The organism is Lysobacter sp. HDW10 (genome assembly GCF_011300685.1).
Lineage (GTDB): Bacteria > Pseudomonadota > Gammaproteobacteria > Xanthomonadales > Xanthomonadaceae > Solilutibacter.
The window spans coordinates 1,955,735-2,013,405 of the sequence record NZ_CP049864.1; the positions used below are offsets into that span (position 1 = coordinate 1,955,735).

Genomic DNA, 57,671 nt, shown 5'->3' on the forward strand with positions numbered 1-57,671 from the left:
CCAGCGGCACAGAACCAGACGAGGTGTTGCCGTGGCGATCCACGGTCACGATCACGCGATCCATGGGCATATCCAAGCGCTTTGCAGTTGCTTCGATAATGCGCAGGTTGGCCTGATGCGGAATCAGCCAGTCGATCTCATGGCGATCCAAGCCGTTGGCTTCGAGTGCTTCCTCAACAACGGCATCCAAAGCCTTGACGGCGTGCTTGAACACTTCGTTGCCGGTCATCAACACGCGGACACCCGCATTCTCTTCTTCTGGCTTGAAGCCTTCAGAAACACCCACCGGATTCCAGAGCAATTCTTTCTTGCTACCGTCGGCGTGCAAATGGGTGCTTAAGATGCCGGTTTCGTGATCGGCCTTGAGAACTACTGCGCCAGCACCGTCGCCAAACAAAACGCAGGTACCGCGATCGGACCAATCAATCATGCGGGTGAGCGTTTCCGCACCCACGACCAAGGCCGTCTTGGCCGAACCACTTCGAATGAAGTTGTCGGCGACGGTCAACGCGTAAATGAAGCCCGAACATGCGGCGTTCACGTCGAACGCGGGGCAACCAGCGATCCCGAGTTCGGCCTGCAGCAAGCAAGCCGATGACGGGAAAATCAAGTTGGGCGTCGTCGTACCGAGAATGATCAGATCAATCTCGTCCGGGGTGACGCCCGCATTTTCCATCGCGCGCAATGCAGCCGTCTTAGACAGGCTGACCGTCGTTTCGCCCTCACCCGCTACGTGGCGTTGGCGAATCCCGGTACGTGTTGCAATCCATTCGTCGCTGGTATCGACCGTCTTCGACAACTCGTCGTTCGTGACGACGCGCTCGGGAAGACAGCTGCCGGTACCGGCAATACGCGAGTAGATGCGATCAGTATTCACAGTCGTTGACGACGGAATCTGAATCAATCTTCGCTAACGATCTTGGTCTTGACTTGAATGACCTTCTTGCCACGGTAGTAACCGTCTGCGGTCACGTGGTGACGCAAGTGGGTTTCACCACTGGTCGGATCGGTGGAAAGCTGCTTCGCCGACAACGAATCGTGTGCGCGACGCATGCCACGCTTGGACGGGGAAACGCGGGACTTTTGAACTGCCATGGGTACAACTCCTGATTAATCGAAATGTCGATTCACATCGACACCATTACTACTTGAATCAAATCTCTTTCTTTAATGCCTTCAGCGCTGCGAAAGGATTCGTGGCTTCGACCACTTCAGCTTCCGGCAACCAATCCGCCGACATTTCATCAGTGCCCGGCATGACCGGCACCGCGGGTACGGCAAGAATCAATTCGTCCTCGAGCAGGGCCAGCGGATCTAATGCATCGTGTTCCACCAGTTGGGCTTCATAGCCCGGTGGCAATGCATCTTCTTCCGCCTCGTCGCGAATCAGCGCTACACGCTGCTCCACTTGGACCGGCAAGAGGAAACGTTGCAAGGTGCGCTGGCATTCCAGCGGCAACTCTGCAGTCATCGAAATGGCTGCATGCGGCACTCGCAACGTATCCGTATCGAATGCCAACGTGTAACGAACCTCTCCTTCGGTGTCGGTCAAGAGACTCGATAAACGGGTCAACTTAGATAACGGCACCGCGCCCTCGAATACCCGACGCTGGTTCACCATGCGCCACGGGTCCAGTTGATCAGGTAGATTCGGGGACATAAGCCGCAAAATGTTAGGGGTTCAAGCGGGTTCTGTCAAATGCAAACCCTTGGAATCTCAACGGATTGCAAGTGATCGGGCAAAGCTCGACACTGTCATTTGACGCTTGGGGGACATCGTGCAGAAATTTTTCTGGCTGCTACTTGCAATTATCGCGCTTTTTGCTGTCTCACTGGCGCTGAGAAACCGGCGCGATCGACGCCGCCAAGCGACCTTGCGGTCGACCTTGGATGCCGCCGATGCCTTGGAAAGTGAGATTCGCGCGGCACGTTCGGCGCTCAAGGCCGCTGATTTGGGCACGGCAAGCGCCGAAGAGGCCTTGGATTCCGCCATGCGTGACCTTCTGAAGCAGCGGCTTTGGTTGCAGTCTCATGCGGCCACGGCAAACACCGAAGCCCTCGATCGTGTGCTTCAGGGGCTGCAGACAGCCACCCGGCAAATGCAGCAATTCTCAGCGCGCTGAGCGACGTGTGAGCACCGCGTCGCGCATTTCAGTGATCACGGAAGACCAATCCCCCAAACTCGGCTGACGGAACACGCGCGTTTGCGGATACCAAGCGCTTGCGTCGCCTTCCAAACCCCAACGCCAATCCGGCACATGCTTTACGGCGACCCACGTTGGACGGCCCATCGCACCTGCGAGGTGGGCAATTGCGGAATCGACCGTAATCACCAAATCCAAACGCTGAATCAACGCAGCCGTATCTACGAAGGCGTGTTCGGCGTCACGTGATGCATCGGGGACAATCAGTCGCATGTCTTCGGCCACGGCATCAATTTGCTCGACGCCCGGCCCTTGCTGAAGCGACACAAGGCGAACGCCCGGCACCTCAGACAGCGGCAGGAAATCGGCCAACTGCACGAAGCGAGATTGATCCATCCAACGTTTGGTGCTGCCCTGCCAGAAAATGCCGATATTGCGTGTGCTGAGCGGCAGAATGCGCTGCCACACTTCCAATCGTTCTTTCTCTGCACGCAAGTACGGCACGCCATCCGGAATCGTGTCTGCATGGGTCTCCATCACCATGGGCAGCATCCAGAGTTCAGCTTGGAAGTCGAATGATCTGCCTTCTGGAATGTGCTCCAAATAGCGGACGTTGTAATTGCTGGACTGCAAAACTCGGAACACACGCGCAGACCCGAGGAACGACACCTCTGCGCCCATCGAGATGAGCTGAGGCACGTAGCGCCAGAACTGGAACAAGTCGCCAAAGCCATTCGGCTCAGAAAGCAAGATCGACTTGCCTTTCAGCGACTGACCTTCCCAGCGCGGAATGGCGTGTAGCGCACCTTCCTTGGGTCGATACATGCCTAGACTTTTTTGATAGTCGGCCCAGCCTTGCTGAAAATCGCCTTGAAGGAGTTTCAAATTTGCGCGGCGCTTAAATGCTTCTGGAAAATGTGGTGCGTGCTTGATGGCTTCGTTGAATGCATTCTCCGCACGATCCCACTTCTGCAAATTCTGCATCGCAAATCCGCGATTGCTATGCGCTTCAGCATAATTCCAACGCAATTCAATCGCACGATCCAATCGCTCGACAGCCCGCTCGTAGTGGCCACGATCAATCAACACGCTACCGATGTTGTTCCAAAACTCTGGCACGTCCGGCGCAAGTTGGATCGCCGCACGCAAGTCCTGTTGCGCCTCGACAAATTGCCCCAAATCGCCGTGAATGATGCCGCGAACATTGAGCGCCATGGCACTGTCAGGTGCCCGTTCCACCCCTTCATTGGCGTCTTCGAGCGCGGGCGCATAATTCGCCATGCTTCGCTTTGCCATTGCACGACGTGACCACGCTATGGCAAAGCTCGGGTCCATGTCGATGGCTTTGCTGTGCTGTGCGATGGCGTCCTCGGGGCGCCCGATCGCCATGTATGACATGCCAAGGTTGTCATACATCGGCGCAAAATCAGGTTTTAGCGCGATGGCGCGCTGGTAACTTTCAATGGCGTCTTCAAATCGTCCGATTTGAAAAGCAACATTACCGCGACTGCTCCAGGCCAAAACATTCTTTGGATTCTTGTTGAGTAAATGATCCAGGGTCTTCAACGCTTCATTCATTCGCCCCGTCTGAACCTGCACGGCACTTAATGCCAGCATCGCGTCGTGCAAGCCCTCATTGAGTTCAATTGCGATCTGATAGCTTCGTTGCGCACGATCAAAATCGCCCAAGGCCAAAGCCGCATCGCCCAGGCCTTGATAGGCCACCGCAAACTTGGGTGACAACTGCAGCGCTTGTTCATAGCTCTTCAAAGCGCGCACGTGCCGCTTGCAGCCCATCAGGGCATCGCCGCGCTTCAAAAAGGTTGCGGGATTATTCGCATCGATCGCAATGGCGCGATTAAATGCCTCCACGGCTTGCTCAAAGCCGCCAAGTGCCAGCAAAGCCAGTCCGTAAACATGCAAATTCATCGCGACGCTTGGCTCTGCATCGACCAACTGCCGCCCCAATTGCACAGCCGCCTCAACCTCGCGTCGATTGATCAACGCGATGACTTCATCCACATAACTCTCTAAACGCTTCATGTAACGGCCTGGCTGGAAACCGTTCCATTGTAGTCAACTATCCAAAGCTTCCCATCTTGCATACGCGGCTTCGAGTTCGGATTGCGCACTGGCTAACAGTTCTTGATCCTTTGTGACCTGCTCGCGCTCGCGTTGGAAAAAACTCGGCGCATTCATGGCCTCGGTCATTTCTGCAATGTCCGCTTCGAGTTTTTCGATACGTAACGGCAAGGCTTCGAGCTCACGCGCCTCGTTGAAACTCAGCTTCCGCTTCGGCTTGGCGACCTCATCTTTTGCCAGCGTGCTGGCAGCCGCTGGCTGTGCCTGCGCCGCTTGCACGCGAGCGGCCGATGCAGCTGTGTCACTTGCACGTTGAACTTCCCAATCACTGTAGCCACCCACGTATTCGTTCACGCGCCCCTCGCCTTCCATCACGATGGTTGAGGTGACGACGTTGTCGAGAAAGTCGCGATCGTGGCTGACAACGATCAGTGTGCCGGGATAGTCCATGAGCAGCGACTCCAGCAACTCCAAAGTTTCGGCGTCCAAATCATTGGTGGGTTCGTCCATCACCAATACGTTGGAAGGCTGCGCAAACAACTTCGCCAAGAGGAGTCGATTGCGCTCACCACCCGACAACTTGGAGATGGGCGAACGCGCGCGATCCGGCGTAAACAAGAAGTCTTGCAAGTAGCCGATTGCATGCTTGTGCTTGCCGTTGATTTCAACGCTCTCGCGTCCTTCGGCGACGTTCTCAACCGCCGACCAGTCTTCGCGAAGTTTGGCGCGGTGCTGATCGAAATACGCCAATTGAAGCTGCGTGCCTTGGATGACCTCACCGCGAACCGGCTGCAATTCGCCGAGAAGCAGTTTCAACAAAGTCGACTTACCGCTGCCATTTGCACCGATCAATCCGATGCGATCACCACGCATGATGACCGTTGAAAATTCGTTGATTAGCACGCGATCGCCGAAGCCGAAATGTAAGTTTTTCGCTTCAATGACTTTCTTGCCGGAGGCTTGTGCGTTTGACGTTTCCAACTTGACGTTGCCCTGCACGTCGCGGCGCTTTGCACGCTCATCGCGCAGTGCTTTCAATCGACGCACACGACCTTCGTCGCGGGTGCGGCGCGCCTTGATGCCTTGACGAATCCAAACTTCCTCTTGCGCCAAAAGCTTGTCGAAGCGTGCATTTGCCTGCGCCTCCGCATTGGCGCGCTCTTCGCGTCGACGCACATAGTTGGCCCAATCGCCCGGCCAACTGGTGAGCTGACCCCGATCCAATTCGAGAATGCGCGTGGCAAGTGACCGCAAGAAGCGTCGGTCGTGGGTGATAAAGACCAATGCGCCCTGCCAAGACTTCAAGAAGCCTTCCAGCCAATCGATGGATTCAATATCCAAGTGGTTGGTCGGTTCGTCGAGCAGCAATACATCCGGTTGCGAAACGAGGGCTTGCGCCAAGAGCACGCGACGCTTCAAACCACCCGACAGCGCATTGAACTGAACGTCGCCGTCCAACTCCAACTTTTGCAGCACTTCGGTGACGCGCTGATCCAAAGCCCAGCCATTCGCGTCTTCAATCTTCGTCTGGATCGCGGCAAACGCTTCCATGTCGAAGTCTTCAGCGTGGCTCAGGTGATGAAACTCCGCCAACCATTCGCCCAGTTGGCCCAAACCTTGCGTGACCACAGTCCACACATCGCCATCGGTCCCGTGCGGCACTTCTTGCACCATGTGCGCAATGCGAACGCCTTGCCCCGCGCGAATCTCGCCTTCATCCGCACGTTGCTCGCCCGACAGCAGCTTCATGAGGGTCGATTTCCCAGCCCCGTTGCGTCCGATCAACGCAATGCGTTCACCGGATTGGATTTGGAAATTGACGTGATCCAACAGATGCAAGTCGCCAATACTGACGACGATGTCTTGGACCGTAACGAGGTCGGTGGCCATGCAATACACGCTTGAAAACAGACGTGCATTGTAGTGACCCCCTTAACGCAAAGCGAATTCCAATGCTGCGACAGCGGCTGCGGCTTGTGCGTCATTGCATTGAGCGGGCGTTGCGCGCGGGCTGTCCGGATAGACTTCGGTGGTCGTGGTGTAGCGCGCATCGGTGACACCAGCGCACAGTCCCAGCGCCTTGAAGTCGTACAAAATCACGCCTTCGGCCACCACTTCGGACCCAATGATCGTGCCATCCGGATCGGCAGGCGCGATGTGCGTCACCTTTCTGACTGCATCAATCACGGCCGTTTGAAAGGCCAATTGCGGATTGGGCGTATCGCCGACCGTATAAAAGCCATCTGGAATGGTGCCTGGTTCAAACGGCTTACCATCGCGCGCCGCCAGCGCCGGACGGAATTCCGTTTCGTCTGTATCCGTCGTCTCATGCAAATCGATATGCACGGCACAAACGCCTGGCAGATCAGCCACCATGGCCATCAGGGCGGCAGATTCGGGTGCTGGACTGTTGCGAACGAAGTTGCGATTGGGATCAAGCGCTAAAGGATTCCATCGCTGAACGCGCTCATAGGCCCAAGGGCTCACGCAAGGGGCGATCACCAGATTGAGTCGGCCTTCAAAGGCGGTGGCATGGCGGTCTGCAAACTGAAGCGCGCCTTTGACGCCGCTCGTTTCGTATCCGTGCACGCCTCCGGTGATCAAAGCAAATGGCAGGTCTTCACGCCAAGCGCTTGATTTCAGTACGAAAAGCGGAAACGCCCCATCGCTCTCATAATTCAGCGTGCCGTACTGGGTCACTTCGAAGCGATCACGCAAGCGTTCGATGTCAGGCACCACGTCCTGAAAGTAGCTGCGCTGCTTGGTGCGGCTCTGACGCCAAGCCAGCCGCTCGTCGTCGCCCCAAGGCTGTCCCGGATGACCTATCGCACTGTTCACACGCTTTGATCCGACTTAAGTTGTAAGCAGTTTAATCAATGCGTGTGATCTTATCGGCACTTTCTTGAAGTATTGGGTGACGAATACAGATCAAACGTGCGATTCTAAAACTCGTCTCACGCGCGACAGGGGGGTCACGATGAGTCGTCATCACTTGCCGCGCTTCATCCTTAAATTCAGCCTTGGTCTGATCTTCGCGGCCGTATTTGCAGCGGCAACCGCGACCGCACAATCGCGTGTGGAAGTTCAGCAAGACGCACGTGCGTATGCACGCATCGGCAAGTCTGCCCAGATATTGCATGAGACACGCGGCAAACCTTTGACGTTGAAGGAAGCCGAATCCGCTTACGCGAAAGGCTTGTTCTCGGCTTCAAAAGACGACGTACCGAACTTCGGTCACCTGGCACCGCCGACTTGGATCCACTTGTCGATCCACAATGCCGAAACCGCCGCGCCCTATCGCATCTATGTCGCGCAAGGCTGGACGGGTCGACTCGAAGCTTGGCTACGGCGACCTGATGGAAGCGTCCAAACTTGGCACGCGGGTCTTCGCGAATTGCCTGCCAAGGATCTCCGCCCTGGCGTGGGCTTCGGATTTGATACCGAACTTCAGACGGGCACGAGCGAGTTGTTTATTCGCGTGAATAGCAATGCATCAGCTGCGCTGGACATGCGCGTCGTGCCAATGCCGCTGACCGCCGCGATGGAATCACGCGCTGAAGCTTGGAATGGCAGTGTGCACGGCTTTCTGCTCGCATTGATCTTGACCTATGCCCTACTTTGGGCCGCGCTTAAAGACAAGGCACAAGGCCGTTACGTGCTGTACGTCACAATGTATCTGTTCATGCACGTGGGCTATTCGGGCGTCGGTTCACTGTGGTTGTGGCCGAATGATTCGCATGTGGCAAGGGCGATGATTTTGTCCGGCATGGCCCTGTTTGCCAGCAGCGGCCTGTGGTTCTCGCGAGAGTTTCTGGATTCGCGCAGCTGGGCACCGAAGCTGGACTTCAAGCTCAAGTGGATGACGCGTATCGTCCTCACGTTTATGGGCACGGTGATCGCATTCGATTTCGATCGAATTGCATTGCTGCTTTCTTTTCCGTTCCTGATGTTATTCACACTGTTGGAAGTGTGCCTTGGCATTCTTGCTGTGCGGAAAAAGCGCGACCTCGCGGGCATTTTCCTCATTGCGTCCTCTTGTAGGTTGACCGGGCTTGTCATCACCAGCCAAGCGGTTGTCGGCCGCATCCCCTTCAACGACTACACGTTCCGAGCCGTTGAAATTGGTGTTCTGATTGAGGCGACACTTTGGGCGATGGCCTTGGGCTTGCGTTTGCGTCGCGACCGAATCGACCACGTCACGGCCATGCGCTTGGCGCAAAGCGATCCGCTCACGGGCTTGTTCAACCGTCGCGGCTTTCTAAATGTTGCCAAGCCCAAAATTGAACATTGTCAGAAAATGGGATTGCCTGTGGCTTTGATCATGGCCGATCTGGACCACTTCAAAACCGTCAATGACATTCATGGCCACGAGGCCGGCGACGCCGTGCTGATCGAAGCCGCGCAACGATTCAAGGGTGCTGCGCGATCTGCAGACGTTGTGTGTCGATGGGGCGGTGAAGAATTCTTGATTCTGATGTGCGGGATGAGCCGAGAGAATGCGATCGACTTCGCAGAGCGGCTGCGCGCGGTGCTTGCGGAAAAACCGATCGTACTTCCCGATAAACAGTTAGCGAATCTGACCACCAGTGTGGGCGTTGTTGTTGATTCGGAATCTCAGCATGCGCTGGAAGATTTGTTGCACTACGTCGACGCTGCGCTCTACTCGGCTAAGGAAGCCGGTAGGGATTGCGTCATCAAGTCGACGCTTTAAACCAATACAAATTCAAGCTGCAGGGTCTAACCGCGGATCGCTGCCTCGATCTTGGCCACGTCAATTTTCTTCATCTGCATCATGGCATCGAAGGCGCGCTTCGCGACGTCGCCACCCTGCACCATGGCATCGGTCAAGACGCGCGGGGTGATTTGCCAGCTCAGACCCCATTTGTCACGACACCATCCGCATTGGCTTTCTTCGCCGCCATTGCCGACGATGGCATTCCAATAGCGATCCGTTTCCGCCTGATCGGTCGTCGAGATCTGAAAGGAAAATGCTTCGCTGTGCTTGAAGGCATCGCCGCCGTTGATGCCGATGCACGGGATGCCCGCAACGACAAAATCCACGGTTAATGCGTTGCCTTTCTCTCCACCCGGGTAGTCGGAAGGCGCGTAATGGACACGACCCATTTCACTGTTTGGAAAAAGGTCCGTGTAGAAGCGGGCCGCCGCCTCGGCGTCGTCTTTGTACCAAAGACACACCGTATTCTTGTTCATCAGATGTTCTCCATCTCATTCAAGACAATTTTGTTACGGCCTGCCGTCTTGGCGCTATAGAGCAGGCGGTCAACCGCGTGCACAAAGCCGGTTGATGTTTGATTCTCAAACACGCTCGCTGTACCCACGCCAAAGCTCGCTGTGACGTATTCACTTACATCCGAGCCGCCATGCGCGATCTGCAGTTTTGCGATCTCGCGCACGCAGGCCTGTGCAAGCTCATGCGCCGTGGCTTGGTCCGTATCCGGCATCAGGATGATGAACTCCTCGCCACCAAAACGCGCGACAACATCACTCGATCGACGCATGACATTGAGCAATGCACCTGCGACTTTCTTCAAACACTCGTCACCCGCCAAATGACCGTGGATATCGTTGTAGGCCTTGAAGTAATCGATATCCAGCACGATGAGCGACATCGGCAAACGAGAGTCGCCAGATTCTTTCCACTCTGTTTCGAGCCGTTTGTCGAACATCCGACGATTGGCAATGCCCGTGAGTCCGTCCGTGAACGAAAGCAAGGCCAACTCTTCATTGAGGCGGTGCAGTTCGTGTTCGGTGGCTTTTCGCTCGCTGATGTCGAACATAAAGCCGACCAGGCTTTGCACTTCACCCTTCGAATTTCGCACCACGTGTACGACGTCTCGAATCCAGACGAAATCGCCATCAGGCTTGAGTGCGCGATAGTCTGCTTCGTGGTCCACACCCGCCTGCGATTGGGAGACGCAGTAGTTCACAACGAACTCGCGATCCTCCGGATGCATGCGATTGACCCAGTCGTCGACGGTCTTCCAAGTATTAGGTGCCCAGCCAAGCAAAGGTTCAATTTGTGGACCGATGTACTCAAAAGTCATCGTGGCCCAGTCAATCTTCCAAGGAATGGCCTTGGTCGACTCGAGCAATGTTCGGTAAAGACCACCCTCTTCAGCACCTTCTTGACCCCCCTGTTCCACACGCGACGAATCGCTCATGTTTCCGCTCATCATAAATGTCCCTAGATCCCAGTCCTATCGTACTACTTGGCGCGCGCAATCAGACATAATTGCGTGGATGAGAACCTTTGTTTTACGGGCGCGCGCCGCACCGACCGAGAGTCAAAAACTGATCGCCGCCGTTGGGCAAGATGCGCATACCGAAGTGCTGGCGCACTCCTTGATGAATGCGATCTTTGTGGCGCAATCGCATCGACCGGATGTCGTGGTCTATTTGGTCTTGGAAAGCACCAAGGACTATTCGCGGACCATCCGTTTTTCGGTCAATGACATGCACGAGCTAACCGGTTTTAACGAAGCCGCCCTGCTCGCCAAGGTGGCCAAAGCACTTGATGTCTCACAAGGCATGGGCAAAGAAGAAACACGACCGGTTGAGTCGGGCGTTGAAGTGCGAACACTGAGCTTTGAACGACTGGTCCAGGTGCTTTCCGAAGATCACCAATTGTTTGTCTTGGATCCCAAGGGCAAGTCCATTCGCGATCAGCCGTTCGAAGGCAACCCCTGCTTTCTGCTGACGGATCACATTCCTATGCCCAAGAAGACCTTCAATAGCCTGGAGCGCATGGGCACGCAGCGCATTTCCCTAGGCAAGAAAATGCTGTTTGCGTCGCAATGTATTGTGCTGATCCACTACGAGCTCGACGCTGCCCAACCGCCGGGTTTTTATGCGTGAATGGGTTTGTTGATTTTCACCTGATTTGAAGGTCGAACGGTTGATTCTGGTGAGCCCTGAACTGGAGTTCCCGAATGGCCTATATCGACGGTTTTGTATTGGCGGTTCCGACTGCCAACAAGGAGAAATTTATCGCCCACTGCGAAAAGGGCGACTCGGTCTTCATTGAGTACGGCGCAACGCGCGTCGTGGAATGCTGGGGTGACGACGTGTCGCGCGGCAAAGTCACCGATTTTTACGGCGCCGTCAAAGCAACCGATGACGAAACCGTTGTCTTCTCATGGATCGAATGGCCTGACAAAGCCACGCGCGATGCCGGCATGAAGAAGATGATGGAATCCAACGATCCGCGGATGGACCCCAAGACCAATCCCATGCCATTTGACGGGATGCGTTTGATCTATGCGGGCTTCGAACCCATCTTCGAATTGAAGGCGTAATTGGTGTACTGAATGCCTGCCCGGAGGCGGTAGGCATTTCAGACCTCTGGAATTGCCCGGAGGTAGGCCTCACGCGCCTTACGCTCAGCCGCCGTTTCTTTGGGTCCGACTGCAGAGACCTCTTCTACCCGCGGCTGGCTCGGCGCACCCCACGTTTCGTATTTCGGTTGACTGACTTCGGCTTGAACGCTGGGCAAAGGCTGCACGGGTTTTGATGCCTGTACGTGAACCACACTCGGCCGCGCAGCTTGAGCGGCTTGGGCTTTGTGCGCAGCTGCTTCCGCACGAGCGACACTCTGCTGCGAAAATTTGTGCATTTCGTTATTGAAATTGCCAATCGCAGTTCGGATCACCCACAGCATCACCAGGAAGCTGATAGCCACAAGCAGCAAGCGAATGCCCAAGGGGACGTCTTCTTTCTTTTTCGGCATACGGAAACCAGAGACAAAACTCAATTTGGCCGGCGCCACCTCTGTTTTCTCGATGTCGACAAGCGGGCCCACCATGTCGCGAAGCGCCCGACCATCCACAAGCTCAATCTGACCTGCTTTGTTTGCAGCTAGTTTGGCTGCGTGGGTGAATTCACCACTGGTCAGCAAAATTGCGCGTGTCGCTTGCTGTGTTGTCATCACACCGAGCAATTGATGAACTTCGTTGTGCGGCACCTGCCGCGTGTTCCAGTGCTTCACTTGGACGACGACGTATTCATCACCTTTCCGAAGCTTTAGATCGATACCGCCGTCGTAGCGCTGCCCTGATGCGCCGCCTGTACCGACGTGCTCGACTTGGTAGCCCTGATTCTTGTAGTAAACGGCCAGAATGGATTCGAGCTGATCCCAGCGCACACGTGTCAACGCGTCGTCACTGGGTTTTCTAATGCGTTTGAGTCCCATGATTCCCCCCGAAATCAATGCTTAGCGTAAAGACTGAAACGTGCACGCTGCCGGGGGAATTAAACGCAGCGCACAGTTAGTTTCAGGAAACGCCGTTTGAAGGCGTTTCGCAATCATAGCGTGAGAATTCGGCCATAAAACAACATTTTCTGCCGTACTTACTGCATTTGCTATGAAGTGCTTAGCTAAATGGGGAGAAACTTCGAATATGTATGGCTTTGAACTTCCCGCATCAACGAGTTTGTCGCGTTCCGATATCCGGCAAAGGGCGGCCAAAAAGCACCAATGTTTAGAGATGCATGAGGAATATTAGATGCAGCCTTTTGCTTCCCCTCAATTGGCCTTTAGCGAGTTGGCAGCGTGCATATGCGCCAATTTACTGTCTTTGAACTCTTTTTTCTGAACTGTGGTACGGGAGCTGTCAGAAAATTCTCCGTTGGCAATGACGATATTTAACCGGATCCCGAGCTGGCCCGACAACAGCAGAACCCTGAACCCCCTCAAATGGCATTGTGCGGTGTCTCGGACTTTTAACATAGCCAAAGCCTTGCCATCAGAAATTTTTTCCGACGCATTTCGCACTTTTCCAGTTCAGGAACGTGAACCCGATCCCGTTTCTACGGATTGCTACTATCTATTACATTCCTATCCATTGCGGTGCAGACATGAAACTTGACGAAAGCAAACCGTCAATCGCGAATCTTCGAGACATGATTGCCCGAGGAGACTTGGTGGCGAACCACCAGTATCAGCGCTCTCCTGGACTATGGCCGAATTCCGCCCGAAGTTACTTTGTCGACACAATTTTGGAGGGTTATCCATTCCCCAAGATCTACCTCCATGAGTTTCTTGATAGAAAGTCCAAGCGAGTTCGAACCGAAATTGTCGACGGTCAGCAGAGAATTACGACAATTCACGACTTCTTATCTGACAAGTTCGCGCTGGGCAGCAATTCGCCTAAGCACGCGGGTTTGCGCTTCTCTGATCTCGATGAGGATGCACAAGAGAAATTTCTCTTCTACACAGTATCCGTTGACGTGATCCGAGATGCTGGACGTACTGAAATACTCCAGATGTTTCGTCGAATGAATGCGTTCACGCTTCCTCTTAATGCAGCAGAAAAGAGGCATTCAGAATTCTTCGGCGAATTCAAAGATATGGTCAATCGAGTATTGGACAGCTTCACACTCTTGACTGAATGGGACATCTTCACGACTCGACAGCTCGTCAGAATGGCTGACGCCGCTTTCATCGCGGATCTCGCGCTTGCGATGGAACAAGGCGTAGTAAGCACCAGCGACGCAAAGCTACATTCCATTTACAAGAAGCATGATTCAGAGGCGTCTTTCCCTCAGTCCGTTAAGACAGAACAAGTCTTGCTGGAGATATTCGGTGTGATCGCGCGAGACTTATCGCGCATTCGTGGATCGTATATGACAAAGCCCTTTGCCCTACATGCGCTTTGGTGCGCAATTTACCACAACAAATACGGGCTTCCTGGATTTGATGCATCGTCGGGTATTCCCCCGATTGGCGCAGCCCTGGGCTGTGAACCAGAAAGAGCGACTGCAAATTTGCTCGAGCTTTCAGCTGCGCACGAAAGCAAAGATATGAGCCGGTTTCCAGAGTATGTTGATGCAATGAGCGCAGGATCCAATCGTGAGCGACAAAGACATGAACGCATAGCAATCATCTGTCGCGCACTTCGCAACCAACTGTAGGCCGGACGATCTGCGTGAACTTGATGCCCCTGCAATTTATGTTGCATGAGCAGCTTTCGCGTTGCGAACGCGCCTTCCGTGAAGCGCTTACGTACGACTCTTTGACGGGCAGAATCCAGCGCAGGCACCTAATGGAGGGAGCGCTTTCCGATGCATGGCAGGCCTATTGCTCGTTTGCACGGAATGTTGCGATCCATTCCAGTCTCGGCTGCACAACCGCCAATGGCACAGTACATGCGGCCTCAGTAAACCCAAGTACTTGGCAGCGGTCTTCCTATATAGCCATTCGGGCAGCAAAAGGCCACAGCATAAATTTGGCACAAACAAACACTGAATTGTGGAAAGAACCAACTTGGGGCGACCCAGGCAAATCCGTCAGCATTATCACGGCATTGAATCCGGGAAATGCGAGAACGCTGATTAGCCACTTTGCTGGAGGCCTCTTGGGGCCAAAACATTGTCAGATTGTAAGAAATGCGTGCGCCCACAGAAATCATCAAACAAAAGCGGACGTAGAGGCTTTGGCGACGCACTACTTAGCTTCAAAAATTACCTTTCCAAGCGAAGCAATGCTTTGGCGGGATCCACATACTTCGGACTTTGCGTTTATTTGTTGGCTCGACGATTTACGTACCATCTCAGAAGGCGCAATCAAATAGGGCTTGGCGAATAGAACGTAGCCTTCGGCAGCGGCAAAGAATAATGCTTGACTGCTCTCGTTTCTCGCGACAAAGACATCAACCAGCACTTCACGCCAACGTTCGAGAAGGATCGAGTATGGAATAGGTCCGTCTTTCCGACGTCGGCTTCAAACAAATTATTCATACGTTTGTAAATAATTTGCCGGAAACAACAGACTCTTGCGCACTTCTAGAATTCCTCCCTCACAGAACCAAGCTGACTCAGACAGAGCCTCAAACAGTGCAGCTTGCCACGAATTATTGAAAACGAGCCTACGTTTCTTTGCTTGTAAAACGAGATGCGATTGGATCTCTAACGGCTTCGAGAGTAGCCGAGCATCATCCATGTCGATGTAGATATTCACAAGTTCTGATCCGGCGTGAGCAGCGTATAGATCCGACAAGCGATATGCCTTGAAATGTGATGACACAATACTGTTTTTTACGCTTGACCAAGTTGGGATACCACGCACATAAAACAAAATCCCAGGAGGGCTATCCGGCACAACTTCTGCGACCAACCATTTCTGATCATCAACGTCATCAAAGTATGGGTGGAGCGTCTGCTCCCCTGCATCATTCGGTCGCTTCTGGCTCGAATCTACATTGCAGTCTTTGCACGCAGGTACAAGATTAATGGGAGTGACCGCAAACGAAGGATGGCGCCCCTTAGGGAGGTAGTGGTCAAGAGTTGAAACGACGCGTTGATTGCAGAGAGGGCAAATGTTTCCAGGAGCTTTACGAAGCAGCTCGTAGATGTCGCGAGTCGGCCCGCCAACTCGCACGAAAGTTTGTGAATAGAGCTTAGAGAGTTCGTCGCCAGTAACGTCTCCAACCGCGCTGGATTCTTCGAATAAATATAGCTCAGATTTTTCAGCGCGCTCATCATAAAGCTTCTCAGCTTGGGACAAGTAAGAGTTGATAGCCTCAAATCTCTTCCGCCTACCATGGTTTCCGATGCTAGATACACATTTATCGAAGACGTCTTTTAGCTTCGCGGAAGGCGCAGGAATCTTCTTCACTGCACAATTTCCTTTCGCAGCATCATGCCGCGCGCAATTGCCGAACCTTCAGCGCCAAGCTGTCCGCTAAAGGTGCTCATTAGCTCTTCGAAGTTTGAACTATTTCTTGAAGCCTCAAGCAAGAGACGATGAAACCCTGAGTGTGTCACCTCCAAGCTAAAGATTTCACGACTAAGGCGCCCTACGTTCTCTCCAAAGGTCTCAAGAGAAGGCCGGTAAGTTTCTGAAGTTCTGCCGCGCCTCTCCAACACCCAAACACAGGAAGCTGGAACCTCTTGCAGGACCACAGGAGAGTGTGTAGCAACAATTGCCACGCCGTTTCGCGACGTCAACAACTCTGAAACGCTCCTGATGTATGCAGAAAGCAAGGGTGGATGAAGATGCCCTTCAGGTTCGTCCAATAGAACCAAAGTCCGCTCGTCGACTAACTCCACTAGCTTGGTAATTGATAATAGAACAATCTTGTGACCGGAACTGAGTCGTTTCGCGAAATAGTATTTTGCTTTCTCAGCCCAAGAACCTTCATCTAGATTCAGCAAACTGAGCGGATCCGCGTCAGAGAATACGGGGTCGTTGTACAACTGCCCCACGGCTTTTGTCCATCGGTCTCGCCTTGGACCACGACGGCAAGACGAGAAACTCGAACTAAAATCGTCCGCGAGCTGCTCAGGATTTCGAGTAATTCGACTTCCTGTATCGCCATCAATGGAATGCAAACCTACAGAATGAGCTGCAATCCTAGTCTTGGGCTCAGGAAGAACGAAGTCATCAAATGCGCTAAATGACAAAGACACCAAACCGGCAAAGCCTGGGTCTCCGTCGTTCGATACTTCTTGTTCTCGAAAAGTAAGTGTTCCAACTGGGCCGCCATCTATATCTTGATTGTATCCAAGGAGACTGTGCGCTAGTCCCTGCATGAATCTCGTTTTTCCTACTCCATTTCGGCCAATGATCACGTGCACATTGGTGGGAGGGGCTGATTGCGGGGTGACGACAAATGTGGGAGCCACAGCAGGCGCCAAAATGTTTCCAGATGCGGGGAACTCGTACTTGAAACTATAGGGCGTCAGCGTTGCGTCCCCTTTCACCAAACGATTGAAACGAGTTCGTACAGTCGTCGCCGAAACAAATCTGAGGAGCGATTCATAAACCACCTCTTCGCCTTCAACTTTGGCAAATAAGGCCGGATCGAAGGCGATATCGCGCAGCCCTAACAAGATTGCATTTTTTTCTTCAGATGAAAGGTTTGCGAGTGTTTCGTAGTAGTTCTCACTCTGGCCTAAAGAGAAGTATTCCTCGGAGAGTGATGTGAACTGAGAGGGCAGGTGCGGGGCCCTTACACCGAGCTGAACCACATCGCCTGGCTTGAGGCCATAACTTCCAATCTTTACATTACCTAATTCGTGCAGAGTACCTTTGCGGTCAAAAACAAATAGCTGGAATTGAGTCCTGAATTTCCTCCAGTCATCCCAACGATCAATTTTTAGATAGCTTCGAGATGTACCCGCTGAGGGGAGCGATTCGTTCCATTCAATGACTTGAAACTCCATGCCACGCCCCTGATCTCTCTAAATGAATAAATTCTTTGCTCGAAAGTGCCGCCAGCTTCTAATGTCGAATGGAAAGTGTTCCCAAATCAACAGGCTTCAGGCGTTAAATTGCCGACACAAGGAAACCCGATGAAGTTGAGTTTTCAGCTGGCTCTTTCGAATTCCATTTCCAAACTTAAGCAAACCGCACAAAAGCTCTTGCAAATAGTTCGAACCACAAGCGGTGCGCTACATATTCCGACGATATTCCCCACCCACGTCATACAACGCATGCGAAATCTGCCCCAACGAATGCGTCTTCACCGCCTCCATCAAAGCCTCAAACACATTCTTCCGATCCCGCGCCGTTTGCTGCAGATAACCCAGGCCGTGCCCATCATGTGTTTCACCGGCGTCACTACCGTCTTCGATGACATGCGCATGGTCGGTCTCGCCCACCGGTGCCAAGCCATTTCGTGAGGCCTGCCACAGTGCAACGTTGCTGATCTGCTGACCCTTCTCTTCCGGCGTCGAACGAATCAATTCAATCTCAGTCGCAATCTCGCCCGCGTGCTCCTTCGGCAAGAACATGTTCACGCCCACCAGCGGCAGACTGCCGTCGTGCTTCTTGTGCTCGTAGTACAGCGATTCTTCTTGGATCTTGCCGCGTTGGTACATGGTGTCCATCGCGCCGAGCACGCCACCGCGTTCGCTGATGGCTTCGAACTCTTTGTAGACAGCCTCTTCGACGATGTCGGTCAGATAGTCGACAGCAAAGCTGCCCTGCCAAGGGTTCTCGTTGAAGTTCAGCCCAAGCTCTTTGTTAATGATCATTTGAATCGCCACGGCGCGACGCACGGACTCTTCGGTCGGCGTGGTGATGGCTTCGTCATACGCATTGGTGTGCAGGCTGTTGCAGTTGTCGAACAGGGCATACAACGCTTGCAGCGTGGTGCGGATGTCGTTGAACTGAATTTCCTGCGCGTGCAATGAGCGGCCACTCGTCTGCACGTGGTACTTCATCATCTGGCTACGCGCGCTGGCGCCGTAACGCTCACGCATGGCACGCGCCCAGATACGGCGAGCCACACGGCCAATCACGGTGTATTCCGGATCCATACCGTTGCTGAAGAAGAAGCTCAGGTTGGGTGCGAAATCGTCAATCTTCATACCGCGCGCCAAGTAGTACTCGACGATGGTGAAGCCGTTCGACAACGTGAAGGCCAATTGCGAAATGGGGTTCGCGCCGGCTTCGGCAATGTGATAACCCGAGATGCTGACCGAGTAGAAATTACGCACGCCGTGGTCAACAAAGTACTGCTGGATGTCGCCCATCATGCGCAGCGCGAATTCTGTGCTGAAGATGCAGGTGTTTTGCGCCTGGTCTTCCTTCAAGATGTCGGCTTGCACGGTGCCGCGCACCAACTTCAGTGTCTCTGCCTTGATTCGGGCATAGGTGTCGGCGTCGACCACTTGATTGCCGGTAACGCCGAGCAAGCCAAGACCGAGGCCATCATTGGTCGGCGGCAGTTCGCCGGAGTAAGTCGGACGATCGCGTCCTTCGAACAGTTTCGCAATGGTCTTTTCTGCTTCGGCCCAACGTGCGTCGTCGGCCTTCAAGTACTTCTCAACCTGTTGATCAATCGCGGTGTTCATGAACATCGCCAAGATCATCGGCGCCGGGCCATTGATGGTCATCGACACACTGGTGGTCGGCGCACACAGATCGAAACCGGAGTACAGCTTCTTCATGTCGTCCAAGGTCGGGATATTGACGCCCGAGTTACCGATCTTGCCGAAGATGTCCGGGCGCGGCGCGGGGTCTTCACCGTAAAGCGTCACGCTGTCGAATGCCGTCGACAAACGTGCAGCGGGTTGGCCAACGCTCAAATAATGGAAGCGACGGTTGGTGCGTTCTGGTGTGCCCTCACCCGCGAACATGCGGATGGGGTCTTCGCCCGTTCGGCGGTACGGATATACGCCACCGGTATAGGGGTAAGCGCCGGGCAAGTTTTCTTTTTGCAAGAAGGTGAGCAGCTCGCCCCAGCTTTTGTAGGTCGGCGCTGCGATTTTCGGGACGCGTTGATGTGAAAGCGACTCGCGGTAATTTTCTACACGAATAGTTTTGTCACGAACTTGGTATTCGTTGACATCTTCGGTGATGGATTTCAGGCGCTCCGGCCATTCGCGGAGAAGCTTCAACGCCTCGGCGTCCAAAGATTGCAACGCATCGTTATAGCGCTGACGGAGGGTCAGTAGGCTCCTGTCCGCTTGGCTTGCGTCCTGCTGAAGGGACGCGTGTGGGTACAACGACAGTTGGGCAGGCAGGTCTTTATCTTCCAGCTCGCTCAGTGCTTGCCAAAGGCTCTGCACTCGGTCAGCGGTTTCTGCTTGCGTTTCGATGCGACGGTTGATGGCGCGGCCTTGCTCGGCGATCTCGGCAAGATAACGGATGCGTGCGCCGGGAATGAGGACGGTGGCACGCGGTTCTTTGACATCGGTGTTGATGTCCGGATTCCACTTGGCTTCAGGCAACGACAACTTTTCGCGCAGCAGGCGCGTGAGATTGCTAAACATCCAAGACACGCCAGGGTCATTGAATTGCGAGGCGATCGTAGGGTACACCGGCACTTGTTCGTCGGGCAGTTGGAACTGCACGCGGTTGCGCTTCCACTGTTTACGAATATCGCGGAGGGCATCTTCTGCGCCGCGCTTGTCGTACTTGTTCAACACAATCAAATCGGCGAAATCGAGCATGTCGATTTTTTCGAGTTGCGACGCGGCGCCGTAGTCGCTCGTCATCACATACATCGAGAAATCAACCAAGTCGACAATCTCTGAATCGCTCTGGCCAATACCGGCGGTTTCAACAATCACCAAGTCATAGCCCAAGGACTTGATGAAAGAGATTGAATCGTTCAACACAATATTGGTTGCGGCATGTTGGCGACGGGTCGCCATCGAACGCATGAACACGCGTTTCGAACGCAAGGAGTTCATACGAATACGGTCACCCAACAAGGCACCGCCGGTACGTCGACGCGTGGGGTCGACCGAGATCACCGCAATACGCATGTCCGGGAAGCTGGCGAGGAACCGGTTCAATAATTCATCGGTCACTGAGGACTTGCCTGCACCGCCGGTGCCCGTGATACCAATCACCGGAGTCTTACCACCCGCCAATTGCCATTCTTTACGCATATGGGCCAGATCGCCCTCGCCCACCAAGCCGTCTTCAATCGCCGACAACATGCGGCCGATTTCAATTTCATTGTCGAAGTGCACTTTGTGCGGCGTGTCTACCGGAAGCCGGCCATTCTCAGCGCGCTTCACGACGTCTTCGATCATGGACACCAAGCCCATGTGCATGCCGTCATTCGGGTGGTAGATGCGCTCGACGCCATAGCTTTCAAGCTCGCGAATTTCTTCAGGCGTAATGGTGCCGCCACCACCACCAAACACACGAATATGCGGTGCGCCGCGCTCGCGCAGCATGTCCACCATGTACTTGAAGTACTCGACGTGACCACCTTGATAGGACGACAAGGCAATGCCGTCAGCGTCTTCTTGCAATGCGGCGCGCACAACGTCTTCCACAGAACGGTTATGGCCCAAATGCACGACTTCGGCGCCTTGGCCCTGGATCAAACGGCGCATGATATTGATGGCTGCGTCGTGGCCGTCGAACAAGCTGGCGGCGGTGACAAAGCGGAGCGGCGACTTTTCAGTGCTACCCGCTGGAACGGTTTCGGCGGATGCGTTCATCTGTATTCCCATCAAAATCATTAACCTTCAATTGTAGCCCCGTCACTTATAGAGACGGTCGATTCAGCGTATTCAGCCAGCACCATGCTTCGACGCATGGAGAAAAATGCTCTCAGTCGCCATTTGGACTAAAATATTGCGGCTCGTTGTCGGCCTGATCCCGGCCGGGCAAACCCCTTAATCACCTTCGCAAAGCGCCCTCAGTCGAATCCTTCGCCTGACTTCGCGCTGGAGCTTACAAATGATTTTTGAAACCCTCGATACCACGGGCCACGAACAGGTCGTTTTCTGCCACAACAAGGACGCGGGCTTGAAAGCCATCATCGCGATCCACAACACGGTCTTGGGACCGGCGTTGGGCGGTACGCGCATGTGGCCCTACCGTAGCGAGGACGAAGCATTGAACGACGTGCTGCGTTTGTCGCGCGGCATGACCTATAAGAACGCAGTCGCCGGCCTGAACTTGGGCGGTGGTAAAGCCGTCATCATCGGCAATCCGGCCACGGATAAGTCGGAAGCTTTGTTCCGCGCTTTCGGCCAATGCGTTGAATCTTTGGGTGGTCGTTACATCACCGCTGAAGACGTCGGTATCGACGTGAACGACATGGAATATGTCTACCGCGAAACCGAATACGTGACCGGCGTGCACCAAGTGCACGGTGGTTCGGGTGACCCGTCGCCGTTCACCGCCTACGGCACGTTGCAAGGTTTGATGGCAACGCTGTCGAAGAAGTTCGGTGACGAAGAAGTTGGCAAGTACGCGTTCGCAGTGCAAGGCCTCGGCCACGTCGGCATGGAATATGTGAAGTTGTTGAACGAACGCGGCGCCAAAGTGTTCGTCACTGACATCAACAAAGAACTCGTAGACAAGGCTGTGAGCGAATACGGTGCGGAAGCCGTGGGTCTCGACGAGATTTACGACGTCCCGGTAGACGTGTACTCGCCGTGCGCCTTGGGCGGCACGATCAACGAAAACACCTTGCCGCGCTTGAAGGCGAAGGTGATCTGTGGTGCCGCAAACAACCAATTGGTGAACAACGCGATTGGTGACGAAGTGTCCAAGCGCGGCATCTTGTATGCGCCTGACTATGCAGTCAACGCCGGTGGCGTGATGAACGTGTCGCTCGAAATTGACGGCTATAACCGCGAACGCGCCATGCGCATGATGCGTACGATCTATCACAACCTGTCGCGCATCTATGAAATCTCGGAACGCGACAACATTCCGACCTACCAAGCCGCTGACCGTTTGGCCGAAGAGCGCATCGCCGCCATGGGCAAACTGAAGTTGCCGATGGGTCGTGGTGCGGCCCGCTTCAAGGGCCGTATTCGCGGCAATTGATTGCTCGCGGTAAAGTCTCTGACAAGCCCTCTGTAAAGAGGGCTTGTCGTTTCAGGCCGGCGTTTTAATCCGACACATTGTTTCAAGGAGTAAGAGATGCGTGTTCCAAGTCTTGGCGAAGAGCTCGATGCGCTACGCGATGCCGTTCGCCGTTTCGCAGAAAGCGAGATTGCACCGCGTGCTGCCGCTATAGATGAGGAAAACGTCTTTCCACAGGACCTGTGGTCGAAGCTCGGCGACATGGGCTTGCTGGGCATCACGGTGCCTGCCGAGTTTGGCGGTAGCGAAATGGGTTACCTCGCGCACATGGTGGCGATGGAAGAGATTTCGCGCGCCTCAGGCTCGGTCGGTCTCTCTTATGGCGCGCACTCGAATTTGTGCGTCAACAACTTGTATGCGAACGGCAACCAAGCCCAGCGCGAAAAATATTTGCCTAAGTTGTGCAGTGGCGAATGGAAGGGTGCGCTGGCCATGAGCGAACCCGGCGCGGGTTCTGACGTTGTGGGTTCAATGAGCTGCCGCGCAGAATTGAAAGGCGACGTGTGGGTCGCTAACGGCAACAAGATGTGGATCACCAATGGCCCGGAGGCTGATGTCTTGGTGGTTTACATGCGCACCGCCCCCAAAGACGCCGGTAGCCGCGGTATGACCGCCTTCATTGTTGAGCGCGGCATGAAAGGATTTAGCACGGCACAAAAGCTCGACAAGTTGGGCATGCGCGGTTCAAATACGTGCGAACTCGTGTTCGAGAATTGCGAGATTCCGCAAGAAAACGTGCTCGGTGAAGTCAACCAAGGCGTCAAAGTCTTGATGAGCGGCTTGAACACGGAGCGCTTGGTGTTGACCGGTGGTCCGCTCGGCCTAATGCAAGCCGCGCTGGACATCACCCTGCCCTATGTACGCGAGCGCAAACAATTCGACGTTTCCATTGGCACCTTCCAACTGATGCAAGCCAAAATTGCAGACATGTACACGAAGCTGCAATCCAGCCGTGCCTTTGCGTATCAAACAGCCCGTGATTACGACGCTGGATTCAAGAGCCGAGTGGATGCTGCTGCGTGCTTAATGCATGCCTCGGAAGCCTCAGTGGAAGTCACTCTCGAAGCCATTCAAGCACTGGGCGGTAATGGCTACATCAACGAATTCTCAACAGGTCGCTTGTTGCGCGATGCAAAGCTGTATGCAATTGGTGCCGGCACCAATGAAATCAGGCGAATGCTGATTGGGCGGGAACTGTTCGCCGGGAATAGTTGAACAAAGGCGCTGCTCTGCAGCGCCTTTTTTGTTAGAAGCCGCGCTGATACGTCAGCATTGCGGCAGTGTTCGTGCCCAAGGTTGACGTCCGCTGACTCACATCGAGTTTCAGCACATTGCCTTTCCCAAACTCGGTATTGAAGCCCAAGCTGTAAAGCGCGCTGTGCTTCGCGAAGCCGAGTCCTTGCACCGGCATCCAAGCGTTCAATGCGGTGAACGTCGCATTCAAGGTGTTTTGCGATGCGAGCAATTGCTGCCATTCACTGCGCAATTCAAAACCCATCCGCACGCCATTTCCCACTGTCCAACTTTGCGCTGCACGCAGGCCCGAGTAGGCTTGCCAACGGCTCGCATCGCCACCGCGGCTTCGCAGTGCAAAGCCCGTCAAACCGCCTTCATCAAAATCACGCGTTGTTGCATTGGCATACTGGGTCCCGACGTAAGGCGTCAGTCTGATGCCTGCGACGTTCACGCCGACACCCCCTTCGACACCCGCAAACGTGTAGGTGCCATGCACTTGGCTAGTCACGGTTTCGCCCAAGGCACCTAGCTGCAAATGACGTTCAATTTGGCGATCAAATCGACCTGCACCTGCAAGTGCTTGCAAAAAGGCAGAACGACCAAACCAAGCCGCGTAAATTTGTGCCTCACCCTGACGGCCGCGGCTTCGATCGCCGAACGCCGACAACCAACTATTGGTTTCCGTTGAACTGTAGGCCGCACCTAAGACACCGTTGCGTCCCCAACGCATGTCAAAGCCCGACATATTGCCTGTGACATCCATGCCCAGCGCGCTGTAGCCAGCACTGATCAAATTGCCATTGCTCTGCAATGCGTGGGACCAAGAAGCGGACGTCGCGTCACCTTGCATCAACCGATCCAACCGATCGGTCACGGTTCGACGTCCGATATCTAAAGACTCAAACGTCATGGCTGCCGATGAAGCATGGATTTCACCACCCAAGCTTTGCAAACTCCGCTCGGCCTCTCCGCGATCTCGCGCATGTTGGAGTGATGCTGCACTCAGCACGAAGTTGGTGTTGTCCACCGCACCCACATCGATAGATGTCATGGCGGCTTCTACGCGGCCCGCACTATTGATGGCTGCAGAAGACATCTGCGCATCGTTCGCTAACGCAGTGACTTGCAAGCGCGTGACGTTGAGATAGGCATTGTTCGCGTCATAACTCATCGTTGCATCAAGAAAAACATTCGAAGCCGTTTTTACCGTTGCGAATGTACCCGTCAAGCCGCCCAACGTATTGAGTACGGTCTCGCGGCTCTTCGAGGTGTAGCCCGACTTCTGACCCAAGATGCTTAGCTGTCCGTTGATGTTTGCGCTACCGGTCACACTGACCGTGTTGCCCACCCAAACGCCCAGATTGCCTGAGGCCGATTGCGTGTAATTGCCTGCCACGGTCACAACTGCGTTCTGGTCTGAAAAGAATTTGCCGGCATTGTCTACCCCGCCATTGAAGCGGCCTGCCGCGTACACCAAGCCGCCGCTTGCAATCGTTAGCTTCGAATTCAGACCCTTTCTTACATCCAATGCGCCCGCGTTGACGGTTGTTCCACCTGTGTAGCCTTGCGCTTCAGTGAGGGTCAAGGTGCCGGCGCCGTTCTTGATCAAGCCACCTGTGCCCGTAATCGTGTTGCGCCAGACCGAGTTGTTAGAGGGTGCAACGGTGACATTGCCCCAATTGAATTGACCCGGCCCTTTGATTGCTTTGCCTACGTCTAGCAAGCCGTAGCCAAACACCGGATCAACGCCCGGCGCACCTAAATCTTTGGCAGTGCCAAGGAGCGTTTGTCTAACCAGATCGTTATTGAAATAAGGAAACGCAGACCAAACCACGGCCGCCGCGCCTGAGACGAGCGGTGCCGCATATGAGGTGCCGCCACCGCGCAAATAGTATTGGGCATCAGCGCTGATGTAGGTCACGATGCCCGGCGCGGTCAAACAATAGTTCATCGCGCGGCCGCATTGTTGGGACCACGACGTCAACTGCGTTGGCACCGCCGGATCCAAAGCGGCCACAGTGAGCCAACCTTTTTCCAGTTTTGCCGCATCCACTGACATGCTGGGCAATGACGCCATGTCAGATGGATTTGCTTTTAAAGCTGCAATGTCACCCGCATTGCCATTGGCGAACACCACGATGCCATCGCGGTTCAAAATGAAATCTGCAAATCCTGAAACGATGCCAGGCGTTGCCGCGGGGTCGGTCCAGTACAAACCACCCCATGAATTGTTGGAGATTTTCGCACCTTGATCAGCAATCAGACGATGCACTTCTTTTAAGAAATTACCCATACCTGCAGCATCTGCAGGCGTGATTTCATTGCCTTGACCTGACCCGTCATCGACCGGGTCTTTATCTTGGATCATGCGCACCGACGCAATGTTCGACAACGGCGCAACCCCGCCGCCATATTGCCCGCTGGGCGCGCCTGCGGCCAATTCTGCAACCACGGTGCCATGCGGTTTGACGTAGTCGACATTCGCATTGTTGTCAGCCGGATCCAGTGCAAACAACGAGTACATCACTCGACCATTTAACGTGGGGTGCGTCGAATTCACGCCCGAATCCATGATTCCGATGGTGACGCCCGAACCCTTCAAGCCATTCGCATAGCTTTGATCGGCATTGATCAGTCGCAAGTGTTCGCTGTATATCGGCTGCGTGCCAGAAGCAGGCAATAGTGCAACGACCGTCGGTGGCGTCGCCAAGGTTTTCAAACTCAAGTCTTGTTGGACCGAGCCGAGCACCGGCGGTGGCGTGCTAGGTGTACCGCCGACCGGAGACCCACTGCCCCCGCTCGACTTCGTCCCACCGCCGCCGCCACATGCGGTCAATCCAAGTGCCAATGACGCTGTCACTGCCATCGCCAACACGTTCATCGAACGTTTCTTCATCGCACTCCCCGCTTGATGGCTTCTGATCTGCTTAATCCTGTGCGAAAGCTGAGGCGTGCGCAACAGGTAGGCGCATTCACCCGAGTCTGTTTGTCAAGACATCGCGCGGAGGCGTTCGAACCTTCATAATTGGGGATTCCCTTGCTTTTGGAAGTACCTCCTTATGGGTGATGTCGTTATCGTCGGTGCCAAGCGCACAGCCATCGGCTCCATGTTGGGTCAATTCACGGGCGTGCCGACCCCGCAACTCGGTGCCACGGCCATCAAGGCCGCACTTGAGCACGCAAAGCTGTCCACCGATTCTGTGGATGAAGTCATCATGGGCTGCGTGTTGCCGGCCGGTTTGGGACAAGCACCCGCACGTCAGGCGTCATTGGCGGCAGGCCTGCCACATCGCACCGGTTGCACCACCATCAATAAGGTGTGCGGATCGGGAATGAAGGCCGTGATGTTTGCCCACGACCTGATCAAGGCGGGCACGGCCAATGTCGTGGTTGCGGGCGGCATGGAATCCATGACCAATGCACCGCATTTGTTGAACGGTTCGCGCACGGGCATTCGCTATGGCAGTGCCGAGTTCCTCGACCATATGGCGTGGGATGGTTTGACCAACCCGTATGACGGCAAGGCCATGGGTGTCTTCGGTGATGCGACCTGCGCCAAATTCAATATCGACCGCGACGCACTCGACGCGTATTCGACTGAAAGCGTCAAGCGCGCACAAGAAGCCATCGCAAGTGGTGCGTTCAAAGCAGAAATCGCACCGGTCACCGTCAGCACGCGTAAAGGTGAAGTGGTTGTCGACACCGACGAAGAACCCGCGAAGATCGATTTGGCGAAAATCCCGACGCTGCGTCCTGCGTTCGGTAAAGAAGGCGTGCTGACCGCCGCCGCCTCTTCAAAGATCTCCGATGGCGCCGCTGCTTTGGTCGTCGCTTCGCGCGAAGCCGCTGAGAAGAGCGGTGCCGAGATTTTGGCCACCGTTGTCGCGCATGCAACCAATTCACTTGCGCCGGATCAATTCACTGTCGCGCCCGTGGGTGCGATCCAGCAAGTCCTTGAGAAGGCAGGCTGGAAGGCTGAAGAAGTAGACTTGTTTGAGATCAATGAAGCTTTTTCGGTGGTCGCAATGCTGCCTATGCATGAATTGCACATCCCCCGTGAAAAGATCAATGTGAACGGTGGCGCAGTTGCATTGGGACACCCCATCGGCTGCAGCGGTGCACGGCTCTTGGTCACCCTGATTCATGCCATGCAAGCGCGTGGTGCCAAGCGCGGCGTTGCCTCGCTCTGTATCGGTGGCGGCGAAGCGACGGCGGTGGCCATTCAGATGGCGTGAAGACCAGCCTGAAGAGCGAATAACTAGGGACCAACGTAGTCTAAAAAAAATCCGGACAAGTCTATTGACATGGGTCACGGATTGGTCATTAATGTATCCAACGCGATTCCTCGCGTTGAACCTTTCAACTTAAGGAAATGATCATGACCTTGAATAAAGCACTGTTGGCTGCCGCCCTGGGCCTCGCCCTGACCGCTTGCTCGAACGCTGACCAAGCCGCTGACTCGGCTGCTCAAGCCAACCAATCGGCCGCTGAAGCACAAGCCACCACGGCTGAAACCGCTGGCACCCCGGAAGCAGCTACCGCTGCTGCTGGCGCCGACGCTGCTGCAGCTAACGCTGAAGCCGCTAACAAGGAAGCCGCTGCTGCTGCCGCTGCTCCGACCGCTGCTGCTGCTGACGCACACGCTGACGCCGCTGAACAGCACGCTGAAGCCGCTGACGCTGCCGCCAAGGCAACGGAAGACGCTAAAGACGCTGGCGAAGCCAAGAAGTAATCCAATCGTCCAATAAGGACAATTGAGCGTTATATGCGGCCGTCAATTCGTTGACGGCCGCTTTCAGAATCCGGATCAAAACCGGTTCAACAAAAAGCTTTACACCCACTACTTAACTTTGGAGTTTTCCATGAAGATCAAATTTGCTGCTCTGATCGCCGCTTCGGCCATCGCTCTCGCTGCCTGCAACGGCGCAACCGAACAAAAGGCCGACGAAGCTGCTGCTTCGGCTGACCAAGCTCAAGCTGCTGCTGGCGACGCTGCCGCTGCTGCTGGTGACGCTGCTCAAGCAACCGGCGAAGCCGCTGCTACCGCTGCTAACGCTGCTGGCGACGCCGCCGCTGCTGCTGGTGACGCTGCTGCCGCTTCGGCTGCTGCTGCAACCGCCGGCGCTGCTGACGCAACCAAGGCTGCTGCTGCTGACGCAACCGTTGCTGCTGCTGACGCAACCGCCAAGGCTGCTGACGCTGTCAAGGACGCAGCTGCTGCGACCGAAGCTAAGGCTGACGCTGTCAAGGCTGACGCCAAGAAGTAATATCGCTTCCCGCAAGGGAGTCGAAACTTCTGAAAGGCCCGCGAAAGCGGGCCTTTCTTCTTTGTATCAGTGGCAAGGTATCCTTATCTATTCTGATTTACGGTGAATTCTTCATGCCCGAATTGAAGTCTCGGATAGACACTGGCTCCGCCGAATTCAAGGCGAACACGGCCTATCACGAAAGTCTTTTGGCCGAACTCAAATCGCGTCTTGTACGCGCGGCACAAGGTGGCGGCGATGCCGCACGCGAAAAGCACGAAGCACGCGGCAAGTTGTTGGCACGCGAACGCATCACTGCCCTACTCGATCCGGGCGCACCGTTTCTCGAATTGAATGCACTGGCTGCAGAAGACATGTATGACGGCGCAGCCCCCGCTGCAGGCATCGTGACCGGCATCGGTCGGGTGATGGGTCAGGAATGTGTGCTGGTGGCCAATGATGCGACGGTCAAGGGTGGCACCTATTTCCCAATGACCGTCAAAAAGCATTTGCGCGCACAAGAAGTGGCGCTTGAAAACCGCTTGCCCTGCATTTATTTGGTGGACTCCGGCGGCGCCTTCTTGCCGCTGCAAGATGAAGTTTTTCCGGACAAAGAACATTTCGGTCGCATCTTCTACAACCAAGCGCGCATGAGTGGCGAAGCCATCCCGCAAGTCGCGGTTGTGATGGGCAGTTGTACGGCAGGCGGCGCGTATGTGCCTGCGATGTGCGATGAAAGCATCATCGTGAAGAATCAAGGCACGATCTTCTTAGGTGGCCCACCGCTCGTGAAAGCTGCGACCGGTGAAGTTGTCGACGCCGAAGCCTTGGGTGGTGCAGATGTGCACACGCGTGTTTCCGGCGTTGCTGATCACCTGGCGGAAGACGACCACCACGCATTGGCGATCGCGCGCGACATTGTTTCGACCTTCAATCGTGGCAAGCCGAAAGTGGCAGAGTTGCGCGCACCGGTGGAACCCAAGTTCAATGCGCGCGAGCTGTACGGCATCGTGCCGCAAGAAGCGAGAATTCCGTTTGATATTCGCGAAGTGATTGCGCGTTTGGTGGATGGCAGCGAGTTTCAAGAATTCAAGGCGCGTTACGGCGCTACCTTGGTCTGTGGCTTTGCGCATATTCATGGCTGCCCGGTCGGCATCATCGCGAACAACGGCATCTTGTTTTCAGAGTCGGCGCTGAAGGGCGCGCACTTCATTGAGTTGTGCAATCAACGCAAAATTCCCTTGGTGTTCTTGCAAAACATCACCGGCTTCATGGTCGGCAAAAAGTATGAGAATGCCGGCATTGCACGCGACGGCGCAAAGATGGTGACGGCTGTGGCGTGCTCGAATGTGCCGAAATTCACGGTGGTGATCGGTGGCAGTTTCGGCGCAGGAAACTACGCGATGTGTGGCCGTGCCTACGGCGGCAGGTTTCTGTGGATGTGGCCGAATGCACGCATCAGTGTGATGGGTGGCGAGCAAGCTGCCAGTGTTTTGGCCACGGTAAAGCGCGACGGTATCGAGTCTCGTGGCGGTGCATGGTCGGCGGAAGAAGAAGAAAACTTCAAAGCGCCGATCCGTGCGCAGTATGAAGACCAGGGCAATCCCTATCATTCCACCGCACGCCTTTGGGATGACGGCATCATTGATCCAGCTGACACGCGTCGCGTCTTGGGCTTGGCTTTGCATGCATCTTTGAATGCGCCGATCGAACCCACGAAGTTCGGCGTGTTCCGGATGTGAGCGCACTGAATGATTATTGGTATCGATCTCGGCACAACACATTCGTTAGTAGGACGATTTGGCAAGGACGGCCCTGAGCTTTTTCCTAATGCACAAGGTGAAGTCCTCACACCGTCTGCGATTTCGCTAGACGATCAAGGCAACGTACTCGTCGGCGCAGCAGCGCGTGATCGCGCGATGACGCACCCGGAAAGCAGTGTGTCCACCTTCAAAAGGTGGATGGGCACTTCGCGTGAAACTCGATTGGGTTCGCACGGGTTTAGAGCCGAAGATTTGTCTGCATTCGTTCTGAAGTCTCTGATCGCCGATGCGGAAGCGGCCACAGGTGAGAAGGTCACGGAAGCCATCATTTCAGTGCCCGCCTATTTTGGTGATGCACAGCGCAAAGCCACACGCATTGCGGGTGAATTGGCTGGCATCAAAGTTGAGCGCCTGCTCAATGAGCCGACGGCAGCTGCCCTCGCCTACGGCCTACAAGAACGCATGGATGGCGCGACGTTTATCGTGCTGGATCTCGGTGGCGGCACATTCGACGTGTCGATCCTGGAGATCTTTGATGGCGTCATGCAGGTGCATGCCTCGGCCGGCGACAACCGCTTGGGCGGAGAGGATTTCTTGCACGTCTTGATCGATCTATTCGTCACAGAGATGAAGATCGATTTGAATGCACTGACGCGTGCAGAGCTCGCCTTGCTTCGTACGCGCATGGAGCAAGTGAAATCTGCATTGAGCACGAAAGACCGCATCACCCTCGACATCGATCTGCAGGGAAAGCACCACATCTGGGAAATCACCGAGGCCCGTTTTCAGCGCTCATCCGAATCGCTGCTTCAACGTGTTCGCGCACCCATCGAGCGTGCGATTCGAGATGCAAAGCTATCGCCTTCTGATCTAGCCGAAGTGATTCTCGTTGGCGGCGCGTCGCGGATGCCGATCTTTACCCGATTGGTCGCCCGAATGCTCGGCCGACTGCCGTTGCGTCATGTCCATCCAGACGAAGCCATTGCGCTGGGCGCATGCGTCGCCGCTGGCATGAAGGCAAGAAATGAAGCCTTGGAAGAAATGGTGCTCACGGATGTCTGCCCCTATACCTTGGGTGTCGGCGTATCACGTGACCATGGCAACGGCCGTCGAACAGAAGGCCATTTTTCGCCGATCCTCGAACGCAACTGCACCGTGCCTGTCAGTCGGTCGGAAAGCTTCAACGCCATCGAAGACAACCAGCGCGAGATTCTGCTCGAGGTGTATCAAGGCGAAAGTCCGCGCGTCTCAAACAACGTGTTGCTCGGCGCACTCAGTGTGAAGTTGCCACCTCGCACCAAAGTCGCAGATTCTGTGGTCGACGTTCGATTTACTTACGACGTCAATGGCGTGTTACAGGTTGAAGCCAAATTGCTTTCAACTGGCAACGTCGAAGAACTGATTCTGCAGAACACACCCGGTGTACTGAATGAGGACGAAGTGCGCGCCAGGCTTGCAGAACTCGCGTCCATCAAGGTCCACCCACGCGAGACGCAGGCGAACTTGGCAACCATTGCCCGCTTGGAACGTGTCTATGAAGAGCGCCTGGACTTGCGGCCTATGCTCGACGAATGGTTGTCGACATTCATGGCCCACTTGGAGTCGCAAGATCTTGCGCAAATCGATCGGGTACGCCGTGAGCTGGATGGCGCGCTCGCTGAAATCGACACCTCGCCCTTCGCATGAACCCCTACAAGCGTCTGGGTATAGCGCAGAATGCCAGCGTGCTTGAGATTAAGCGCGCCTATGCGCGCCAATTGAAATCGACGCGTCCCGACGAAGATCCCATTGCATTTCAAGCGCTCCACGAGGCGTACACGTATTGCCTGGACAACGTAGGGAATGATGCCGTCGAAGAAGAAACGGTGGAAGAGATCGAGGATGCGTCACGCTACCAAGAAGCTGAGCAGTCTCTCGCAGATCCACCGCAGATCGAACGCCTCGATGTTATCCACGAAATCGAGGACAACGTCGACGACGAGACGTTCTTAGACGACTTCATCAATCGCTTCGCGCAGGACACGCCGTCTGAGATGGTGCGCTGGCTCAACGCGCATCCTGCGATGTTCTCGATTGCGCGTAAGGATGCCATGCGCTGGGACATCCTCGATCAAATGGAACAGGTCTACCCGCCCGTCTCCATCGAAATGATGGAAGTGGTCAAACAGTTCTTTGGACTTGACCAAGTGGATTTCAAGGCGCCTTGGCTGATTGATCGACTGACCGCGCTTGAACACGACTTTGATGGCGCGCGTGCGTACAACGCCTTGCACGCTGAGTTCAGCGATCCGCATACGCGCTACTTCGACCGTCTGATCTACCGGGAGCTCAGCACGCCCTTCCACTTTTGGCGTCGCGCTTTCTTCATGCTGATGTTTGGAATGCCGCGCCGGATCCTCGAGCTCTGGCAAAAGTTTGACGCAGCGGATCCCAATGCAGCACAGACACACTTGGACGCAGCGTCGGTGTCATTTTGGCGAGCCGTAGCCGTGCGCAAGAAGATCACGCTGCCGCGTTTGGCCGTCGCGGCGTCGCGTATCTGCTTCTGGGTCCCCTTAGCGTCGTTCCCTGCCTTCAAGGACGCCAACTTGGTGACCTTTGTATCGCCGGCATTCTGGAAAACGATTGTCGGAAACATGGGCGTGTGGGCCACTTTGTGGTTGGCCGTGTGTTTGGTCAACATGACGGCGGTTGCGCTTCGCGTTCGCCTACAACGCACGAAATGAACACGCGTTCTCAGTTTTGACGTTGGGCTTTTGCTGAATGGAGAGGTACCGGTTTTTGCGTGCTACGTTATGAAGCCCGCAGCAGCGCTGCCTTCCCCCGAAGGGTAAATCGCAATGGCAATTGGTTGGAAAGAAAAAGAAAAGGACGGCACACGTGTGGATGTGGCCGCGTTTCCTGACAATGCAGTGTCGGCACCTCCGATGACCGCACCCATCGTTTCTGCACCTGCCCCCGCGACGTCTATGGCACCCGCCAGTCCTGCGCTCAAGGAATCCATTATTTCTCCCGACCTATCGATCGAAGGCAAAATCGAAGGCTCGGGTCACGTGCGCATTGCCGGCAAGTTCAAAGGCGATGTCAATGTCAAAGGCAATTTGACCGTTGAAGAAGGCGCCAAGTTGAACGGCAGTGTGCGCGCTGATCGTGTCAGCCTTGCGGGCGAACTCGACGGCAACATCGAATCGGCGCAGCATGTGGAACTGCTGAAGAGCTGTACGCTGAGCGGTGATATCAAAGCAGACACGTTGACAATTGCCGCTGGCTCGCGCGTCAAGGGTCACGTCGAATGCGGCTGGAAAGACGGCGCAGGCGTGGATAGCAAGCGAACCGGTACACCCGCCAACGACGGCTGATCATGATCGGTCGCGCTTCTGCGGAGAAGCCGATTGGCGCAACGCGCCAATGTCCGCATTGCAAGGCCATGATTCTTGAAAGTGCCATGACATGCCCTGCATGTCGTGGGCATTTGCGTTTTGACGTGCCGCCTGATCGCGAAGTCCTGGATCAGCCTCTGAAGATCGAGGGCAGCATTACCCACCCACCGGATGCCGGTGCGTGGGAATACTGCATGGTCGCTGTGATCAAGAACGAACGCGGTGAAGAAATCGAACGCAAAGTCATCGGCGTGGGTGCGATGAAAGCGAACGAAACGCGGACCTTCAGTCTCAGTGTGGACGTCGTCGCAAGTCGACGGATGCGCAGCAAGAACTAGTGGCAGTTGTCGTCATTGCTACAGCCCCCGCAGGCATTCCCTGCGCGGGCTGAAGGCGCGATCCGACGACCCAGCGCCTTCAACCACGCCGGCCGACCATCACGCACTGCCCAAAGCGCAATGGAGCCCGTCATTTTGCGCCACGTGCTTGGCAGTTGTGATCGCACCACGAAGGCCAGACAGAACAGGCCGATGGCCGCGATCACAATGTATTGCACGGTCAAAGACATGACTCAGCCCAACCCCATCATCTTTGCGACTTGATACGTCAGCAACGACGCGCCGTACGCGAGCGCAAACAAATAGCCCATGGCGATCAGTGTCTGCTTCCAAGAACGCGTTTCACGACGAATCGTCGCCAATGTCGAAATGCACTGCGGTGCGTAGATAAACCAAATCAGCAAGGAGAGCGCTGTGGCAAGCGACCACTGTTGAGACACGATCTGGCCCAAGGCCTGCGCAGTGGCGTCGTCACTTGCCGCTTGCACCGCGTAAACAGTGCCGAGTGATGCAACGACAACTTCGCGCGCAGCCATCCCCGGAATCAAGGCAATACAAATTTGCCAATTGAAGCCCAAGGGTGAAAACACGACGGTCAGCAGATGGCCAAGGCGACCCGCATAACTGTAGTCAACAGCCGGGCCCGCAAAATCTGAAGGCGGTGTCGGGAAGTTGAGCAAGAACCACAGCAACACGGTCAGCGCCAAAATAATGCCGCCGACGCGCTTCAAGAAAATCATGGCGCGTTCTTGAAGACCGATCAGGACATCGCGAACGTTCGGCACACGATACGAAGGCAACTCCAACAGCAACATGTGCTCACCAGCGTCACGACGCCAGCGCTTCATGACCCACGACACCATCAGTGCACTCAGAATGCCTGCCATGTACAAACCAAACAGCACCAGGCCCTGCAAGTTCAAAATGCCCAAGATGCGCTGCTGGGGAATGAATGCACCGATCAACAATGCATAAACAGGTAAGCGCGCCGAGCACGTCATCAGCGGCGCCACCATGATCGTTGCCAAACGATCGCGTGGATCTTGGATGGAACGCGTCGCCATGATGCCGGGCACAGCGCACGCAAAGCTGGACAGCAGTGGAATGAAGCTACGTCCAGACAAGCCCGCTTTAAACATCAAGCGGTCCATCAAAAACGCTGCACGTGGCAAGTAACCACTTTCTTCCAGCGCAAGAATGAAAAGGAACAGAATCAGGATTTGCGGCAAGAACACCAGAACGCTACCGACGCCGGCGATGATGCCGTCGACAAGCAAGCCGCGCAAAGGCCCGTCAGGGAGCATCGTTCCAACTTGCGTGCCGATCCAGCCAACGCCCGCCTCGATGCCATCCATCATCGGCGTCGCCCAGGCATAGACCGCTTGGAACATCACAAACAGAATGACGGCAAGAATGGCGAATCCGAGCACCGGATGTAGCAACCAGCGGTCCAACGCGTCATCCAACTTGGTGGATTGCGCGGGCATGATGACCGACTTCGCCAACACATCGCGTGCTTCATGGTGCAAGTCGATGGGATCAAGTGAGGCCGGTTGCACAGGCACATGCAATACGTCGACTTGTTCCAGTGCTGCCGCCAATTCCGCTGCGCCGTTTGAACGCACGGCCACGGTTGGTACGACCGGAATACCCAGCGCGGCTTGCATCGCGTCGATGTCTATTTGAATGCCGACCTTTTTCGCGGCATCCATTTGATTCAACGCCAAGATCATCGGCGTGCCTAGCTGCTTCAGTTCAAGCGCAAACCGCAAATGCAATTGAAGATTCGTCGCATCGACGACGCACACCAATACATCAGGCTTACCTTCGCCGGGGTAGAAGCCACGACACACATCCCGTGCAATCGCTTCATCCAAACTGGTGGGATGCAAGCTATAAGCGCCGGGCAAATCAAGCACGGCGATCTCACGACCGCTCGGCAGTTTCATCCGACCTTCTTTGCGTTCCACGGTCACGCCCGTGTAGTTCGCAACTTTTTGCCGACTTCCGGTCAGCAAATTAAAGAGAGCGGTTTTGCCTGAGTTCGGATTACCGATCAGTGCGATCCGCAGCGCCGGGGTTGTCACAGGTGCCCGCCTTCCGTCCTGATCTTGATCCGACGGGCTTCGTCAAGACGCAATGCGAATCGAGCAGAACCGATGCGCGTCACGATGGGGTCATTGGATATCGGTGCCACCGCAATGACGTGAATCGCCTCACCTGGCACAAAACCCAGTTCAACAAGGCGTCGCGCAATGGGGTCGTTGTCGGAACGCGGTTCGATGCGCTCAACAATGGCTGGGGTGAATGGGCTTAAGTCGGTGAGTGTCACGATGACTTCCAAACAATAATCATTCTCATTCTAACACTCGGCTGAACCGGAAAGACAAAGCCAAATGGGCTCAACGGCTATCATTCATGGGTCTCCCACCGTAGGTCCGGCATGTACGCATCCTTGAATCTGAACCGTCAAGACGCTGTCGCGCGTATTCGTATGCAGCGCGGTGAGGTTCACAACGCGTTTGATGCGCAACTGATCACCGACCTCACGGAAACCTTCAAGGCTTTGGACACCGACGACAGCATTCGCGTGGTGGTCCTCGAGGCTGAGGGCGCGTCCTTCAGCGCCGGCGCCGACCTCAATTGGATGCGCGGCATGGCCAAGATGTCCGAGGCTGAAAATCGGGTTGATTCGCTGGCCTTGGCACAGCTGATGCGGACCTTGGACGAACTCAGCAAACCTGTCATTGCCCGCGTGCAAGGCTCTGCATTCGGCGGCGGTGTCGGCCTCGTGGCCTGCTGTGATATCGCCATTGGCAGTACAGCGGCTAAGTTTGGTTTGACCGAAAGCAAACTCGGGCTCTTACCCGCCGTCATTTCACCGTATGTCATTGCGGCGATCGGCGCACGACAATCGCGTCGCTACTTTGCGACGGGTGAGATCTTTGATGCGAATGAGGCACATCGCCTAGGGCTCCTCCACGTTGTCACTGCACCCGAACAGCTCGATGAAGCAGTCGACTACATGATTGCCTCGCTACTGAAAGCTGCACCCATCGCTGCAGGTGCCGCCAAACAATTGATACGCGCCGTCGCAAACGACGCCGATGCACTTGCGCAAGACGCACGCAACGCTGCGCTGATCGCTTCGTTGCGCGTGTCTCCTGAAGGCCAAGAAGGCCTTGCTGCATTCCTCGAAAAGCGCAAACCGAACTGGATCAAGAACTGATGTTTGAAAAAATTCTGATTGCCAACCGTGGCGAAATCGCTTGCCGAGTGATTCGCACCTGTAAAAAGTTGGGCGTTAAGACCGTTGCGGTCTACTCCGATGCCGACGCACATGCACAGCATGTCTTGCAGGCAGATGAAGCTTGGCATATTGGTGGCGCACGCCCGCAAGAAAGCTATTTGTCTGCAGAAGCCGTTTTGGATGCTGCGCTGAAATCAGGCGCGCAAGCGATTCATCCCGGCTATGGTTTCTTGAGTGAGAATGCCGATTTCGCCGACGCGGTGGAAGCCGCGGGTTTGGTGTTTATCGGTCCGCGTGCCGCATCCATGCGCAAGATGGGGAGTAAAGCGGGCGCGAAGGATTTGATGGATGCCGCAGGTGTGCCGGTCGTCCCGGGATATACCGGTGCAGAACAAGCGCCTGATCTTTTGCAACAAGAAGCCAACCGCATTGGCTACCCCTTGATGATCAAAGCGGCACACGGCGGCGGCGGAAAAGGCATGCGAATCGTGCGCCATGCAGACGAATTCGCCGCCAACCTTGAAAGCTGTCAGCGCGAAGCAAAGAACGCATTTGGCCGTGACCGCGTGTTGCTCGAACGCTATATCGAAAATCCGCGTCATATCGAGATTCAGATCTTCGGCGACTCAAGCGGCGACGTCATCCATTTGAATGAGCGCGAATGCTCGGCGCAGCGCAGATATCAGAAGGTGCTCGAAGAAGCGCCCTCACCTTTCTTGACGGATGACATGCGTCAAGCAATGGGGCGCGCCGCGATCTTGGCCGGTGAAGCCATCGCGTACGAAAACGCAGGCACGGTGGAGTTCATTGTCGGCGCTGACGGCAGCTTCTACTTCATGGAAATCAACACGCGCCTGCAAGTTGAACATCCGGTCACCGAATGGGTCACCGGATTCGATCTGGTCGAATGGCAGTTGCGCGTGGCAAATGGTGAGCGCTTGCCCGCAACGCAGGAAGAAGTCCTGCACTATGGACATGCCATCGAAGTGCGTTTGTACGCAGAGGATCCGGATGCGGGCTTCCTACCGGGCTCGGGCACACTGAAGCGTCTGCGCTTGCCGGCACCTTCGCGCAATGTCCGCATTGATTCCGGTGTGGTGGAAGGCGACACCGTCACGATTTTCTACGACCCCATGATTGCCAAGTTGATCGTGTGGGATACCACGCGCGAACGTGCGCTCTTGCGCATGCAAGAAGCGCTGTCCGAATGTGAAGTCGAAGGCCCCAAATCCAACATTGCGTTCTTGGAACGTTTGGTTCGCCACCCTGCCGTGTGCGAAGGTCGAATCGACACCGGCTATCTCGACCGCCACCTTGACGAGTTCGTTGGCACCCAGGCCGTATCCGACCTGGCTGAAATTCAGGCGATTGCGGCCGCACTCTTAACGACTGACATCGGTGACCAATCCCAGTCGCCATGGGCGCGCAATGATGCATGGCGCATCGGTGGACCGGCGGTGCAATCCGTGCGCATTGCCTATGGTCACGCGACGCATTTGGCCAAGGTTGCCCGAAACAACGCACAGGTGACCGTGGCAATTGACGGTAATGCGCATGTGTTTGATGCATTCCATGTAGACACACAGTCGGTCTCCGTGACGCGTGCCGGTCAAACGCGCAATCTTCGTTACCGCACGCACGGCGATGTGCTGACAGTGTTTGCAAACGATCAACGCTTGAATTTCGAAAGACGCCCCCTGCATGAACTGGCAGATTCTGCGTCGGCCGCCAGCGGCAACCAAATTGTCGCGCCGATGCCCGGGCGCGTCGTCGTCGTCAACGTCGCGCCTGGCGACACCGTGGCAGCGGGAGACATCTTGATGGTGATGGAAGCCATGAAAATGGAACTCTCACTCAAAGCCGCCAAGGCCGGCAAAATTGCCGAAGTGCGCGCAGAGGCCGCCGCCTTCGTCGAGGCCGACACCGTCTTGGTGGTGTTGGAGGATGACGAATGAGCACCGCCCCGTTCATTCGTATTGTCGAAGTCGGCGCACGTGACGGCTTGCAGAACGAAAAAGCGAATATCGCCACCGCCGACAAGATTGAATTGATCAATCGATTGTCGAGTTGTGGATTGCAGACGATCGAGGCGACGAGTTTTGTCAGCCCGAAGTGGGTGCCGCAGCTCGCAGATGCCGCTGAGGTTTTCGCTGGGATCACGCAGAAACCCGGTGTGAACTACCCGGTGTTGGTACCCAACCTGCAAGGCTATGAGCGTGCGATGGCTGTGGGCGTCAAAGAGATCGCGGTGTTTACTGCCGCTTCTGAAGCCTTCAACCTGAAAAATATCAATGCAAGCATCGACGAATCGATCGCACGCTTCGAGCCCGTGATGGCACGCGCACTCAGTGATGGCATCAAAGTGCGCGGTTATGTATCGACTGTGCTTGGCTGCCCCTATCAAGGTGCCGTGCGGATCGCTGATGTCGTCCACGTGGCTGAGCGTCTGTTTCAGATGGGGTGCTACGAGATTTCATTGGGCGACACGATCGGCGTCGGCACACCGGCGAAGGCACGCGCGATGTTGAAGGCCGTCGCGGGTTCGGTACCGATCGCGCACTTGGCCATCCACTTCCACGACACCTATGGCCAAGCCTTGGCCAATATTCTGGCCTGCCTCGAAGAGGATGTCCGCGTCATCGACAGTGCTGTTGGCGGGACGGGTGGCTGTCCCTATGCAAAAGGCGCTAGCGGCAACGTGTCCTCAGAAGATGTGGTCTACATGCTGCACGGCGTAGGTTTCGACACAGGGATCGATATCGAATCTTTGAGCGACACCGGCCGCTGGCTGTCTGCCCTGCTCGGCCGCCAAACCTCCAGCAAGGTTGGCAAAGCGCTTGGGGCCGCAGACTGACCCCTTTTACTTGCTGACGGACATGACGTAAGGTTGATGGACGCGGGGGGAAAACGCGGCTCCAGCAAATCCGGGGACAGGCATGAGTGGTCACCAGAGTGATCAGGATGCAAAATCAGAAGACGGTTTAGCCGTACTTCTGGCTTCGCTTGAGCGCGCCGCGAACGATCGTCGCCTGGACAATGGTTCCCGCTACTTGTTTTCGCGCGCACATCATCAAATTCTTAAGTCGCATGTGGCGCACACGGTCGCGCAACGCGAGTATCGGATTCTGTTTGATGCCGTGCCCGACCCGGTCAGCCTGATCGCCTTTGATGGCACCGTGCTCGACTTCAACGCATCTGGTCAACGCCTGTATGGACGGACCTTGGACGAAGTCGTTGGCCGCGATATCGCAATCTTGAATCCAGAGGTGCCGCCCGATCATCTCTCACCCGTCTTGGATGCGATTGGTCGCGGTGAGTCATACGTGGTGCAAGTCACCAACCGGAAATCCGATGGCACGCGATTCCCGGTGGAAGTGCACTCCGCGCGCGTTGAGTTGCAAGGACGCGATTGCATTTTGGCGGTGGCGCGGGATCTCTCTGCGCGATTTGAAGCGGAGCACCGCTACGACACCTTGGTGGATTCGGTCGACCAAGGCATCGTCGTGAGCGACGCGGAACATGAGGTTGTGAGCGTCAACGGTGCTGGGATGCAAATCCTTGATCTCGAGCCCGGCAATTCGCCTGACGCGACATTCACTGCTGAGTTTTGGATCATCGTCGATGAAAATGGCAACGTATTGCCGCGCGATCAACTCCCTGCATCAATTGCGTTGCGGACCGGCGAAGCCGTACGCAGCCAAATCATCGGCCTCTATCGACTCTCCGACAACCGCTTTAGATGGTTGCGTGTCACCGCCATTCCGCAGTTCACCTCGATGGCAGATCGTCCCAATCAAGTGATCTCGATTTTTTCCGACATCACCAGTTTGAAACGTGATTCCGCCATGTTCGATCGCGTTCAACAGCTGAGTAATGTCGGCAGTTGGGAATGGGATCGCACCACCGAGCATTTGCATCTCAGTCGTGGCGCCCTGCGTATTTTCGGCTTTCAAACGCCGATGGACGATATCGCGAACTTCTATGCGCGCCTGCAGCCGGTGGATGCGACGCGACTCGCAATGGCATTGAGTGCGCCGACCGTTGACGATATTGCGTTCACTCTGGAATTGAGAGGTTGGCGTGTAGACGGCAGTGAAGTGTGGGTGCGCATGCAAGGCGAAACGGATGCACGCGAGCCTTCACCGCATCGACTGACGGGCACCTTCGAAGACATCACGGAACATAAGAGCATCGAACACGGTTTGCGCATCCAAGCGCGCACCGATGCATTGACCGGCCTGCTCAATCGCGATGCCATCCACGATGAGTTGAACGCGTATCTCGCGGGCACACATCCTGAGTTGGCTGTGCTTTATATCGACCTTGATCGATTCAAGGTCATCAATGACGCATTGGGCCACAGCGTTGGTGACAAGCTGCTGGTGCAAGTGGCGCGACGCTTGCAGGAGGTTGTCTCCGGTCAGGGCGAATGCGCACGTTTGGGGGGTGATGAATTCCTGGTGGTCTGCAAGACGCAGGGTGATCAACACATCGAAATGGCGGAGCGCATTCTTGCAACGCTCGCCAAGTCTTTTCAGATCGATGAAGAAGAATTCACGATTAGCGCGAGCATCGGGATCGCTGAATCCCCTTCAGACAGCGTCATCGGCGTTGAGCTGGTGCAACAAGCAGATGCCGCCATGTACGAAAGCAAACGCCGAAGCAATAACGGCTGGCAGCACTACAGTGAAGATCTGGCGCGCAGTCAAAGAGAGAAGTTGCAACTCGATCAACTGATGCGCGGTGCACTGTCGAACAAAGAACTGCACCTCGTGTATCAGCCGCAGCTCGATCTACATACGGGTCGCGTGATTGGCGCCGAAGCGTTGATGCGTTGGAACAATCCTTTGCTCGGCACGATGCGCCCCGATGTATTTATTGGCCGTGCAGAGAGTACCGGCGAAATTGTTCGCCTCGGCGCATGGGCGATAAACGAAACTTGCCGCCAAATTCGCGAGTGGTTGGATGCGGGCTTGCCGCAAATTCGTGTGGCTGTGAATGTGTCGTATCGTCAATTTATCGCCGACGATTTGGTCGGCACGGTGATGGATGCGCTTGAACGCCATAAGGTGCCGCCGCAGAGCCTTGAGCTTGAGTTCACCGAGCGCGTCTTGATCGAGGACGCACCGGAAACCACCCGCATCTTTTCCGACCTCGACAAGCTGGGGGTGACCTTGGCCATTGACGACTTCGGCGAAGGGTATAGCGGCTTGAACTATTTGCGGCGCCTCCCCATCCACGTGTTGAAGCTGTCGCAGCTCTTCATCAAAGGTGTGCCCGGCAATGCGTCGGACGTTGCTGTCTGTGAGGCCGTGGCAGGCATCGCGCGCGGCCTGCGCATGACGATGATCGCCGAGGGCGTGGAAACCGATATGCAGCGCCGCTATCTGGTCAAGCTGGGCGTCCCTGTGGGTCAAGGCTTCTTCTTCTCCCATGCCCTGAGCCCGCAGCGGTTCCTAACCTATATGCGCGCGCAAACCGGCGCAAAGTAAGCGGGGTCTCGGGCCGTCAATGCCCTAAAATGTGCGTTTCCCCGTTTGTGGATACCCCATGAAACTCAATTCCGCGCGCGCCATTGTCACTGGCGGTGTCTCCGGCCTTGGCTTTGCAGTCGCCAAGCATCTAGTAGCGAATGGCGGCAAAGTCGCTCTATTCGACGTCAATACAGAGAAGGGCGAAAGCGCCGTTGCCGAACTGGGCGAAGCCAATGCAAAGTTCTTCAAAACCGACGTCAGCAATGAGGCGGAGGTTGTCGCGAATGTGGCCGCGAGCCAAGCGTTTTTGGGCGGTTTGAATGCATGCATTAACTGCGCCGGCATTTTGGGTGCGGGTCGCGTGCTTGGCAAAACCGGACCGATGGCGCTCTCGCAGTTTCAAACGACGGTCATGGTGAACTTGGTGGGTAGCTTCAACGTTGCCAAAGCCTGTGCCGATCTGATGCAACACAATGACGCGAGTGACGACAACGAACGCGGCGTCATCATCAACACCGCATCGGTTGCGGCCTACGAAGGCCAAATTGGTCAGGCGGCGTATTCAGCGTCCAAGGGCGGCGTTGTCGGCATGACCTTGCCAATGGCACGCGAACTGGCACGATTTGGTATTCGCGTCGTCACCATTGCGCCGGGTGTGTTCTGGACACCGATGGTGGACGGCATGCCGGAAGACGTTCAAAAATCGCTGACCGCGACGATTCCGTTCCCCTCGCGCTTGGGTCGCCCGGAAGAATATGCCGACCTCGCGGCGTACATTTTGACCAATACCTATATCAACGGCGAAACCATTCGTCTCGACGGCGCGACGCGCCTTGCACCCAAGTGAGAAAGGCATGAAGGCTTACGACATTAAGAAAGGCAATGTGGTCGAACACAACGGTGCTGTTTATCAAATCCGCGACATCGAACGAAGCTCGCCGCAAGGCCGCGGTGGCAACGTCAAATTTCGTTTCACCATGTATAGCGTGCCGGGTGGCAGCAAGCTCGACTTGAGCTTGGGTGGCGATGACGAATTGCGCGAAGTCGACTTGGCGCGTCGTCAATCGACGTTCTCGTACAAAGACGGCGAAGCCTTCGTGTTTATGGACGACGAAGACTACACGCCGTACACGTTAGACGCAGACGTCGTCGGCGACGACGCGGGTTACATCACGGACGGTTTGTCAGGCTGCTATGTGCAAGTCATCGACGACCAACCGGTCGGCCTGCAATTGCCGCAATCGGTCATCTTGGAAGTAATCGAAACGCCGCCGGAATTGAAAGGCGGCACTGCCACTAAGCGTCCGAAACCCGCACGCTTGTCGACCGGCCTTGAAATCCAAGTACCGGAATACATCGCCAACGGTGAACGCGTGTGGGTGAACACCACCACCGGTGAGTTTGGCGGCCGCGCAGACTAAGCACGACTACCCGATTGATCGCCAAAGCCGACATGTTTCACGTCGGCTTTTTTTATGGCCTTGCGTGACGACGTGTTAGCCAGCGTTGCGCCATTCGACGCAGCGATGTATCTGCGCTGTCATCCGCTGCGAGTGACGCGATATCGCGCCACGCCAGCGCATGCGATTCGTCGCTGACCGCAAAGCGCTCGTCGCCATTTGCCACCACAACAAAGCGCGCATCGTAGTGCCAATGCCCTGGCACACCCTTGTGTTCGGGAATGAAATGCAGGTCGATGTCAAAGATCTCAGGTTCGACACTTAAGTCCGACAAACCCGATTCTTCTTCCGCTTCTTTCAAAGCCACCGCGGCCAAATCCGCATCACCGTCTGCATGGCCGCCGAGCTGCAACCATCGATCCAATTTCTTGTGATGGGTCAACAACACGCGCAAACCGTCCGCACTGACGAGCCAAGAAGAACCCGTGAAGTGCCCCTCGAGGCGTGATCGCGCATAGGCCTGAGCACCCTCTTCCGCCAGCGCAATGAATTGGGCGCGCCAATCGCGAATTTCCGCATCGTCCACAAATGGAAATGCCGCAAGTAACGCCGAAGTGTTGGAGTCCGCCATGCCCCAATGCTGCGCTGCGTCAATTCTTTTTGCAAGCAATCGGACAGAAAACCCTTGTGCCCGCGGCAACATAACGGTTATGTTTCGGTGAATGTCCACCGTGTCTCTTTGGGGAACCGAATGTTGTTTCAACGAATCAAGCCGCTCGACAAAATCCTAGAAACTGCCGAGAAGAAGTCGCTGAAGCGTCAGCTCGGCGCGTTCCAACTCACCATGCTCGGCATCGGCGCCATTATCGGTACCGGTATCTTCGTGCTGACCGCTGAAGCAGGCCAGAAAGCAGGTCCGGCCATGATGGTGGCATTCGTGATTGCGGCGATCGTGTGCGCACTTGCGGCGCTCGCCTACTCCGAATTGGCTTCGATGGTGCCGGTCTCCGGTTCCGCTTACACCTACACCTACGCCGTGATGGGCGAAATGCTCGCTTGGGTCGTCGGTTGGGCTTTGGTTCTCGAATATGCCGTCGCCGCAGGCGCGGTTGCCGTGGGCTGGTCCGGTTACATGAACGGCCTGTTGAGCAGTGCAGGCATGGAATTACCTACCGCACTCAAAACCGGTCCGATGGACGGCGGCGCATTCAACGTGCTCGCATTCGGTATCGCTTTGGTCGTGACCTTCTTGTTGGTCATCGGCACCTCGAAGTCGGCCAAGGTCAACGCCATCTTGGTGTTGATCAAGGTCATTGCCTTGACCGCTTTCATCTTTATCGCTGTACCTGGCGCGAAAGACGCAAACTTCCAACCGTTCTTCCCGACCGGCTGGGGTAGCCCGATGGGTGGCGTCGGCGTGTTGGGTGCTGCGGCTTCCATCTTCTTTGCGTACGTCGGCTTTGATGCCGTGTCGACCGCAGCAGAAGAAACCAAGAACCCGAATCGCAACATTCCGATCGGTCTGATCGGCTCGCTGCTCGTGTGTACGATTTTCTACATGCTGGTCGGCTACGGTGCCGTCGGCGCCATCGGTGCGCAACCGATGATGAATGCTGCAGGCATGGCAATCCATCCGGGTACACCGGAAATGGCCGCGGCCTGTGCTGCCGGCGATCCGAATGCCTTGGTGTGCAGTAAAGAACCTTTGGCACACGTCTTGAAGGTCATGGGCTTTGCCAAATGGGGCAACCTGATCGGTTTGGCCGCTGCATTGGCCCTGCCGTCTGTGATCTTGATGATGATCTACGGCCAAACGCGCATCTTCTTCACCATGTCGCGTGATGGCTTGCTGCCGGAAGTGCTGTCGAAAGTGCATCCGAAATTCCACACCCCGCACGTGGTGACGATTTTGACCGGTATCTTCGTGGCATTGTTCGCCGCCATGTTCCCGGTGGGCATCTTGGCGGACATCTCGAACTCCGGCACCTTGTTCGCATTCATGGCCGTTGCCGTGGGTGTGTTGGTCCTGCGTAAGCGCGATCCGGGCCGCAAGCGTCCGTTCCGCACGCCGTTTGCATGGATCGTTTGCCCGCTCGCCATCCTCGGCTGCTTGCTGCTGTTCTTGAACTTGTCGGTTTACACCATCGGCATGTTCGTCGGCTGGGCTGTGATTGGTCTGATCGTCTATGCCGTGTATGGCTATCGCCATAGCGACATGGCGCGCGGCATCACCGGTCCTGAAGGCGGCCCGAAGATCGATCCGGAACCGCCGTTCCATGAAGGTCCGCAAGCCTAATTCAGGCAGGACACTGAGATAGAAGAGGAGCCCGGGCAACCGGGCTCTTTTTTATGCGCTTGATGCCTACTCGGCCCCCAGTCACATGCGCTTGATTAAACTAAAGCCATGAACGACACCCTCCCCTACGATTCGCAACACCTCCGTCATCTCGCCGTCGAACTCATCACCAATATCCGTGAGCTAGGCCATGCAGGCTGGACACCGGCCACCAGTAGCAATTTCTCCATGCGCCTGGATGACAAGCACGCGGCGATTACCGTGTCGGGCAGAAACAAATCCAAGCTCACCGAAGCCGACATCATGGTCGTGGACTTCGATGGCGCAGCGGTTGGCAATCAGTTGCGTCCGTCGGCGGAAACGCTATTGCATACACAGCTCTACAAACGGTTTAACGAAGTCGGCTGTGTCTTGCATACGCATTCCATCACGCAAACCGTGGCATCACGCTTGTTTGCTTCTGCGGGCAAGATTCGGTTTGAGGGTTATGAGTTGCAGAAAGCCTTTCAAGGCAATACAACCCATGACGACATCATGGATGTGCCGGTGTTCGCCAATACGCAAGACATGACAGTGCTCGCCAAGCAGGTCGAAGCGCGTCTGGAAGAAGGCCCTATGTGGGGCTATCTCATCGATGGTCATGGCTTGTATGCGTGGGGTCGCGACATGCACGAAGCGCGACGCCATCTGGAAGCCTTCGAATTTCTACTCGCCTGCGAACTCAAGATGCGCGAGGTGAACCGATGAGTCGCCTTCGCATTTTCAAAGAGACGGATCCAACCTCGGTGTTGTTCGAAACAACATCACAAGACGAGATCGCTCGACGTTTGAAAGAGATCCATGTCGATTTCGCGCAATGGACCGCTGACAAAGCGGTGCGTGCAGGCGACTCACCCGAAGCGGTGATGGACGCCTATCGCACAGAGATTGATCGTTTGGTTCACGCACACGGGTTCAAGAGCATCGACGTGGTCAGCATTGCGCCAGACCATCCGAATCGCGATGAAATGCGCGCGAAATTCTTGGACGAGCACGCCCACAAGGAAGATGAAGTCCGTTTCTTTGTGGACGGTTCCGGGCAGTTCGTCCTACATGTGGACGACCATGTGTATGAAGTGGTGTGCACGAAAGGCGATTTGATTTCTGTGCCCGATGGCGTCACGCACTGGTTCGACATGGGACCGGCACCGCATTTCGTGGCGATTCGCTTCTTTACCGCAGCCGACGGCTGGGTCGGCTACTTCACCGGCACCGATATCGCGCAACGGTTCCCCCGTTACGACGCACCTTTGGAATACGTATGAAACCGCTGGTCCTCACCGACATCGAAGGCACGACCTCGTCGATCTCTTTTGTAAAAGACGTTCTGTTTCCATACGCGCGACAGGCACTCCCCGACTTTGTTGCGCGTAACGGACATGATCCGCATGTGCGTCCCTTGTTGGATCAAGTGGCGGCGGAATGCGGCGGCATCTGCCAAGACGCCATGATTGCCGAGACGCTGCAAGGTTGGATCGATGAAGATCGTAAACACACGGCACTGAAAGCACTGCAAGGCATGATTTGGGCGGCAGGCTATCGCGAAGGTGACTTCAAAGCAGACATCTATCCGGATGTCGCGCCCGCGTTGCAGGACTGGCATGCGCGCGGCATTCCGATCGCGGTGTATTCATCGGGCTCAGTGCCTGCGCAGAAACTTCTGTTTTCGCACACCCAGGCCGGCGACTTGACGCCTTTGTTCTGCAACTACTTCGACACCGAGGTCGGTCATAAGCGCGTCGCGGACAGCTATCGTTTGATTGCAGACACACTTGATCGCACACCCGACACGATCTACTTCTTGTCTGACGTCGTCGAAGAATTGAATGCTGCACGTGAAGCGGGCATGCATACGGTGCTTTTGGATCGTTTGGAAGACTATCCCGAACCGCGCAGCGACAGCGCGGCTAACGGGCATGCGCGTGTCACTTCATTCGCCGACATTGCACTGACCTGATCAAGGCGCTGCGTCCTGCAACTCGTAGGTGCGCTGTGCGCTTTGCATGGCACCATTGATGTCTGCATACCGCACGGTCACGGTGTGCGTGCCTAGCGCCAACTGCGTAGGCAAGGCACCCCGCCACAAGTGTTCAACGTTCTGCGCCTCTGGCGATCGGTCGTAAGCGCGCAAGCTGAGAGCGGCATCATCGCGTGCATTCTCAGCCAGCAAATTCGGATCGGGTCGACGCACACGCTGCATGGTCTTCCAAGCACCGTCGTCTACTTTGAACTCGACTTTCGCGCCGGGCGCAACCATATACGCGTTCACGTACAGCCCCCAAGCCGGGTAAGCGCCCCGTCGCAACGCGTGAGGCGCGCTTAAGTGCATCGCCGGCTGCGCCGCATCGCGCGCGGCGTGCCACACAAGTGAATAACGCCCGTCACGTTGGATCTCAAGCGTGGCCCAACCATTGGGTGTGCCGTCTGCCATGGTCGTATCAGGAATGCCCTGCGCATCTTTGACGCCGGACCAAAATGCGCCGCATACGGCACCCACGTTGTATTCGTGCAAGGGCGTCGACCCTTGCCAGCCTGAGCTACGGTCGTGAAATACGTGTTGCTGCGTGTGGTTGTGCGCACTCAATACGAGCACATGTTTGAAACGGGCGAGCAGATCGAATAAGGCTTGGCGATCTGCGTCGCGAAAGGAGTCGCGGCCCTCTGCTTCAAACAAGGGAATATGCATGCCCAAGATCAGCATTCGGTCATCCGGAAGCGTTGCCAAATACGCGCGCAGGAAGGCCAGCTGATCTTGTCGGAACCCGCCGGTATAGCCAGATGAAGGCGCGCCTGTCCAAATCACATCGTCGAGGCCGATATAGGTGAAGTCGCGCTCGTTCCACGCGAACGTATCGGGCCCATACGTGTTTCGGAATGTGTCCAATGCGTGCAAATCGCTCGACGCATCCATATCGATATCGTGATTTCCTGGAATGTGCAGCCACGGCACACCCATGCTTGCCGTGATGGCATTCATCGACGGATACAGTGACAAGTCATCGTTCACGATGTCGCCGAGGCTGGTGCCAAACAAGAAGTTCGACTTTTGACGTTTTTGCAATTGCTTGACGTCGGCGACGACGTCATCTCGGTAGTAGCCCACATCTGCCGCATTCTTGGTTTGCGGATCGGCAAACACCAAGACCCGGCTCGGACCCGAGACAGGCTTCACATCGGGCACGAATCCAATATCAAAACGCAAGCTGCTCTGAAGATCGAGTCCGCCAAATTTCAATCCTGATTCGCGGGTGGGTTGATAGGCCTGCCAGAACGCAGGCATGCCATTGACACCCCGGCGCGCCGCGAAGCCCGCTGGCTTGACGGCAAAGACCACCTGCCCCGTTTCAACCGGAATCACATACGCGCCTTGCGTATCGGTCAGTACGATGTCGCGGCCATTCGACACGACCACGTGCGCGATGCCCTTCTCACGTGCTTCTTGAATGCCATTGCCGTTTGCATCTGCAAAGACGCGCCCGTGCATTGACTCGGCTGCCGCAAGCGGTGCGGCGCATACCAACACGATCGCCGCGCAGAGAGTTTGCATCGCACGTGAACCCATCGCCTTACACCTCACATCAATTCACAGACATCCCATTTTCTGCCCATCGCGTCGCGCGAGCGACCACTTGGTCAAGTGCCATGTCGCGCTTCATGTAAGGCACCAAGGTTCTGAACTGCGCCAGCACTTCAGCCACCTTCGGCGACGGCGCAAAGGGCGGGCGCTTCGCCAAATCAACGCGCAGGGCTTCAATCTCTTGGATAAAGTCGGCGTCAGCAGCGTGGACGCTTGGGCATGCATGCTTGGCAAACGCAGCACCTTCGGTTTGCTGTGCCAAAGTGCGTGCGGCTTCCAGCATTTCAACGCGCAAATCGATGGCCTGCGCCGCGACCAAAATTTCCAAGCCGAGCACTTTGGCGAGATCATTTGTCATGGCTAAGACGTGGCGCGCTTCATTCGCGCCCATTGACACATGGTCTTCGGCATTTGCACTTGTCGGAATGGAATAGACGCTCGCCGGCATCGCACGTGAGGTCAGGTCATTGACGATCGCCGCGGCCGTGTATTGCACGATCATCATGCCGGACTCGGTGCCATCTTCGTTGCCGATCAAGAACGCAGGCAAGCCGTCATTGGTCGCGGGATCCACCAACTTGTTCAAACGACGTTCGCTGATCGACGCCAGCACTGGAATCGCAGCTTTCACCGCGCTCATCGCCAAGGCCAACGGCATGCCGTGGAAGTGGCCTGCTGAAATCACCTGTGCATCCACATGGCTCGCGTTGGAGTCCGGGAACACCAGCGGGTTGTCAGTCACGGCGTTCAATTCAATTTCGAGGACGCGTGCCGCATGCGCGACCGCATCGCGCACCGCGCCATGCACCTGCGGCACGCAGCGGAGCGAATAACTGTCTTGCGGTTGATGCTTCTTGCCACCACGGAAAGGCATGAAGCGCGTATAGAACTTCTCGCGCCCATGGCGTTCTGAGGTGGGCACCCATTCCCACTGGATATCGAAGGTGTGTTCGTCCAGTGCCGGGGTTGGCCAACGACCTGCTTGCCAGGTTTTGAACTTTGGCACCAAGTGATACGGCACATCTGCCAAACGAGAATCTTTCAAGAGCTCGCGCAGTTGCGCGGCCACGTGAACTTGACCCGGATGTGGACGCAGAGCGTGCACTTCCTCTGCAAACGCGCCGGTGCGACCGGCAAAGCCTTCGAGTGTCATTGCAGCGGCACTGTCTGCGACGTCTAGCAAGCGCTCCAATCGCGCGACAGCCAGAACGCCGGTCGCAAGCATCTGCGCAGTACCGTTGTTCAGTGCAAGTCCTTCCTTGTGCTGGAGTTGCACAGGTGCAAGGCCCGCACGCTTCAGTGCTTCGCCGCCGGCCATGCGTTCGCCGTTGAAGAAGGCTTCGCCCTGCCCTAACAACACGATCGCCAAATGCGACAGCGGTGCAAGATCGCCCGAAGCGCCCACGGAACCCAGCTTCGGCACGACGGGCACGACACCCGCGTTCAGTAGTGCGGTCAAGGCTTCCAAGGTTTGGACACGAATACCGGAATGGCCACGCAACAAGGTGTTGATGCGGATTGCCAACATCGCACGCACAACATCCGCTTCAAACGGTTCGCCGACACAGACCGCATGCGTCACGATCAAGTTCTCTTGCAGTTCGATCATCGGTTGCACATCCGCGCGCGATGCACGCACCGAGTGCGCGCCAAGCAACTTGTCTGCATTACTGCCGAACCCTGTGGAGATACCGTAAATCGGTTCACCACGGACGACTTGTGTGTCGAGGAAATCTGCGGCTTTGCGTACGTGTGCAATCGCCGAATCGGCCAATGCGACCTGTGCACCCTCTGCAATCTTCAGCAAATCAGCGCGGTCTAGTGAAACACCGTCCAGAACAACTGTGTGCATCATGCATCACCCTTTAGATGTTGAAGAACAGCGGCCGCATCTTGCACGCCTGCATAGGGCAACACCACTTGCTCACCGGTCTTCAAATGTTTGATTGTGACTTGATTGTTTTCGCGCTCACTGCCGCCGCGCATGACGACATACGGAATGCCCAACTTGTCCGCATATTGAAACTGCTTGGCCAATTTGCGCGCTTCGAGTTGCGTTTCGACATTCAAACCTTGCGAACGCAGCGCCTGCGACAGACCGAGCGCGTCTTCCAAATCCGCTTCGTCCATCAGCGCGACCAAAACATCGACGCCGGACTCACCCGCCGAAACGATACCGGCTTCACGCAACTGCCAATACAAGCGCGACAAGCCAATCGAAATGCCGACGCCTGGCAGTTTGGATTTCGTGTAGCTGCTGGCCAAGTTGTCATACCGTCCACCGGAACAAATCGAACCGATACCGGGATGCGCGTTCAAGGTCGTCTCGTAGACGATGCCGGTGTAGTAATCCAGACCACGTGCGATCGACAGATTCAAGGCATAGCGTGATTCGGGCACGCCCAAGAACTTCAACTGCTCAAGGGTTTCCCGCAGCGCGCTGCGACCTTCATTGAACAAGTCTGTGCCCTCGCCCAGTGCGTCCAGTTTGGCAAGGGCGTCGTCATGCGAGGTCGAGCGCACGCGCGAAAACGCCAACAAGCGACCCGCAGTTTCAGCGGACAGATTGAAGGCTTCGCCGGTCAAAGTGTCACGCACAGCGTCTTCGCCGCGCTTATCGAGCTTATCGATTTCACGCAAGACTTCATCTTGTTTCGCGCCTTCGATACCCAAAGTCTCGAAGAAGCCGCGAAGCAATTTGCGGTGATTGAATTGAATGGTGAACTCGCCGATCTGCATACGCTCGAACACCGCATTGATGACCGCCGGAATTTCCGCGTCATACCGTGTGCTCAAACTGTCCTTACCAATGACATCGATGTCGCATTGATAGAACTCGCGGAAGCGACCCTTCTGCGCACGCTCGCCGCGATAGACGCGTTGCATTTGATAACGGCGGAAGGGAAACGCCAGATCGTGCTCATGCTCGGCGACATAACGCGCCAATGGCACCGTGAGATCGAAGCGCAATGCCAGTTCCGGGAGGCCCGGTTCATTTTTTTCCAGTGCCCCGGTGGATTGCACGAAGTACACCTGACGCTCGGTCTCGCCACCGCTCTTGGTCAACAACACTTCGGAGAGTTCGAAGACCGGTGTCTCTAACGGCAAGAAGCCAAAGGACGCATAGGTGTCGCGCACCACATCCAACATGCGCTGAAAAACGACTTGTTCCCTGGGCAATAACTCCAAAGTGCCCGAGGCGGTGCGCGGTTTGATCATGTCGAGTTCCGGCTGCAAAACACTCATTGTAAATGCCGCTTGCGCCAACTCAGAACCCACTTTAGAATGATCGGCTCACATCGGGGTGTAGCTCAGTCTGGTAGAGCGCTACGTTCGGGACGTAGAGGTCGTAGGTTCGAATCCTGTCTCCCCGACCAAAAACGCAAGTTTTGCGCGAAAACCGGCCTAAAGCCGGTTTTTTCGTTTCTGGCGAATGCCGCCCAGCGTGTTTAAAGGCGGGTCAATTCTGGCCCTGACAAGCGCCCTCAGGCCCCTCTAAGCTTTTCCACGTTGACTCAGCGTTTCGCGAACGTCCTGCCAAGTGAGCCCGCGCGCCTGCAAAAGCACTAAAAGATGGTAGGTCAGGTCGGCCGCCTCGCCGCACAGCGATAAATCATCCGCCGCGACCCCGGCCAAAGCGGCTTCCACGCCCTCTTCGCCCACCTTTTGCGCAATCCGAATCACCCCCGCATCAAACAGGCTGCGCGTGTAACTCGCATCCGAGGTGCAGGTCTTGCGTTGCGAGATCAGCGCGTCCAACTCAGCGACAACGTCCGTTGGCGCGTTCGCAAAGCAACTGGGCTCGCCCGTGTGGCAGGTCGGACCCCGCGGCCTGACGAGAACGAGCAGACTGTCGTTGTCGCAGTCCGCCTGAATAGACACAAGATCGAGCACGTGACCGCTGATTTCGCCTTTGGTCCACAAACGTTGCTTACTACGACTGAAAAACGTCACCTGGTCGCGCTCCAGGGTGACCTTCAGTGACTCACGCGACATGTAGCCCAGCATCAGAACGCGCAAACTGTCGACGTCCTGCACGATCGCGGGCATGAGGCCACCCTGCTTCTCCCAGGCAAGCGCGTCGATGCCAGACACTTGAACGAATTCCTCAGACACGCCGCACCTCAATCGTTTCTTCGTGGAGTCGCTGTTTGAGCAGTGGTATCTCAATGGCGCCTGTATGAAACACGCTGGCCGCCAGCGCAGCATCCACGTCGGCATCTCGAAAGACGTCTACGAAATGCGCGATCGTGCCCGCGCCGCCGGATGCCACCAGCGGAACGGCGCACGCCGCACGCGCCGCACGCAGTTGTTGAATGTCGAAACCATTGCGCATGCCGTCGCTACCCATGCAATTCAGGACGATCTCACCCGCGCCCAAGTGCTGGACTTCTTCGATCCAACTTAAGGTGGGCCGCTCGAGCGCTCTCATGCGCGCAGGGTCTCCGCTGAACTGCCGGACCCGCCATTCGCCATCGTCATCCCGCAGGCTATCGATCCCGACAACCACACACTGCACACCGAACGTTTCTGCGAGTTCGGATATGAAGGCCGGGCGCGCAAGTGCGGGCGAATTCACCGATATTTTGTCGGCCCCTGCATTGAGGAGCCTGCGTGCATCCGCCAACGTGCGTATGCCGCCCGCGACACAAAAAGGAATATCAATGATGCGCGCCACACGCGCGACCCAATCGGCGTCCGCACTGCGATTCTCGGGGCTTGCGGCGATATCGTAGAACACAAGTTCATCTGCGCCTTGGTCGCGGTAGCGTGTCGCTAATTCAACGATATCGCCCATATCCACGTGATCGCGAAAACGCACACCTTTCACAACCCGACCATCGCGGACATCCAAACACGGAATGATGCGTCGACTCAACATGCGCGCACCACGTCGTTCAAATCCATGAGGCCATCGAGCAAAGCTTTGCCAAGCACGACACCCGCGCAACCCGCTTCGCGTAAGGCGCCGATATCCGAGAGTTGATGCACACCACCCGACGCTTGAACGGCGAGCTGTGGCCAATCGCGGGCCAAGCGCGCATAGAGGTCGACGTTGGGCCCGCCGAGCATGCCGTCGCGATGGATGTCGGTGCACAGCAGATGACGGATGCCTGCCTGTGCATGTCGATCCAACAAGCTGTCCAATTCGATGCCGCTGTTCTCAGTCCAGCCGTTGATGGGCAGCCGCCAAATGCCACCACTGTCGCATCGCGTATCAAGTGCAATCACGATGCGCTCCACCCCAAAGCGGCGCAGCCAAATGGCCACACGATCCGGATCACGCACCGCAAGTGATCCAACAACAACGCGGTCCGCACCTGCGTCAAACAGGCGCTGTATCTCATCGTCGGAACGAATGCCGCCGCCGGTTTGCACGCGGAGCGCGGTGTGCTGCTTGATGTTTGCCAATAGCTGCGTGAGCGTATAGCCGCCGGCACGCGCCGCATCGAGATCCACCAGGTGCAACCAATCTGCCCCCGCCCGCGCATAGTCCTGCGCAAGGGCAAGCGGCTCACTCGGATAGCGCGTTTCATTTGAATAGTCCCCTTGACGCAAGCGGACGACACGGCCATCGCGTACGTCAATCGCGGGATACGGCGTAAAGACCGTCATGCCGCGGACATCGAAACAAAGTTTTTGAGCAGGCGCGCACCGAGATCGCCCGAACGTTCTGGATGGAACTGGACGCCGTGGAAATTTTCACAACGCACAACTGCCGCAAATGCATCGGCATGCGTGCTCTCGGCCAGCGTAAAGCGATTCACAGGTGCCGAATAGCTATGCACAAAATAGGCGCGTGCGTCTTGCTCAATCCCGGCAAGTAAGGGCGCGTCCGTACGCACTTCCAAAGTATTCCAGCCCATATGCGGCACGCGCGCGTCGGGCGCAGCACGCATCGCGCGGACGCGACCGGGAATGAGTCCCAGGCATTCAACGTCCCCTTCCTCGGATGACTCAAACAGCAGTTGCATACCCAGGCAGATCCCAAGTACGGGTTGGGTCAGACGCCGAATCACGTCCACAAGCCCACGCGCGTGCAACTGTTGCATCGCGGGACGCGCAGCACCTACGCCCGGCAAGATGACACGCGCCGCGCTTTCAATTTGAGTGATGTCATCACTCAAGTTCGCGCTTACGCCCAAACGTTCAAACGCATAGACGATAGACCCGATATTGGCACCGCCCGAATCAATGATGAGGACATCCGAAGATTCAGCGCTCACAAGAGACCCTTGGTGCTTGGCAGGTCAAAACCTTCGCGTCGAATGGCCTGACGTAAGGCGCGTGCGACGGCCTTGAAGCACGCCTCAATCTTGTGGTGATCGTTTTCGCCGGTGACGCGCAAGTTGAGATTCATACCTGCCGCATCACAGAGCGAACGAAAGAAGTGCGCGATGAGTTCCGTCGGCAGCCCACCCACGCTGTCTCGCGAGAAAGTGCCGTCGAACACAAAGAATGCGCGCCCCGAAAAATCCAATGCCGCCGTGGCCAGCGCTTCGTCCATGGGCAGGGTGAAACCATAGCGATGGATCCCGCGCTTATCGCCGAGTGCTTCGCGAAGTGCTTGACCCAAGGCGAGTGCGCAATCTTCAACGGTGTGATGTTCATCGACATCCAAGTCGCCCTCACAGCGCAGCGACAAGGCAAAGCCGCCATGTGTACCGAGTTGCGCCAACATGTGATCGAAGAAGCCAATACCGCTCGCGATCTGCGGCGCCGCAACAGCATCCAAATCAATGTCGACAACGATGTGTGTTTCTTTCGTGCTCCGGATCACTTGGGCGCGACGCGGTGCCGTGACCAATGTGTGTGCGATGTCGGCCCAATCTGTGCCTTCACCGAACTGCGGCGAACGCAACTTGAAACCACTGATGCCCAGGTTGTCCGCGAACTGCATATCGGTGTCACGGTCACCCACCATTGCGCTCCGCGACCAGTCGATCGAGCGGTCCTTCAATAGGTGAACCACCATGCCTATTTCCGGCTTGCGACTTGCCGACTTTTCGTGCGCGTAGCTCGCATCGATGAGGACTTCGCGAAAGCGGATGCCTTGGCTTTCGAATATGTGCAGCATCAAGTGATGCGGGCCGTCAAACGCTGCGCGCGGAAATGCGTTCGTGCCCAGACCGTCTTGA

The 57,671-nt window shown here is 55.9% G+C and carries 51 protein-coding genes and 1 tRNA gene (2 of these 52 running past the window's edge); 27 read left to right on the forward strand and 25 right to left on the reverse strand.

What is annotated here, in order from left to right:
- The 3 genes in view from G7069_RS09470 to G7069_RS09480 are tightly spaced (at most 58 nt apart) and all read right to left on the reverse strand, a layout consistent with a single transcriptional unit that may run on beyond the window.
- Positions 1-877 carry the 5' portion of a beta-ketoacyl-ACP synthase III gene (locus G7069_RS09470; protein ID WP_305055010.1) on the reverse strand. 107 nt of this gene lie to the left of the window's left edge, so the window shows 877 of its 984 coding nt (coding positions 1-877); its start codon is at positions 875-877; the stop codon falls past the left edge of the window.
- Positions 878-900: 23 nt separating this feature from the next.
- Positions 901-1,095 (reverse strand): 50S ribosomal protein L32, encoded by a 195-nt coding sequence (gene rpmF, locus G7069_RS09475; protein WP_166296958.1) that lies wholly within the window; start codon positions 1,093-1,095, stop codon positions 901-903.
- Positions 1,096-1,153: 58 nt separating this feature from the next.
- Positions 1,154-1,660, reverse strand: coding sequence for a YceD family protein (locus tag G7069_RS09480; RefSeq protein WP_166296960.1), 507 nt, complete (start codon positions 1,658-1,660; stop codon positions 1,154-1,156).
- Between the two features lie 118 nt (positions 1,661-1,778).
- Here G7069_RS09480 and G7069_RS09485 point away from each other — a divergent pair, with 118 nt between their 5' ends.
- Positions 1,779-2,123 (forward strand): hypothetical protein, encoded by a 345-nt coding sequence (locus G7069_RS09485; protein ID WP_166296962.1) that lies wholly within the window; start codon positions 1,779-1,781, stop codon positions 2,121-2,123.
- Here G7069_RS09485 and G7069_RS09490 read toward each other — a convergent pair.
- From G7069_RS09490 to G7069_RS09500, 3 genes are read right to left on the reverse strand one after another with little or no spacing between them, the layout of a single operon-like run.
- On the reverse strand, positions 2,112-4,187 hold the full coding sequence (locus G7069_RS09490; protein ID WP_166296964.1) for a tetratricopeptide repeat protein: 2,076 nt from the start codon (positions 4,185-4,187) through the stop codon (positions 2,112-2,114). The two genes, G7069_RS09485 and G7069_RS09490, sit on opposite strands and share 12 nt — an antisense overlap.
- 33 nt (positions 4,188-4,220) lie before the next feature.
- Complete coding sequence (locus G7069_RS09495; RefSeq protein ID WP_166296966.1) at positions 4,221-6,116, reverse strand: ATP-binding cassette domain-containing protein; 1,896 nt, start codon at positions 6,114-6,116, stop codon at positions 4,221-4,223.
- A gap of 42 nt (positions 6,117-6,158) precedes the next feature.
- Positions 6,159-7,064, reverse strand: coding sequence for a M14 family metallocarboxypeptidase (locus tag G7069_RS09500; RefSeq protein WP_166296968.1), 906 nt, complete (start codon positions 7,062-7,064; stop codon positions 6,159-6,161).
- A gap of 139 nt (positions 7,065-7,203) precedes the next feature.
- Between G7069_RS09500 and G7069_RS09505 the strand changes: the two genes are divergently transcribed.
- A complete protein-coding gene (locus G7069_RS09505) occupies positions 7,204-8,937 on the forward strand; it encodes a diguanylate cyclase (protein WP_166296970.1) in 1,734 nt (577 codons plus the stop codon).
- Between the two features lie 26 nt (positions 8,938-8,963).
- Here the strand turns inward: G7069_RS09505 and G7069_RS09510 are convergent, their stop codons facing one another.
- Together G7069_RS09510 and G7069_RS09515 are read right to left on the reverse strand one after the other, a co-directional pair.
- Positions 8,964-9,440 (reverse strand): VOC family protein, encoded by a 477-nt coding sequence (locus G7069_RS09510; protein ID WP_205758780.1) that lies wholly within the window; start codon positions 9,438-9,440, stop codon positions 8,964-8,966.
- A complete protein-coding gene (locus tag G7069_RS09515) occupies positions 9,437-10,408 on the reverse strand; it encodes a sensor domain-containing diguanylate cyclase (protein WP_166296974.1) in 972 nt (323 codons plus the stop codon). The genes G7069_RS09510 and G7069_RS09515 overlap by 4 nt, the downstream gene beginning before the upstream one ends.
- A gap of 79 nt (positions 10,409-10,487) precedes the next feature.
- Here G7069_RS09515 and trmY point away from each other — a divergent pair, with 79 nt between their 5' ends.
- Positions 10,488-11,102 (forward strand): tRNA (pseudouridine(54)-N(1))-methyltransferase TrmY, encoded by a 615-nt coding sequence (gene trmY / locus G7069_RS09520; RefSeq protein WP_166296976.1) that lies wholly within the window; start codon positions 10,488-10,490, stop codon positions 11,100-11,102.
- Between the two features lie 74 nt (positions 11,103-11,176).
- The gene (locus G7069_RS09525; protein ID WP_166296978.1) at positions 11,177-11,542 is read left to right on the forward strand and encodes a DUF1428 domain-containing protein; all 366 of its coding nucleotides are present in this window, start codon (positions 11,177-11,179) and stop codon (positions 11,540-11,542) included.
- Positions 11,543-11,580: 38 nt separating this feature from the next.
- On the opposite strand, the gene G7069_RS09530 is transcribed toward G7069_RS09525, so the two are convergent.
- A complete protein-coding gene (locus tag G7069_RS09530) occupies positions 11,581-12,435 on the reverse strand; it encodes a restriction endonuclease (RefSeq protein WP_166296980.1) in 855 nt (284 codons plus the stop codon).
- Between the two features lie 665 nt (positions 12,436-13,100).
- Here G7069_RS09530 and G7069_RS09535 point away from each other — a divergent pair.
- The gene (locus tag G7069_RS09535; RefSeq protein WP_166296982.1) at positions 13,101-14,156 is read left to right on the forward strand and encodes a DUF262 domain-containing protein; all 1,056 of its coding nucleotides are present in this window, start codon (positions 13,101-13,103) and stop codon (positions 14,154-14,156) included.
- A gap of 14 nt (positions 14,157-14,170) precedes the next feature.
- A complete protein-coding gene (locus G7069_RS09540) occupies positions 14,171-14,815 on the forward strand; it encodes a hypothetical protein (RefSeq protein ID WP_166296984.1) in 645 nt (214 codons plus the stop codon).
- Between the two features lie 158 nt (positions 14,816-14,973).
- On the opposite strand, the gene G7069_RS09545 is transcribed toward G7069_RS09540, so the two are convergent.
- The 3 genes from G7069_RS09545 to G7069_RS09555 all read right to left on the reverse strand — a co-directional run bounded on the left by G7069_RS09545 (position 14,974) and on the right by G7069_RS09555 (position 21,152).
- Entirely contained in the window at positions 14,974-15,858 is an 885-nt protein-coding gene (locus G7069_RS09545; RefSeq protein ID WP_166296986.1) for a hypothetical protein, read from the reverse strand.
- A complete protein-coding gene (locus G7069_RS09550; RefSeq protein ID WP_166296988.1) occupies positions 15,855-17,408 on the reverse strand; it encodes an AAA family ATPase in 1,554 nt (517 codons plus the stop codon). The genes G7069_RS09545 and G7069_RS09550 overlap by 4 nt, the downstream gene beginning before the upstream one ends.
- Positions 17,409-17,636: 228 nt before the next feature.
- Positions 17,637-21,152, reverse strand: coding sequence for a methylmalonyl-CoA mutase family protein (locus tag G7069_RS09555; RefSeq protein WP_166296990.1), 3,516 nt, complete (start codon positions 21,150-21,152; stop codon positions 17,637-17,639).
- Between the two features lie 241 nt (positions 21,153-21,393).
- Between G7069_RS09555 and G7069_RS09560 the strand changes: the two genes are divergently transcribed.
- Both G7069_RS09560 and G7069_RS09565 read left to right on the forward strand, forming a co-directional pair.
- Positions 21,394-22,494, forward strand: coding sequence for a Glu/Leu/Phe/Val dehydrogenase (locus G7069_RS09560; RefSeq protein ID WP_166296992.1), 1,101 nt, complete (start codon positions 21,394-21,396; stop codon positions 22,492-22,494).
- A 96-nt stretch (positions 22,495-22,590) separates the two neighbouring features.
- Complete coding sequence (locus G7069_RS09565) at positions 22,591-23,748, forward strand: isovaleryl-CoA dehydrogenase (protein ID WP_166296994.1); 1,158 nt, start codon at positions 22,591-22,593, stop codon at positions 23,746-23,748.
- 31 nt (positions 23,749-23,779) lie between these two features.
- Here the strand turns inward: G7069_RS09565 and G7069_RS09570 are convergent, their stop codons facing one another.
- A complete protein-coding gene (locus tag G7069_RS09570; protein ID WP_166296996.1) occupies positions 23,780-26,665 on the reverse strand; it encodes an autotransporter serine protease in 2,886 nt (961 codons plus the stop codon).
- A gap of 163 nt (positions 26,666-26,828) precedes the next feature.
- Between G7069_RS09570 and G7069_RS09575 the strand changes: the two genes are divergently transcribed.
- The 8 genes from G7069_RS09575 (at position 26,829) to G7069_RS09610 (ending at position 34,496) form a co-directional block, all read left to right on the forward strand.
- On the forward strand, positions 26,829-28,004 hold the full coding sequence (locus G7069_RS09575; RefSeq protein WP_166296998.1) for a thiolase family protein: 1,176 nt from the start codon (positions 26,829-26,831) through the stop codon (positions 28,002-28,004).
- A 143-nt stretch (positions 28,005-28,147) separates the two neighbouring features.
- Positions 28,148-28,501, forward strand: a complete 354-nt coding sequence (locus G7069_RS09580) for a hypothetical protein (protein ID WP_166297000.1) — start codon at positions 28,148-28,150, stop codon at positions 28,499-28,501.
- 130 nt (positions 28,502-28,631) lie between these two features.
- Positions 28,632-29,036, forward strand: a complete 405-nt coding sequence (locus G7069_RS09585; RefSeq protein ID WP_166297002.1) for a hypothetical protein — start codon at positions 28,632-28,634, stop codon at positions 29,034-29,036.
- Positions 29,037-29,149: 113 nt separating this feature from the next.
- The gene (locus G7069_RS09590; protein WP_166297004.1) at positions 29,150-30,757 is read left to right on the forward strand and encodes a carboxyl transferase domain-containing protein; all 1,608 of its coding nucleotides are present in this window, start codon (positions 29,150-29,152) and stop codon (positions 30,755-30,757) included.
- A 9-nt stretch (positions 30,758-30,766) separates the two neighbouring features.
- On the forward strand, positions 30,767-32,464 hold the full coding sequence (locus G7069_RS09595; protein ID WP_166297006.1) for a molecular chaperone HscC: 1,698 nt from the start codon (positions 30,767-30,769) through the stop codon (positions 32,462-32,464).
- Positions 32,465-32,502: 38 nt separating this feature from the next.
- On the forward strand, positions 32,503-33,504 hold the full coding sequence (locus G7069_RS10720) for a hypothetical protein (RefSeq protein ID WP_240912574.1): 1,002 nt from the start codon (positions 32,503-32,505) through the stop codon (positions 33,502-33,504).
- 114 nt (positions 33,505-33,618) lie between these two features.
- Positions 33,619-34,137 carry a polymer-forming cytoskeletal protein gene (locus G7069_RS09605; protein WP_166297007.1) on the forward strand — a complete coding sequence of 173 codons (519 nt, stop codon included), beginning with the start codon at positions 33,619-33,621 and terminating at the stop codon, positions 34,135-34,137.
- A 2-nt stretch (positions 34,138-34,139) separates the two neighbouring features.
- A complete protein-coding gene (locus tag G7069_RS09610; RefSeq protein ID WP_166297009.1) occupies positions 34,140-34,496 on the forward strand; it encodes a hypothetical protein in 357 nt (118 codons plus the stop codon).
- Here the strand turns inward: G7069_RS09610 and G7069_RS09615 are convergent.
- The 3 genes from G7069_RS09615 to G7069_RS09625 are packed head-to-tail and all read right to left on the reverse strand — an operon-like array spanning position 34,493 to position 36,828.
- Positions 34,493-34,726, reverse strand: a complete 234-nt coding sequence (locus tag G7069_RS09615) for a DUF6587 family protein (RefSeq protein ID WP_166297011.1) — start codon at positions 34,724-34,726, stop codon at positions 34,493-34,495. The genes G7069_RS09610 and G7069_RS09615 overlap by 4 nt on opposite strands.
- 3 nt (positions 34,727-34,729) lie before the next feature.
- On the reverse strand, positions 34,730-36,583 hold the full coding sequence (locus G7069_RS09620) for a ferrous iron transporter B (protein ID WP_166297013.1): 1,854 nt from the start codon (positions 36,581-36,583) through the stop codon (positions 34,730-34,732).
- Positions 36,580-36,828 carry a FeoA family protein gene (locus G7069_RS09625; RefSeq protein ID WP_205758715.1) on the reverse strand — a complete coding sequence of 83 codons (249 nt, stop codon included), beginning with the start codon at positions 36,826-36,828 and terminating at the stop codon, positions 36,580-36,582. Before G7069_RS09625 ends, G7069_RS09620 begins: the two co-directional genes overlap by 4 nt.
- Positions 36,829-36,939: 111 nt before the next feature.
- Here G7069_RS09625 and G7069_RS09630 point away from each other — a divergent pair, with 111 nt between their 5' ends.
- The 6 genes from G7069_RS09630 (at position 36,940) to yeiP (ending at position 44,641) form a co-directional block, all read left to right on the forward strand.
- Positions 36,940-37,725, forward strand: coding sequence for an enoyl-CoA hydratase-related protein (locus G7069_RS09630; RefSeq protein WP_166297015.1), 786 nt, complete (start codon positions 36,940-36,942; stop codon positions 37,723-37,725).
- Entirely contained in the window at positions 37,725-39,701 is a 1,977-nt protein-coding gene (locus tag G7069_RS09635; protein ID WP_166297017.1) for an acetyl/propionyl/methylcrotonyl-CoA carboxylase subunit alpha, read from the forward strand. The genes G7069_RS09630 and G7069_RS09635 overlap by 1 nt, the downstream gene beginning before the upstream one ends.
- Entirely contained in the window at positions 39,698-40,600 is a 903-nt protein-coding gene (locus G7069_RS09640) for a hydroxymethylglutaryl-CoA lyase (protein ID WP_166297019.1), read from the forward strand. The genes G7069_RS09635 and G7069_RS09640 overlap by 4 nt, the downstream gene beginning before the upstream one ends.
- Before the next feature lie 82 nt (positions 40,601-40,682).
- The gene (locus G7069_RS09645; protein ID WP_166297021.1) at positions 40,683-43,238 is read left to right on the forward strand and encodes an EAL domain-containing protein; all 2,556 of its coding nucleotides are present in this window, start codon (positions 40,683-40,685) and stop codon (positions 43,236-43,238) included.
- A 58-nt stretch (positions 43,239-43,296) separates the two neighbouring features.
- Positions 43,297-44,067, forward strand: coding sequence for an SDR family NAD(P)-dependent oxidoreductase (locus G7069_RS09650; RefSeq protein WP_166297023.1), 771 nt, complete (start codon positions 43,297-43,299; stop codon positions 44,065-44,067).
- Positions 44,068-44,074: 7 nt separating this feature from the next.
- Positions 44,075-44,641, forward strand: a complete 567-nt coding sequence (yeiP, locus tag G7069_RS09655) for an elongation factor P-like protein YeiP (RefSeq protein ID WP_166297025.1) — start codon at positions 44,075-44,077, stop codon at positions 44,639-44,641.
- A 52-nt stretch (positions 44,642-44,693) separates the two neighbouring features.
- Here yeiP and G7069_RS09660 read toward each other — a convergent pair whose 3' ends face one another.
- Positions 44,694-45,251 carry an NUDIX hydrolase gene (locus G7069_RS09660; protein WP_166297027.1) on the reverse strand — a complete coding sequence of 186 codons (558 nt, stop codon included), beginning with the start codon at positions 45,249-45,251 and terminating at the stop codon, positions 44,694-44,696.
- Positions 45,252-45,371: 120 nt separating this feature from the next.
- Here G7069_RS09660 and G7069_RS09665 point away from each other — a divergent pair, with 120 nt between their 5' ends.
- From G7069_RS09665 to mtnC, 4 genes are all read left to right on the forward strand, one after another.
- Positions 45,372-46,916 carry an amino acid permease gene (locus tag G7069_RS09665; RefSeq protein WP_166297029.1) on the forward strand — a complete coding sequence of 515 codons (1,545 nt, stop codon included), beginning with the start codon at positions 45,372-45,374 and terminating at the stop codon, positions 46,914-46,916.
- Between the two features lie 108 nt (positions 46,917-47,024).
- Entirely contained in the window at positions 47,025-47,663 is a 639-nt protein-coding gene (locus G7069_RS09670; protein WP_166297031.1) for a methylthioribulose 1-phosphate dehydratase, read from the forward strand.
- The gene (locus G7069_RS09675; RefSeq protein ID WP_166297033.1) at positions 47,660-48,220 is read left to right on the forward strand and encodes an acireductone dioxygenase; all 561 of its coding nucleotides are present in this window, start codon (positions 47,660-47,662) and stop codon (positions 48,218-48,220) included. Before G7069_RS09670 ends, G7069_RS09675 begins: the two co-directional genes overlap by 4 nt.
- Positions 48,217-48,912 (forward strand): acireductone synthase, encoded by a 696-nt coding sequence (mtnC, locus tag G7069_RS09680; protein WP_166297035.1) that lies wholly within the window; start codon positions 48,217-48,219, stop codon positions 48,910-48,912. The genes G7069_RS09675 and mtnC overlap by 4 nt, the downstream gene beginning before the upstream one ends.
- Here mtnC and G7069_RS09685 read toward each other — a convergent pair whose 3' ends face one another.
- From G7069_RS09685 to hisS, 3 genes are read right to left on the reverse strand one after another with little or no spacing between them, the layout of a single operon-like run.
- Positions 48,913-50,502 carry a calcineurin-like phosphoesterase family protein gene (locus G7069_RS09685; protein ID WP_166297037.1) on the reverse strand — a complete coding sequence of 530 codons (1,590 nt, stop codon included), beginning with the start codon at positions 50,500-50,502 and terminating at the stop codon, positions 48,913-48,915.
- A 31-nt stretch (positions 50,503-50,533) separates the two neighbouring features.
- Positions 50,534-52,387, reverse strand: a complete 1,854-nt coding sequence (locus tag G7069_RS09690; protein WP_240912575.1) for an aromatic amino acid ammonia-lyase — start codon at positions 52,385-52,387, stop codon at positions 50,534-50,536.
- Positions 52,384-53,778: a histidine--tRNA ligase gene (hisS, locus tag G7069_RS09695; protein ID WP_343162587.1), complete on the reverse strand. Its 1,395-nt coding sequence runs from the start codon at positions 53,776-53,778 to the stop codon at positions 52,384-52,386. Before hisS ends, G7069_RS09690 begins: the two co-directional genes overlap by 4 nt.
- Before the next feature lie 54 nt (positions 53,779-53,832).
- Here hisS and G7069_RS09700 point away from each other — a divergent pair.
- A tRNA-Pro gene (locus tag G7069_RS09700) sits at positions 53,833-53,909 on the forward strand.
- A 118-nt stretch (positions 53,910-54,027) separates the two neighbouring features.
- Here the strand turns inward: G7069_RS09700 and hisIE are convergent.
- The 5 genes in view from hisIE to hisB are tightly spaced (at most 58 nt apart) and all read right to left on the reverse strand, a layout consistent with a single transcriptional unit that may run on beyond the window.
- The gene (hisIE, locus tag G7069_RS09705; protein ID WP_240912674.1) at positions 54,028-54,582 is read right to left on the reverse strand and encodes a bifunctional phosphoribosyl-AMP cyclohydrolase/phosphoribosyl-ATP diphosphatase HisIE; all 555 of its coding nucleotides are present in this window, start codon (positions 54,580-54,582) and stop codon (positions 54,028-54,030) included.
- 58 nt (positions 54,583-54,640) lie between these two features.
- A complete protein-coding gene (gene hisF, locus G7069_RS09710; protein WP_166297039.1) occupies positions 54,641-55,414 on the reverse strand; it encodes an imidazole glycerol phosphate synthase subunit HisF in 774 nt (257 codons plus the stop codon).
- Positions 55,408-56,148: a 1-(5-phosphoribosyl)-5-[(5-phosphoribosylamino)methylideneamino]imidazole-4-carboxamide isomerase gene (gene hisA / locus G7069_RS09715; RefSeq protein ID WP_166297041.1), complete on the reverse strand. Its 741-nt coding sequence runs from the start codon at positions 56,146-56,148 to the stop codon at positions 55,408-55,410. The genes hisF and hisA overlap by 7 nt, the downstream gene beginning before the upstream one ends.
- Entirely contained in the window at positions 56,145-56,759 is a 615-nt protein-coding gene (gene hisH, locus G7069_RS09720) for an imidazole glycerol phosphate synthase subunit HisH (protein ID WP_166297044.1), read from the reverse strand. The genes hisA and hisH overlap by 4 nt, the downstream gene beginning before the upstream one ends.
- Positions 56,756-57,671 carry the 3' portion of a bifunctional histidinol-phosphatase/imidazoleglycerol-phosphate dehydratase HisB gene (gene hisB, locus G7069_RS09725; protein WP_166297046.1) on the reverse strand. The gene runs 167 nt beyond the window's last position, so only the last 916 of its 1,083 coding nucleotides appear in the window; its start codon lies beyond the right edge, outside the window; the stop codon is at positions 56,756-56,758. The genes hisH and hisB overlap by 4 nt, the downstream gene beginning before the upstream one ends.

Excerpts from the sequence above, each read along its gene's own strand:
- G7069_RS09665 (WP_166297029.1), top strand. The coding sequence starts at position 45,372 with ATGTTGTTTCAACGAATCAAGCCGCTCGACAAAATCCTAGAAACTGCC.
- G7069_RS09640 (WP_166297019.1), top strand. The coding sequence starts at position 39,698 with ATGAGCACCGCCCCGTTCATTCGTATTGTCGAAGTCGGCGCACGTGAC.
- mtnC (WP_166297035.1), top strand. The coding sequence starts at position 48,217 with ATGAAACCGCTGGTCCTCACCGACATCGAAGGCACGACCTCGTCGATC.
- G7069_RS09645 (WP_166297021.1), top strand. The coding sequence starts at position 40,683 with ATGAGTGGTCACCAGAGTGATCAGGATGCAAAATCAGAAGACGGTTTA.
- G7069_RS09490 (WP_166296964.1), bottom strand. The coding sequence starts at position 4,187 with ATGAAGCGTTTAGAGAGTTATGTGGATGAAGTCATCGCGTTGATCAAT.
- G7069_RS09555 (WP_166296990.1), bottom strand. The coding sequence starts at position 21,152 with ATGAACGCATCCGCCGAAACCGTTCCAGCGGGTAGCACTGAAAAGTCG.
- G7069_RS09535 (WP_166296982.1), top strand. The coding sequence starts at position 13,101 with ATGAAACTTGACGAAAGCAAACCGTCAATCGCGAATCTTCGAGACATG.
- G7069_RS09585 (WP_166297002.1), top strand. The coding sequence starts at position 28,632 with ATGAAGATCAAATTTGCTGCTCTGATCGCCGCTTCGGCCATCGCTCTC.
- G7069_RS09635 (WP_166297017.1), top strand. The coding sequence starts at position 37,725 with ATGTTTGAAAAAATTCTGATTGCCAACCGTGGCGAAATCGCTTGCCGA.
- G7069_RS09560 (WP_166296992.1), top strand. The coding sequence starts at position 21,394 with ATGATTTTTGAAACCCTCGATACCACGGGCCACGAACAGGTCGTTTTC.
- hisA (WP_166297041.1), bottom strand. The coding sequence starts at position 56,148 with ATGACGGTCTTTACGCCGTATCCCGCGATTGACGTACGCGATGGCCGT.
- G7069_RS09590 (WP_166297004.1), top strand. The coding sequence starts at position 29,150 with ATGCCCGAATTGAAGTCTCGGATAGACACTGGCTCCGCCGAATTCAAG.
- G7069_RS09605 (WP_166297007.1), top strand. The coding sequence starts at position 33,619 with ATGGCAATTGGTTGGAAAGAAAAAGAAAAGGACGGCACACGTGTGGAT.
- G7069_RS09685 (WP_166297037.1), bottom strand. The coding sequence starts at position 50,502 with ATGCAAACTCTCTGCGCGGCGATCGTGTTGGTATGCGCCGCACCGCTT.
- G7069_RS09675 (WP_166297033.1), top strand. The coding sequence starts at position 47,660 with ATGAGTCGCCTTCGCATTTTCAAAGAGACGGATCCAACCTCGGTGTTG.
- G7069_RS09595 (WP_166297006.1), top strand. The coding sequence starts at position 30,767 with ATGATTATTGGTATCGATCTCGGCACAACACATTCGTTAGTAGGACGA.
- trmY (WP_166296976.1), top strand. The coding sequence starts at position 10,488 with ATGAGAACCTTTGTTTTACGGGCGCGCGCCGCACCGACCGAGAGTCAA.
- G7069_RS09630 (WP_166297015.1), top strand. The coding sequence starts at position 36,940 with ATGTACGCATCCTTGAATCTGAACCGTCAAGACGCTGTCGCGCGTATT.
- hisIE (WP_240912674.1), bottom strand. The coding sequence starts at position 54,582 with ATGCCCGCGATCGTGCAGGACGTCGACAGTTTGCGCGTTCTGATGCTG.
- G7069_RS09615 (WP_166297011.1), bottom strand. The coding sequence starts at position 34,726 with ATGTCTTTGACCGTGCAATACATTGTGATCGCGGCCATCGGCCTGTTC.
- G7069_RS09495 (WP_166296966.1), bottom strand. The coding sequence starts at position 6,116 with ATGGCCACCGACCTCGTTACGGTCCAAGACATCGTCGTCAGTATTGGC.
- G7069_RS09505 (WP_166296970.1), top strand. The coding sequence starts at position 7,204 with ATGAGTCGTCATCACTTGCCGCGCTTCATCCTTAAATTCAGCCTTGGT.
- hisF (WP_166297039.1), bottom strand. The coding sequence starts at position 55,414 with ATGTTGAGTCGACGCATCATTCCGTGTTTGGATGTCCGCGATGGTCGG.
- G7069_RS09565 (WP_166296994.1), top strand. The coding sequence starts at position 22,591 with ATGCGTGTTCCAAGTCTTGGCGAAGAGCTCGATGCGCTACGCGATGCC.
- yeiP (WP_166297025.1), top strand. The coding sequence starts at position 44,075 with ATGAAGGCTTACGACATTAAGAAAGGCAATGTGGTCGAACACAACGGT.
- G7069_RS09550 (WP_166296988.1), bottom strand. The coding sequence starts at position 17,408 with ATGGAGTTTCAAGTCATTGAATGGAACGAATCGCTCCCCTCAGCGGGT.
- G7069_RS09580 (WP_166297000.1), top strand. The coding sequence starts at position 28,148 with ATGACCTTGAATAAAGCACTGTTGGCTGCCGCCCTGGGCCTCGCCCTG.
- G7069_RS09525 (WP_166296978.1), top strand. The coding sequence starts at position 11,177 with ATGGCCTATATCGACGGTTTTGTATTGGCGGTTCCGACTGCCAACAAG.
- G7069_RS09530 (WP_166296980.1), bottom strand. The coding sequence starts at position 12,435 with ATGGGACTCAAACGCATTAGAAAACCCAGTGACGACGCGTTGACACGT.
- G7069_RS09670 (WP_166297031.1), top strand. The coding sequence starts at position 47,025 with ATGAACGACACCCTCCCCTACGATTCGCAACACCTCCGTCATCTCGCC.
- G7069_RS09480 (WP_166296960.1), bottom strand. The coding sequence starts at position 1,660 with ATGTCCCCGAATCTACCTGATCAACTGGACCCGTGGCGCATGGTGAAC.
- G7069_RS09650 (WP_166297023.1), top strand. The coding sequence starts at position 43,297 with ATGAAACTCAATTCCGCGCGCGCCATTGTCACTGGCGGTGTCTCCGGC.
- G7069_RS09660 (WP_166297027.1), bottom strand. The coding sequence starts at position 45,251 with ATGGCGGACTCCAACACTTCGGCGTTACTTGCGGCATTTCCATTTGTG.
- G7069_RS09515 (WP_166296974.1), bottom strand. The coding sequence starts at position 10,408 with ATGAGCGATTCGTCGCGTGTGGAACAGGGGGGTCAAGAAGGTGCTGAA.
- hisS (WP_343162587.1), bottom strand. The coding sequence starts at position 53,778 with ATGAGTGTTTTGCAGCCGGAACTCGACATGATCAAACCGCGCACCGCC.
- G7069_RS09575 (WP_166296998.1), top strand. The coding sequence starts at position 26,829 with ATGGGTGATGTCGTTATCGTCGGTGCCAAGCGCACAGCCATCGGCTCC.
- G7069_RS09610 (WP_166297009.1), top strand. The coding sequence starts at position 34,140 with ATGATCGGTCGCGCTTCTGCGGAGAAGCCGATTGGCGCAACGCGCCAA.
- G7069_RS09690 (WP_240912575.1), bottom strand. The coding sequence starts at position 52,387 with ATGATGCACACAGTTGTTCTGGACGGTGTTTCACTAGACCGCGCTGAT.
- G7069_RS09570 (WP_166296996.1), bottom strand. The coding sequence starts at position 26,665 with ATGAAGAAACGTTCGATGAACGTGTTGGCGATGGCAGTGACAGCGTCA.
- rpmF (WP_166296958.1), bottom strand. The coding sequence starts at position 1,095 with ATGGCAGTTCAAAAGTCCCGCGTTTCCCCGTCCAAGCGTGGCATGCGT.